Annotated in this window: 49 protein-coding genes and 1 pseudogene (2 of these 50 cut by a window edge); 22 read left to right on the plus strand and 28 right to left on the minus strand. The window is 62.3% G+C overall.

What is annotated here, in order from left to right:
• Positions 1-866 carry the start of a response regulator gene (locus M5B42_RS25510; protein ID WP_248747381.1) on the minus strand. 2,632 nt of this gene lie to the left of the window's left edge, so the window shows 866 of its 3,498 coding nt (coding positions 1-866); its start codon is at positions 864-866; the stop codon falls past the left edge of the window.
• Positions 867-1,127: 261 nt separating this feature from the next.
• Between M5B42_RS25510 and M5B42_RS25515 the strand changes: the two genes are divergently transcribed.
• The 4 genes from M5B42_RS25515 to M5B42_RS25530 all read left to right on the plus strand — a co-directional run bounded on the left by M5B42_RS25515 (position 1,128) and on the right by M5B42_RS25530 (position 3,201).
• On the plus strand, positions 1,128-1,484 hold the full coding sequence (locus M5B42_RS25515; protein ID WP_248747382.1) for a response regulator: 357 nt from the start codon (positions 1,128-1,130) through the stop codon (positions 1,482-1,484).
• Between the two features lie 37 nt (positions 1,485-1,521).
• Positions 1,522-1,947 carry a cobalamin biosynthesis protein gene (locus M5B42_RS25520; RefSeq protein WP_248747383.1) on the plus strand — a complete coding sequence of 142 codons (426 nt, stop codon included), beginning with the start codon at positions 1,522-1,524 and terminating at the stop codon, positions 1,945-1,947.
• Between the two features lie 62 nt (positions 1,948-2,009).
• On the plus strand, positions 2,010-2,756 hold the full coding sequence (gene cobM, locus M5B42_RS25525; RefSeq protein WP_103494833.1) for a precorrin-4 C(11)-methyltransferase: 747 nt from the start codon (positions 2,010-2,012) through the stop codon (positions 2,754-2,756).
• A 19-nt stretch (positions 2,757-2,775) separates the two neighbouring features.
• Positions 2,776-3,201, plus strand: a complete 426-nt coding sequence (locus M5B42_RS25530) for an NUDIX hydrolase (RefSeq protein ID WP_248747384.1) — start codon at positions 2,776-2,778, stop codon at positions 3,199-3,201.
• Positions 3,202-3,280: 79 nt separating this feature from the next.
• Here the strand turns inward: M5B42_RS25530 and nfuA are convergent, their stop codons facing one another.
• Entirely contained in the window at positions 3,281-3,865 is a 585-nt protein-coding gene (gene nfuA / locus M5B42_RS25535; protein WP_100943656.1) for a Fe-S biogenesis protein NfuA, read from the minus strand.
• Positions 3,866-3,922: 57 nt separating this feature from the next.
• The gene (locus M5B42_RS25540; protein WP_248747385.1) at positions 3,923-4,801 is read right to left on the minus strand and encodes an EamA family transporter; all 879 of its coding nucleotides are present in this window, start codon (positions 4,799-4,801) and stop codon (positions 3,923-3,925) included.
• Between the two features lie 116 nt (positions 4,802-4,917).
• Between M5B42_RS25540 and M5B42_RS25545 the strand changes: the two genes are divergently transcribed.
• Positions 4,918-5,682, plus strand: a complete 765-nt coding sequence (locus tag M5B42_RS25545) for a helix-turn-helix transcriptional regulator (RefSeq protein ID WP_248747386.1) — start codon at positions 4,918-4,920, stop codon at positions 5,680-5,682.
• Between the two features lie 9 nt (positions 5,683-5,691).
• Here the strand turns inward: M5B42_RS25545 and M5B42_RS25550 are convergent, their stop codons facing one another.
• Entirely contained in the window at positions 5,692-7,983 is a 2,292-nt protein-coding gene (locus M5B42_RS25550) for a fatty acid cis/trans isomerase (protein ID WP_248747387.1), read from the minus strand.
• Positions 7,984-8,137: 154 nt separating this feature from the next.
• Between M5B42_RS25550 and metH the strand changes: the two genes are divergently transcribed.
• Positions 8,138-11,848, plus strand: coding sequence for a methionine synthase (metH, locus tag M5B42_RS25555; protein WP_248747388.1), 3,711 nt, complete (start codon positions 8,138-8,140; stop codon positions 11,846-11,848).
• Positions 11,849-11,899: 51 nt separating this feature from the next.
• Positions 11,900-12,118: a DUF2970 domain-containing protein gene (locus M5B42_RS25560; protein ID WP_248747389.1), complete on the plus strand. Its 219-nt coding sequence runs from the start codon at positions 11,900-11,902 to the stop codon at positions 12,116-12,118.
• 21 nt (positions 12,119-12,139) lie between these two features.
• On the opposite strand, the gene M5B42_RS25565 is transcribed toward M5B42_RS25560, so the two are convergent.
• Positions 12,140-13,213 carry an ABC transporter substrate-binding protein gene (locus M5B42_RS25565; RefSeq protein ID WP_248747390.1) on the minus strand — a complete coding sequence of 358 codons (1,074 nt, stop codon included), beginning with the start codon at positions 13,211-13,213 and terminating at the stop codon, positions 12,140-12,142.
• Between the two features lie 640 nt (positions 13,214-13,853).
• Between M5B42_RS25565 and M5B42_RS25570 the strand changes: the two genes are divergently transcribed.
• Entirely contained in the window at positions 13,854-15,512 is a 1,659-nt protein-coding gene (locus M5B42_RS25570; protein ID WP_248747391.1) for a nitrite/sulfite reductase, read from the plus strand.
• Positions 15,496-15,990: a DUF934 domain-containing protein gene (locus M5B42_RS25575; RefSeq protein ID WP_100943648.1), complete on the plus strand. Its 495-nt coding sequence runs from the start codon at positions 15,496-15,498 to the stop codon at positions 15,988-15,990. The genes M5B42_RS25570 and M5B42_RS25575 overlap by 17 nt, the downstream gene beginning before the upstream one ends.
• Before the next feature lie 41 nt (positions 15,991-16,031).
• Here M5B42_RS25575 and M5B42_RS25580 read toward each other — a convergent pair whose 3' ends face one another.
• Together M5B42_RS25580 and sohB are read right to left on the minus strand one after the other, a co-directional pair.
• Positions 16,032-20,885: an NEL-type E3 ubiquitin ligase domain-containing protein gene (locus tag M5B42_RS25580; RefSeq protein WP_248747392.1), complete on the minus strand. Its 4,854-nt coding sequence runs from the start codon at positions 20,883-20,885 to the stop codon at positions 16,032-16,034.
• A gap of 127 nt (positions 20,886-21,012) precedes the next feature.
• Positions 21,013-22,035: a protease SohB gene (sohB, locus tag M5B42_RS25585; protein ID WP_248747393.1), complete on the minus strand. Its 1,023-nt coding sequence runs from the start codon at positions 22,033-22,035 to the stop codon at positions 21,013-21,015.
• 208 nt (positions 22,036-22,243) lie between these two features.
• Between sohB and M5B42_RS25590 the strand changes: the two genes are divergently transcribed.
• From M5B42_RS25590 to M5B42_RS25610, 5 genes are all read left to right on the plus strand, one after another.
• A complete protein-coding gene (locus tag M5B42_RS25590; protein WP_103498880.1) occupies positions 22,244-22,954 on the plus strand; it encodes a histidine phosphatase family protein in 711 nt (236 codons plus the stop codon).
• Between the two features lie 60 nt (positions 22,955-23,014).
• Complete coding sequence (locus tag M5B42_RS25595; RefSeq protein ID WP_248747394.1) at positions 23,015-23,329, plus strand: SCP2 sterol-binding domain-containing protein; 315 nt, start codon at positions 23,015-23,017, stop codon at positions 23,327-23,329.
• A gap of 286 nt (positions 23,330-23,615) precedes the next feature.
• Complete coding sequence (locus M5B42_RS25600; protein ID WP_152739540.1) at positions 23,616-24,683, plus strand: phosphotransferase family protein; 1,068 nt, start codon at positions 23,616-23,618, stop codon at positions 24,681-24,683.
• A gap of 26 nt (positions 24,684-24,709) precedes the next feature.
• Complete coding sequence (locus M5B42_RS25605; RefSeq protein ID WP_103498883.1) at positions 24,710-25,477, plus strand: SDR family oxidoreductase; 768 nt, start codon at positions 24,710-24,712, stop codon at positions 25,475-25,477.
• An 89-nt stretch (positions 25,478-25,566) separates the two neighbouring features.
• Positions 25,567-26,682 carry a Gfo/Idh/MocA family oxidoreductase gene (locus tag M5B42_RS25610; RefSeq protein ID WP_248747395.1) on the plus strand — a complete coding sequence of 372 codons (1,116 nt, stop codon included), beginning with the start codon at positions 25,567-25,569 and terminating at the stop codon, positions 26,680-26,682.
• 68 nt (positions 26,683-26,750) lie between these two features.
• Here M5B42_RS25610 and M5B42_RS25615 read toward each other — a convergent pair whose 3' ends face one another.
• From M5B42_RS25615 to M5B42_RS25625, 3 genes are all read right to left on the minus strand, one after another.
• Positions 26,751-27,767 carry an ABC transporter substrate-binding protein gene (locus M5B42_RS25615; protein ID WP_103498885.1) on the minus strand — a complete coding sequence of 339 codons (1,017 nt, stop codon included), beginning with the start codon at positions 27,765-27,767 and terminating at the stop codon, positions 26,751-26,753.
• Positions 27,768-27,872: 105 nt separating this feature from the next.
• The gene (locus M5B42_RS25620) at positions 27,873-28,076 is read right to left on the minus strand and encodes a hypothetical protein (protein ID WP_103498886.1); all 204 of its coding nucleotides are present in this window, start codon (positions 28,074-28,076) and stop codon (positions 27,873-27,875) included.
• The gene (locus M5B42_RS25625) at positions 28,076-28,543 is read right to left on the minus strand and encodes a hypothetical protein (RefSeq protein ID WP_100943867.1); all 468 of its coding nucleotides are present in this window, start codon (positions 28,541-28,543) and stop codon (positions 28,076-28,078) included. Before M5B42_RS25625 ends, M5B42_RS25620 begins: the two co-directional genes overlap by 1 nt.
• A 515-nt stretch (positions 28,544-29,058) precedes the next feature.
• Between M5B42_RS25625 and M5B42_RS25630 the strand changes: the two genes are divergently transcribed.
• Positions 29,059-29,460 (plus strand): hypothetical protein, encoded by a 402-nt coding sequence (locus M5B42_RS25630; RefSeq protein ID WP_248747396.1) that lies wholly within the window; start codon positions 29,059-29,061, stop codon positions 29,458-29,460.
• Between the two features lie 159 nt (positions 29,461-29,619).
• Here the strand turns inward: M5B42_RS25630 and M5B42_RS25635 are convergent, their stop codons facing one another.
• The 9 genes from M5B42_RS25635 to M5B42_RS25675 form a co-directional block, all read right to left on the minus strand.
• Positions 29,620-31,119 carry a methyl-accepting chemotaxis protein gene (locus M5B42_RS25635; RefSeq protein WP_248747415.1) on the minus strand — a complete coding sequence of 500 codons (1,500 nt, stop codon included), beginning with the start codon at positions 31,117-31,119 and terminating at the stop codon, positions 29,620-29,622.
• 337 nt (positions 31,120-31,456) lie between these two features.
• Complete coding sequence (locus tag M5B42_RS25640; protein WP_100943636.1) at positions 31,457-31,861, minus strand: TraR/DksA family transcriptional regulator; 405 nt, start codon at positions 31,859-31,861, stop codon at positions 31,457-31,459.
• A 264-nt stretch (positions 31,862-32,125) separates the two neighbouring features.
• Positions 32,126-33,847 carry an AMP-binding protein gene (locus M5B42_RS25645; protein WP_248747397.1) on the minus strand — a complete coding sequence of 574 codons (1,722 nt, stop codon included), beginning with the start codon at positions 33,845-33,847 and terminating at the stop codon, positions 32,126-32,128.
• 21 nt (positions 33,848-33,868) lie between these two features.
• Positions 33,869-35,167: an acetyl-CoA C-acetyltransferase gene (locus M5B42_RS25650; protein WP_248747398.1), complete on the minus strand. Its 1,299-nt coding sequence runs from the start codon at positions 35,165-35,167 to the stop codon at positions 33,869-33,871.
• Positions 35,164-36,057, minus strand: coding sequence for a MaoC/PaaZ C-terminal domain-containing protein (locus M5B42_RS25655; RefSeq protein WP_248747416.1), 894 nt, complete (start codon positions 36,055-36,057; stop codon positions 35,164-35,166). The genes M5B42_RS25650 and M5B42_RS25655 overlap by 4 nt, the downstream gene beginning before the upstream one ends.
• A 3-nt stretch (positions 36,058-36,060) precedes the next feature.
• A complete protein-coding gene (locus M5B42_RS25660) occupies positions 36,061-37,413 on the minus strand; it encodes a 3-oxoacyl-ACP reductase (RefSeq protein ID WP_103497228.1) in 1,353 nt (450 codons plus the stop codon).
• A 33-nt stretch (positions 37,414-37,446) separates the two neighbouring features.
• Positions 37,447-39,972 carry an acyl-CoA dehydrogenase gene (locus M5B42_RS25665; RefSeq protein WP_248747399.1) on the minus strand — a complete coding sequence of 842 codons (2,526 nt, stop codon included), beginning with the start codon at positions 39,970-39,972 and terminating at the stop codon, positions 37,447-37,449.
• Between the two features lie 257 nt (positions 39,973-40,229).
• Complete coding sequence (locus M5B42_RS25670) at positions 40,230-41,249, minus strand: branched-chain amino acid aminotransferase (protein ID WP_103497233.1); 1,020 nt, start codon at positions 41,247-41,249, stop codon at positions 40,230-40,232.
• A 167-nt stretch (positions 41,250-41,416) separates the two neighbouring features.
• Positions 41,417-42,484: a sensor domain-containing diguanylate cyclase gene (locus M5B42_RS25675; protein ID WP_248747400.1), complete on the minus strand. Its 1,068-nt coding sequence runs from the start codon at positions 42,482-42,484 to the stop codon at positions 41,417-41,419.
• 302 nt (positions 42,485-42,786) lie between these two features.
• Here M5B42_RS25675 and M5B42_RS25680 point away from each other — a divergent pair, with 302 nt between their 5' ends.
• Both M5B42_RS25680 and M5B42_RS25685 read left to right on the plus strand, forming a co-directional pair.
• On the plus strand, positions 42,787-43,128 hold the full coding sequence (locus tag M5B42_RS25680) for an FKBP-type peptidyl-prolyl cis-trans isomerase (RefSeq protein ID WP_152739549.1): 342 nt from the start codon (positions 42,787-42,789) through the stop codon (positions 43,126-43,128).
• A 92-nt stretch (positions 43,129-43,220) separates the two neighbouring features.
• Positions 43,221-44,060 carry an NAD-dependent protein deacetylase gene (locus M5B42_RS25685; protein WP_248747401.1) on the plus strand — a complete coding sequence of 280 codons (840 nt, stop codon included), beginning with the start codon at positions 43,221-43,223 and terminating at the stop codon, positions 44,058-44,060.
• Here M5B42_RS25685 and M5B42_RS25690 read toward each other — a convergent pair whose 3' ends face one another.
• Positions 44,061-44,648, minus strand: coding sequence for a hydrolase (locus tag M5B42_RS25690; protein ID WP_177098828.1), 588 nt, complete (start codon positions 44,646-44,648; stop codon positions 44,061-44,063).
• Between the two features lie 103 nt (positions 44,649-44,751).
• Between M5B42_RS25690 and M5B42_RS25695 the strand changes: the two genes are divergently transcribed.
• Positions 44,752-45,366, plus strand: coding sequence for a TetR/AcrR family transcriptional regulator (locus M5B42_RS25695; protein WP_248747402.1), 615 nt, complete (start codon positions 44,752-44,754; stop codon positions 45,364-45,366).
• A gap of 64 nt (positions 45,367-45,430) precedes the next feature.
• Here the strand turns inward: M5B42_RS25695 and M5B42_RS25700 are convergent, their stop codons facing one another.
• On the minus strand, positions 45,431-46,132 hold the full coding sequence (locus tag M5B42_RS25700; RefSeq protein ID WP_248747403.1) for a glutathione S-transferase N-terminal domain-containing protein: 702 nt from the start codon (positions 46,130-46,132) through the stop codon (positions 45,431-45,433).
• 159 nt (positions 46,133-46,291) lie between these two features.
• Here M5B42_RS25700 and M5B42_RS25705 point away from each other — a divergent pair, with 159 nt between their 5' ends.
• A complete protein-coding gene (locus tag M5B42_RS25705; RefSeq protein ID WP_103497220.1) occupies positions 46,292-46,516 on the plus strand; it encodes a YgdI/YgdR family lipoprotein in 225 nt (74 codons plus the stop codon).
• 10 nt (positions 46,517-46,526) lie between these two features.
• Here M5B42_RS25705 and M5B42_RS25710 read toward each other — a convergent pair whose 3' ends face one another.
• The 4 genes from M5B42_RS25710 to lexA are packed head-to-tail and all read right to left on the minus strand — an operon-like array spanning position 46,527 to position 52,279.
• Positions 46,527-49,607, minus strand: a complete 3,081-nt coding sequence (locus tag M5B42_RS25710; RefSeq protein WP_248747404.1) for an error-prone DNA polymerase — start codon at positions 49,605-49,607, stop codon at positions 46,527-46,529.
• The gene (locus tag M5B42_RS25715) at positions 49,604-51,022 is read right to left on the minus strand and encodes a DNA polymerase Y family protein (protein WP_103497218.1); all 1,419 of its coding nucleotides are present in this window, start codon (positions 51,020-51,022) and stop codon (positions 49,604-49,606) included. Before M5B42_RS25715 ends, M5B42_RS25710 begins: the two co-directional genes overlap by 4 nt.
• Before the next feature lie 7 nt (positions 51,023-51,029).
• A complete protein-coding gene (gene imuA / locus M5B42_RS25720) occupies positions 51,030-51,662 on the minus strand; it encodes a translesion DNA synthesis-associated protein ImuA (protein ID WP_248747405.1) in 633 nt (210 codons plus the stop codon).
• On the minus strand, positions 51,659-52,279 hold the full coding sequence (gene lexA, locus M5B42_RS25725; RefSeq protein WP_103497216.1) for a transcriptional repressor LexA: 621 nt from the start codon (positions 52,277-52,279) through the stop codon (positions 51,659-51,661). The genes imuA and lexA overlap by 4 nt, the downstream gene beginning before the upstream one ends.
• Positions 52,280-52,625: 346 nt before the next feature.
• On the opposite strand from lexA, the gene M5B42_RS25730 reads away from it, so the two are divergent.
• Together M5B42_RS25730 and M5B42_RS25735 are read left to right on the plus strand one after the other, a co-directional pair.
• Positions 52,626-52,883, plus strand: coding sequence for an Os1348 family NHLP clan protein (locus tag M5B42_RS25730; RefSeq protein ID WP_248747406.1), 258 nt, complete (start codon positions 52,626-52,628; stop codon positions 52,881-52,883).
• A gap of 203 nt (positions 52,884-53,086) precedes the next feature.
• Positions 53,087-54,235, plus strand: coding sequence for an HEXXH motif-containing putative peptide modification protein (locus M5B42_RS25735; protein WP_248747407.1), 1,149 nt, complete (start codon positions 53,087-53,089; stop codon positions 54,233-54,235).
• Positions 54,236-54,255: 20 nt separating this feature from the next.
• On the opposite strand, the gene M5B42_RS25740 is transcribed toward M5B42_RS25735, so the two are convergent.
• Entirely contained in the window at positions 54,256-55,272 is a 1,017-nt protein-coding gene (locus tag M5B42_RS25740; protein WP_248747408.1) for a succinylglutamate desuccinylase/aspartoacylase family protein, read from the minus strand.
• 115 nt (positions 55,273-55,387) lie between these two features.
• Between M5B42_RS25740 and M5B42_RS25745 the strand changes: the two are divergent.
• Positions 55,388-55,927 (plus strand): annotated as a pseudogene (locus tag M5B42_RS25745) (TetR family transcriptional regulator C-terminal domain-containing protein); the annotation flags it as partial.
• Here M5B42_RS25745 and M5B42_RS25750 read toward each other — a convergent pair.
• Together M5B42_RS25750 and M5B42_RS25755 are read right to left on the minus strand one after the other, a co-directional pair.
• The gene (locus M5B42_RS25750) at positions 55,883-56,890 is read right to left on the minus strand and encodes a DMT family transporter (RefSeq protein ID WP_152739562.1); all 1,008 of its coding nucleotides are present in this window, start codon (positions 56,888-56,890) and stop codon (positions 55,883-55,885) included. The pseudogene M5B42_RS25745 and the gene M5B42_RS25750 overlap by 45 nt on opposite strands.
• Positions 56,890-57,128 carry the 3' end of an ABC transporter permease subunit gene (locus M5B42_RS25755; RefSeq protein WP_103497232.1) on the minus strand. The gene runs 460 nt beyond the window's last position, so only the last 239 of its 699 coding nucleotides appear in the window; its start codon lies off the right edge, out of view; the stop codon is at positions 56,890-56,892. Before M5B42_RS25755 ends, M5B42_RS25750 begins: the two co-directional genes overlap by 1 nt.

Here is a 57,128-nt window from a genome sequence, read left to right on the forward strand (position 1 = left end):
GCGACACGGGTCAGGCCGCCATGCTCTTCGCGCACATATAACGCCGCCACCGCACTGCCCATGTACTGGGCGCAGAATTGCAGGATATTGCGCCCCAGCAATTGGAGAGTCAGTTGGCCGAGCACCTGCTCGGCCAGTTCGGTCTGGCCGCTGCGCAGCCAGGCTTGCTGCTCCAGGCGCTCCGCACTCTTGAGTTGTGACGCGAGGTTTTTTGCATAACTAGCTGAAAGTGCTAATAAATCTCGTCGACCAATAAAGGCCAACAAGGCGCTCAGACCCAGCACAAAAATGAGATAGAGGACGATGCTCCAGATCGTGGTGCGGCTTACGGCATCATTGCGCGCGAGCCGCAGTTGCTGCTCCATGTCGATGGCGTTTTCAAACTCGCTACGGATCTCGTCAACCAGGCGCTTGCCGCGCCCCGACAGGATCGCCCCCTGATAGTCGCCGCCGGAACGCCGCAGTCCGATCATCGCCTGAGCGTATTCGCTCCAGGAGCTCTGCAAGGCTTCGATACGCTTGAAGCGGTCGACCTGCTGCGGATTGTCCGCGACCAGTTCCTGCAAGCCACGCAGGTCGGCAATGATTTTCGGCTTGGCGACTTCATAGGGGTCGAGGAAATGCTCGTCACCGGTGATCAGGAAACCGCGCATGCCGGTTTCCAGATCCACCGAGAGCTTCATCGCCTCGTTGCTGTTATTGATCACCCGGTCGGTATGCTCGACCCACTGGATCACCGACAGCAGGTAGGTGATCAGCGAAACGAAAAAGATCGCGCTGAGAACCCCGACAGCCAAGGGCAGGCTGATGTTGCGGCTCAATAACTTGCGAAAGCTTTGTTCATCCACCGAAGACGACGAATTCATTTCAGGGCCCGGATTAAAGTTATTGATTATCAAGGAGTCTGCCGTATATACGAATAAAAGACCGACTTTTTTCTCACAGCTTAGAATGCAATTTCCCAGGCCGCACTGCCGTGACGTGATGACTCACCTTAGCCTATCATCTTGTACACTTTGTTTTTTTTGTACAAGTGTGGGAACTTGTCCGACCTGGTGGCTTACTGATGCAGAAGGCAGAGCATTTCAGCGGCCTTGATCCACCCTTCACTTTTGGGATACCCCCTTATGCCAACAGCCACCTCCACCATCCTTGTTGTCGAAGACGATGCCATTGTGCGCATGCTGATCGTCGACGTCCTGGAGGAACTGGAGTTCCATGTCCTGGAGGCCGACGGCAGCGACAAGGCCCTGGATATTCTCAGACAGGCCGATACCCGTATCGACCTGCTGATGACCGATGTCGGACTGCCCGAGATGGATGGCCGCGAATTGGCCAAGGCCGCCTGCCAGATGCGCCCCGGGCTGCCGGTGCTGTTTGCCAGCGGCTACGCCGAAAGCATCGAGCTGGCACCCGGCGTGCAGGTGATCGGCAAGCCCTTCTCCATCGATCAGCTGAGACTCAAGATCAAAAGCATTCTATAACTCACTCCAGCCCCGCTATCCCCCCCGAGCCTCACCCATGACACAAACCCAGACAACGCCGGTCCTTGCGATTGGCCTCGGCTGCCGCCAGGGCTGCAGCGCTTCGACCCTGCAGGCGTTGCTGGAGCAGTCGTTACAGGCCCATGGAATCGACCTCAAGGCGATCAAGGGACTGGCGAGCATTGACGGAAAAAAGGCTGAGCCGGGCCTGCTCGAACTCGCGCAGCGCCTGAACCTGCCGCTGGTGTTCTTCAGCGCGACCGAGCTGGCGCCTTACGAACCACGCCTCAGCCATCGTTCCCGCCAGGCCTTCGAGCAGACCGGCTGCCATGGCGTGGCCGAAAGTGCCGCGCTGGCCCTGGCCGAACAGTTGGGGCAAACACGGGCGAACCTGCTGGTTTCACGGCAGAAGAACCCCATGGCGACCTTTGCGCTGGCCTGGACCGGGCAAAACCCTAGATAATCCCCTCCTCCTGCATGAACATTGTTCATGTGAGGCCCTGTGCAGTCCGTCCAGAGAGTGTCATGACCGTCTATTTCATCGGCGCCGGCCCCGGCGACCCGGAACTCATTACCGTCAAGGGCCAACGCCTGATCCGCAGTTGCCCGGTGATCATCTACGCCGGCTCCCTGGTGCCCGAAGCCGTCCTGCAAGGCCACTGCGCCAGCCAGGTGGTCAACAGCGCCGAACTGCACCTGGAACAGATCATCGACCTGATCAAGGCGGCCGACGCCCTGGGCCAGGACGTGGCGCGGGTGCATTCCGGGGATCCGTCGCTCTACGGTGCCATCGGCGAGCAGATCCGTCCCCTGCGCGAACTGGGCATCGCCTATGAAATCGTCCCCGGCGTGACCGCGACCGCCGCCTGCGCGGCCCTGCTCGGTGCCGAGCTGACGCTGCCGGATATTTCCCAAAGCGTGATCCTGACCCGTTATGCCGACAAGACCGCGATGCCGACCGGAGAAGAGTTGGCCAGCCTGGCCCAGCACCGGGCGACCATGGCGATTCACCTGGGGGTCAAGCATCTGGCTAAAATCATCGAGGAGCTGCTGCCGCATTACGGCGCGGACTGCCCGATCGCGGTGATCCATCGCGCCACCTGGCCCGATCAGGACTGGGTTGTGGGGACGCTCGCGGATATTCAGGCCCAGGTCGAGGCCAAGGGCTTTCGTCGCACGGCCCTGATCCTGGTGGGGCGCGTGCTGGGCAGCGACCACTTCAGCGAGTCTTCGCTGTATCGGGCCGGCCATGCCCACCTTTATCGACCGTGATCATTTGGGGGATAACACCATGTCCGAACCGCTGTTCTCCGGCGCCAAGCTGGCCCTGCTCTGCGGCGACGAGCTGCTGACCTATCTGCGTGACATGAAGGACAGCATCCCCTATCCCGGGCATTGGGACTTTGCCGGCGGTGGTCGTGAAGGTGAGGAAACACCGAGCGAATGCGCGCTGCGGGAGCTGGACGAGGAGTTTTCCCTGCGTATCGGGGCTGAGCGCATCGAATGGGCACGGCGTTATCCCAGTGTCACCCAGCCCAATACCCATTCGTGGTTTCTGGTGGGGCAACTGAGCCGCGAGGAAATCGAGGCGATCCGGTTTGGCGACGAAGGCCAGTATTGGCGAATGATGTCGATTGTCGAGTATCTGGAGCACCCGTTGGGTGTGCCCTATCTGCAGGAACGGTTGCGTGACTATCTGGAGAATACAGCCCGCTGAATGACCTCCATAGAAAAACGGTGCTCACGGGCACCGTTTTTTTATCCAACCGGACACAGCGAACGCCCTGCTACCGAACTCAGTAGTAGGCGTTTTCTTTCTGCGTATGGTCAGTCACATCACGTACGCCCTTGAGCTCGGGAATCCGCTCGAGCAAGGTGCGCTCGATGCCTTCGCGCAAGGTCACGTCGGCCTGGCCGCAGCCCTGGCAACCACCGCCGAACTGCAGCACGGCGATGCCGTCTTCAACCACCTCGATCAGGCTGACCTGACCGCCGTGGCTGGCCAGCCCCGGGTTGATTTCGGTTTGCAGGTAGTAGTTGATACGCTCGTTGACCGGGCTGTCGGCATTGACCATCGGCACCTTGGCGTTTGGCGCCTTGATGGTCAACTGGCCGCCCATACGGTCGGTGGCGTAATCGACCACGGCATCATCGAGGAAGGCTTCGCTGAAGGAATCGATCCACGCGGTGAAGCTTTTCAGCCCCAGCGCGGTGTCTTCAGGTTTTTCTTCACCCGGCTTGCAGTAGGCAATGCAGGTTTCGGCGTACTGGGTACCCGGCTGGGTAATGAAAACGCGGATGCCGATCCCCGGGGTGTTCTGCTTCGACAGCAGATCAGCCAGATAATCGTGGGCGGCATCGGTAATGGTTATGGCGCTCATGGAATCTCCTCACAGACTTGCCGCCAGTTTACGCCAATCGAGCCGCCGGACAAAGTCCTAGTATTTTTGTCGGGAAAGCAGGGGTCGCCAACGGATCGCCCCCACCAGCAACGCCGAGAAAATCAGCGCGCTGGCGATCCAGCCCGCCGGGCTTGGCCAGGTGCCGAGCAACAGCATCGAACCGACAATGGCAAATACCGGAATCAGCAGAGACAGCGGTGCTACCCGCGACAGCGGATATTCGCGCAACAACAGGTTCCAGCCCCAGTAACACAGGTGCGTGGCGCCATAGACCTGGAACGCCAGGGAGAACAGCAGGCCCGGCCCGACCTGATCCGGCAGCGCGACGAAGGGCGCCGCGCCGTGCTTGAGCCAGGTGAGCAGGAACAGCGGCAGCGGCGCGAACAGACTGGCCCAGACCACGAAGGCGAACACCTCCTTGACCCGGGACAGCTTGATCAGCACATTGCCCAGGCTCCAGGCGACGGCGCTGAGCACGATCAACAGCAACCCGACGCGGCTCTCGCCCGCCGGGCTGTCGCACAGCACGCAGGCCAGGCCCAGGGCCGCCAGCAGTGCGCCGAGCAGCTGGGACCCGCTCAACGACTCGCGAAACAGCAACACGCCCCAGCCCAGGGTGAAGAAGGCGCTGGTCTGGATCAGCAGCGCCGCCGTTCCGGGGGGAACCCCCAGGCTGATACCGAAGTTGATGAGTCCCCACATGGCGACTCCGAAAATCATCCCGTACGCGGCGATCCACGACATCGCCACCTGTGGCCGGCGAATGAAAAACACCCATGGCAGAGCCGCCAGGGTAAAGCGCAGCGCCGTCAGCAGCAGTGGATCTATGTGGATCAGGCCCAGCTTGGTGATGGGGAAGTTCAAGCCCCATACGGCCGTGACCAGCACGGCGAGCAACAGGTGTTTTTTCTGCATGGCAAACCATCCGGATAGTCAGGAACGGCGATATGACTCGCCGGTACCCGACTAATTTGCCGATGCCTGTACTGGCCCGCTTGCAATGCAAGGTCAACTTCAATTAAAAATGGGCCATGCCTATTCTCACCACCGACTTTTATCCAAGCACCTCACGCGAGGTGGTCGTCACCCGCCACGACTATGCCGACGGCCAGGAATTCGACCGCCACAGCCACCAGCGCGGTCAGTTCGCCTATGCCGCCTGTGGGGTGATCACGGTATTTACCGACCAGGGCGACTGGGTCGTGCCGCCAGGTCGCGCCATCTGGGTTCCGGCCGGCCTGCCCCACGCCATGCGCATGCGCGGCCCGGTGACCATGCTCAACGCTTATATTCTGCCGGCTTCCCAGCAACGTCTGGCGCTGGCCGAAGACTGCCAGGTATTGGGGGTTTCCGAGCTGCTGCGGCAGTTGCTCGAGCAGGCGGCGCAGGTCCCGGCCCCGCTCAGCGAGCGCGACGAGTACCTGCTGGGCCTGTTGCTCCACGAAATCGCCCGGATGCCGAAGCTGGCACTGAACGCCCCGCTCCCCAGGGAACCGCGCCTGGCCAGGATCTGCCGCCGCTTGCTCGACCAGCCATCCCTGGAAATCACTATCGACGAGATGGCTCAAGACGCTGGCATGAGCCGGCGTACCTTCACCCGGCTGTTCCGCCAGCACACCGGCGTCAGCTTCGTCGAATGGCGCCAACAGGCATGCCTGCTGGCGGCGATCGTCCGCCTGGGCAATGGCGAAGCGGTGACGCGAGTAGCCATGGAACTGGGCTACAGCAGCCCGAGCGCCTTTGCCACGGTATTCCGCCGGGCGCTGGGCGAATCGCCCAGTCGCTATTTCCAGTGACCCCTGCCCTCAAAGGTTCTCGTAGCGGTTCATATCCAGCACCCCGGCATTGACCGGGTCGGTTTCCTGCAGGTAAGTCGTCAAATCATGGAAATACTGCCAGAACTGCGGATGACTGCGACGAATCCCCCAGCGCTGGACGATCTTTTCGAAGCTCGCGGCGTCCTTGGACTGCTCCATGGCATCGACAAACTCAGGCACCTGATCGGCGGGAATATTGAACATGAAATTCGGATAGCTGCTGAGGATCCCGGGATAAATGGTCACGGTGTCCAACCCCGGCTGATAGCGAGAAGCCTCGCCAAGCATAAAGGCCACGTTGCTGTGGGCACGGTTGCGCAACAGGCTGTAGATCTCACGCTTGCCGCTACGGCTTTCAATGCGCAGCATCGTGGCCTCCGGCAACTGTTCGACAACCTTGAGCCCGGCCGCCGGCCGCGAAGTCAGGCGACTCAGTGACTGTTCGGCCTCCTGCAGTCCCGGGTCGATGTTCGGGCGCGAACAGTACGCGCCCTCACATCGGTTGATCGGGTCCGGGTGCGCATTCAGATCGCCGTAACGCACCAGCAGTTGCCTGACGAAGTCGCCCTTCGGATCCTTTTCATCCAGCTTCAGGGCGCTCGGCTTGCTGTCATCGATACGCTCGTAGTCCAGCCACATCTTCAGCTTGCCGCCGTTCTGGTACCAGTCGTCGAGGTAGCCGTCGCGGGAATCCGCCGGCATCAGGCGCAGGAAGTTCTGCTCGGCACCGTTGCGGATCAGGTCGAAGTACAGCCGGGTCTGGGCCTGATGGGACACATTGCCGAACACGTCGAAGTTCACCACCAACTGGTAATAGGTCCGCTCCAGCAGCGGGTAGTCGAACAGCCACAGGGTTTGCGGTACCTCGCCGATCAGGCCCTTGCTCACCGTGGCGCTGTCAAAATGGCGGAAAATGCTCAGCAAGGCATTGTCGTTGCCGGCCCACAGGCTCGACCAACTCGGGGCCCGGACAGTGGCGTAGGCATCCCTGCGCAAGGCCTCATACTCGTTGCGCTTGTCGCGATAGGCCAGCCACAGGCTCAACACACTGCCGACATCGTCATTCTGCCCCGGCGTCGCCAGCAGCGGCGTCGCGGCACCGCGATAAACCGCATCGGTGATGTACAGATCATGTTCCGGGGCCTGGAAAAACACCCAGAAGTTGTCACGAATCACGTCGGTAGCAATCTGCCCGCGACAGACCGGCCCACGGATAAAGGTGTCGACGAAGTATTCGGCGTTATCGAGCATGAACTGATAACGCGCCGCCACCGGGATCGCCTCGAAGGTTTCGAAGGGGTTGGCCCGTCGCTGCGGGCCGTAGCCCGGCGAGGCCGTGACCTGCCAGTTGCCGCTGTAGAACAGGGTCTTGATCCGCGCCATCTTTGCCGCGCTCAGGGCATAGGTGATATGGGTCTTGTACACGATCACGCCCTGCACCGGCCATAACCGGTAATACACCTGGATGCCCGGGTCGTCGTTCGGCTGGCGGGTGTTGATCAGTTCGATCGGCTGGCCGCTCGGCGTGCGCGAACGCACCCACTGGAAAAAGTGTCCCGGCTCGCCCCCTTCGAAATAGATGTGCGCCAGGAACCAGTGTTCATAGAGCCAGCGCCCCACCAGGCTTTCCCGGGCTCCCGGAGCGTTGAGCAGGTTTTCCCATTGGGTAATCTGCAACGACTCCCTGGCACTCGGTGCCAGGGCCTGTTCATCCATCGGCGCGCCGGAGGCCAGCCAACGTTGCAAGGTCTGGTACTGCTGATCGGTCAGCCCGGTCACGGCCAGCGGCATGCCCTCTTTCGGGTGGGCATCGGCATAGACCTCGAACTCGCCGGGCATCGGGCACATATTCTCGCGGTTCAGGCCCAGTACGATGTCTTCCGGCAACTTGGCATTGGGCTGCAAGGGCGTACGATGACCCAATTCCAACATGCGTGACATCAGGGCGGCCTGGCTGCCCTGGGCATCCAGCACGGAGTAAAACTGCTTCTGTTGCCATTGGCGCGGGGTATGGGCGTCGATATACAGGCGCGTGGGCTGGGAGGCCTCACTGCGGTTGCCGTTATACACCAGGATCTTCGACGCGCCGCGCGCCGCGCCCTCGGCGCTGCCCAGGTTGAGCTGGCACGCCGCGTCGTAGCACGCATGGCAAGCCACGCACTTCTCGGCGAAGATCGGTTGAATGTCGCGAGTATAGGAAATCGCCGGAGCCGAGTCTTGCGCCTGGGTGATACTGCTAAGCACCAGCAGTAGGAAAGCGCTGAAAAAACGGTACGGCATGGCTCTGATCCTTGAAGTAAAAACGCGACGATTCTACAGCCTCATTGCGTCTTAAACATGAGTGATATTCATGCAAAACCTTGGAATGCTCTAAAAGCGCACAGGTTTGCTATCATCGCGGCTCTTCTGTATCCGTCCTTTCCAGGTAGTTTCCATGTCTGATCGCAGCGTTCGCCTTCAAGCTCTCCAGAAAGCTCTCAAAGAGCGCATCCTGATTCTCGACGGCGGCATGGGCACCATGATCCAGAGCTACAAGCTCGAGGAACAGGACTATCGCGGCAAACGTTTCGCCGACTGGCCCAGCGATGTAAAGGGCAACAACGACCTGCTGGTCATCACCCGCCCGGATGTGATCGGCTCGATCGAGAAGGCCTACCTGGATGCCGGCGCGGATATCCTGGAAACCAACACCTTCAACGCCACCCAGGTGTCCCAGGCCGACTATGGCATGGAAGCGCTGGTCTACGAACTGAACGTGGAAGGCGCGCGCCTGGCCCGTAAGGTGGCCGACGCGAAAACCCTGGAGACCCCGGACAAGCCACGTTTCGTCGCCGGCGTGCTCGGCCCGACCAGTCGCACCTGCTCGCTGTCGCCGGACGTGAACAACCCCGGCTACCGCAACGTGACCTTCGATGAACTGGTGGAAAACTACACCGAGGCCACCAAGGGCCTGATCGAAGGCGGCGCCGACCTGATCCTGATCGAGACCATCTTCGACACCCTCAACGCCAAGGCCGCGATCTTCGCCGTGCAAGGCGTGTATGAAGAGCTGGGCTTCGAACTGCCGATCATGATCTCCGGGACCATCACCGATGCCTCCGGCCGCACCCTGTCCGGCCAGACCACCGAAGCCTTCTGGAACTCCGTGGCCCACGCCAAGCCGATCTCGGTGGGCCTGAACTGCGCCCTCGGCGCCAGCGAGTTGCGCCCTTACCTGGAAGAGCTGTCGAACAAGGCCGGCACCCACGTTTCCGCGCACCCCAACGCCGGCCTGCCGAACGAATTCGGCGAGTACGACGAACTGCCGGAAGAGACCGCCAAGGTCATCGAGGAGTTCGCCCAGAGCGGTTTCCTGAACATCGTCGGCGGTTGCTGCGGGACCACCCCCGGCCATATCGGCGCCATCGCCAAGGCGGTGGCCGGTTACGCGCCACGCCCCATTCCGGATATCCCAAAGGCGTGCCGCCTGTCCGGCCTGGAGCCGTTCACCATCGATCGCCAGTCGTTGTTCGTCAACGTCGGCGAACGGACCAATATCACCGGTTCCGCCAAGTTCGCCCGGCTGATCCGCGAGGACAACTACACCGAAGCCCTTGAAGTCGCCCTGCAGCAGGTGGAAGCCGGTGCCCAGGTGATCGACATCAACATGGACGAGGGCATGCTCGACTCGAAGAAGGCCATGGTCACCTTCCTCAACCTGATCGCCGGTGAGCCGGATATCTCCCGCGTACCGATCATGATCGACTCCTCGAAGTGGGAAGTGATCGAAGCCGGCCTCAAGTGCATCCAGGGCAAGGGCATCGTCAACTCCATCAGCATGAAGGAAGGGGTCGAGCAGTTCATTCATCACGCCAAACTGTGCAAGCGCTACGGCGCCGCCGTGGTGGTGATGGCCTTCGACGAAGCTGGCCAAGCCGACACCGAAGCGCGCAAGAAGGAAATCTGCAAACGCTCCTACGACATCCTGGTGAATGAAGTCGGCTTCCCACCGGAAGACATCATCTTCGACCCGAACATCTTTGCCGTCGCCACCGGCATCGAGGAACACAACAACTACGCCGTCGATTTCATCAATGCCTGCGCCTATATCCGCGACGAGCTGCCCCACGCACTGACCAGCGGCGGCGTGTCCAACGTATCGTTCTCGTTCCGCGGCAACAACCCGGTACGCGAGGCGATTCACTCGGTGTTCCTGCTGTACGCGATCCGCAACGGCCTGACCATGGGTATCGTCAACGCCGGCCAGCTGGAGATCTACGACCAGATCCCGGCGGAACTGCGTGACGCCGTCGAGGACGTGATCCTCAACCGCACCCCGGAAGGCACCGACGCCCTCCTCGCCATCGCCGACAAGTACAAGGGCGACGGCAGCGTCAAGGAAGCCGAGACCGAAGAGTGGCGTGGCTGGCCCGTCAACAAGCGCCTGGAACATGCGCTGGTCAAGGGCATCACCACCCACATCGTTGAAGACACCGAAGAGTCGCGCCAGTCCTTCAAGCGCCCGATCGAAGTGATCGAAGGCCCGCTGATGTCCGGCATGAACATCGTCGGCGACCTGTTCGGCGCCGGGAAGATGTTCCTGCCCCAGGTAGTGAAATCCGCCCGGGTGATGAAGCAGGCGGTGGCCCACCTGATTCCGTTCATCGAACTGGAAAAAGGCGACAAGCCGGAAGCCAAGGGCAAGATCCTCATGGCCACGGTCAAGGGCGACGTCCACGACATCGGCAAGAACATCGTCGGCGTGGTCCTCGGTTGCAACGGCTACGATATCGTCGACCTCGGCGTAATGGTCCCGGCGGAGAAAATCCTCCAGGTGGCCAAGGAGCAGAAGTGCGACATCATCGGCCTGTCCGGGCTGATCACCCCGTCGCTGGATGAAATGGTCCATGTCGCCCGGGAAATGCAGCGCCAGGACTTCCACCTGCCGCTGATGATCGGCGGCGCGACCACCTCCAAGGCCCACACCGCGGTTAAGATCGAACCGCGCTACAGCAACGATGCGGTGGTCTATGTCACTGACGCCTCCCGCGCCGTCGGCGTCGCGACCCAGTTGCTGTCCAAGGAACTCAAGCCCGGCTTCGTCCAGAAGACCCGCGAGGAATATGTCGAGGTCCGCGAGCGCACCGCCAACCGCAGCGCCCGTACCGAACGCCTGAGCTACCCGGCGGCCATCGCCAAGAAACCGCAGTTCGACTGGAGCACCTACCAGCCGGTCAAACCGACCTTCACTGGTACCAGGGTGCTGGACAATATCGATCTCAAGGTCCTCGCCGAATACATCGACTGGACGCCGTTCTTTATCTCCTGGGACCTGGCCGGCAAATTCCCGCGCATTCTCGAGGATGAAGTGGTCGGCGAAGCCGCGACCGCCCTCTATGCCGATGCCCGGGAAATGCTCGACAAGCTGATCAACGAGAAACTGATCAGCGCCCGCGCGGTGTTCGGCTTCTGGCCGGCCAACCAGGTGCAGGACGATGACCTGGAAGTCTACGGCGCCGATGGCCAGCCACTGGCCAAGCTGCATCACCTGCGCCAGCAGATCATCAAGACCGACGGCAAGCCGAACTTCTCCCTGGCCGACTTCGTCGCGCCGAAAGACAGCGGCCTGACCGACTACGTGGGCGGCTTTATCACCACCGCCGGGATCGGCGCCGAAGAAGTCGCCAAGGCCTATCAGGACAAGGGCGACGACTACAACTCGATCATGGTCAAGGCCCTCGCCGACCGCCTGGCCGAGGCCTGTGCCGAGTGGCTGCACCAACAGGTGCGGAAAAACTACTGGGGTTATGCCAAGGACGAGCAACTGGACAACGACGCGCTGATCAAGGAGCAGTACAGCGGTATTCGTCCGGCGCCCGGCTACCCGGCCTGCCCCGACCACACCGAGAAAGGCACCCTGTTCGCCCTGCTCGACCCGGCGGCCAGCGAAGGCAAGGCCGGCGACAGCGGCGTGTTCCTCACCGAGCACTACGCGATGTTCCCGGCGGCGGCGGTCAGCGGTTGGTATTTCGCCCATCCGCAGGCGCAGTACTTCGCCGTCGGCAAGGTCGACAAGGACCAGGTCGAAAGCTACACCGCGCGCAAGGGCCAGGAGCTGAGTGTCAGTGAGCGCTGGCTGGCACCGAACCTGGGCTACGACAACTAACGGGAGAATTGTCTATGCTCTCCACACACAACCTTGTGTGTGGAGGACACCATGGACGATCCGCTCGACAACAAGCCGCCGACCTTCTGGCAAATGCTCCATAGCGTCATGGCGGCGGCCTTTGGCGTACAAAGCGGGAAAAACCGTGCCCGTGACTTTACCCACGGCAAGCCGAGCCACTTCGTGATGATTGGCATCCTGTTCACCGCGATCTTCGGCCTGGCGCTTTACGGGGTGGTCAAGCTGGTGCTGCACTTCGCCGGCGTATGACACCGACAGGCGCGGCCGAACTCAGGGCAGTACGGTTTTCAGGGTGAACGGATAACGGTAGCTGCCCGGCTTGCCACGGGCACTCAGAGCCCTGAAATCCACGCGGTAATCCTCGTTGGTGCTGAAGCGCAACAGTTTCTCGGCCTGGGCCTTGTCGATCAGTTCAAGTGCCTGGACCTGCCGATCACGGCCACCATAGCGGGTAAAGTCGACTCCGTCGGCATGATCACGCAGCAGCACCATCGCCCAGCCACCCAGGGTGAAGTGCCCGGCCACCAGCACGCTCAGGCGCCCGTCGATACGCGCCCGGAGAATATCCGCAGAACTGTTGACGGCACTGAACAGGACATCCCGTCCAGGCCGGCGACCCGCCTTTTCGAAGGCAGCCATGGCCCCCAGGGCCATTTCATCGTTGGCCGCCCAGACCAGTGACGTCTGCGGATAGCGCCGAATCATCTGCTCGGCTTGATCAAAGGCGCGGGCGCGACTCCACTCGCCGTAGACCAACTGCCGCAGATGCACCTGCGGGAACTCCGCCAGCGCCCGACGCAGGCCTTGCTCGCGCAGTTGCGAGGCCGGAGTGAGCTTCATCCCGGCAAAGGCCAGCAGGTCAATGGGCTGGCCGGGCGCCTGCAACGAGCGTTGCCGGACCAGCTCCTTGAGCATCAGGTAGCCGCCCTGTTCGTCGTTCTGCACCATGCTGCCCAGCAGCTCCGGTACGTCACCGAGCCGCTCGCTCTGCTCCGCGGTCAAGCGATTGTTGACAATGAACAGCTTGACCCCGCGGCCCTGGGCCATCCGCAGGATTTGCGGGGCCACGGACTGCTCATTGACGAATATCAGGTAATCGGGAGGGTGCGCGGCCTGCAGGGTTTCATAAGCCTGGGCGAGGCTGGTTTGCGGGTCGCGCTCGCCATAACGGACCGTCAGGTCCATGCCGAGATTGCTCGCGGCCGCCTGCATGAAATGGGCATAACTGACCCAGAACGGCTCCGTGGAATAACCAGGATTGAGAAACACCACCGTGGTGGCCTGGGCCACCATCCAGAACGGCAGGCTCAGGATCAGCAAGCCTTTGCAGAGAGTCTTCAGCATGTCACCGCGCCCCGGAAAATAGCGGCGTATCATACAGGCAAATTGCCTGTACCTTGCGGCAGACCATCGGAATTGTCCGACAACTCTCACCATAAAAACGCTACGGAATGTAGGAGCGAGCTTGCTCGCGATGGACGTCAACGATAACGCGGGGCCTCGGATAAGCGCAGTGCCCTTGCGTTCATCGCGAGCAAGCTCGCTCCTACAGTTACGGCAGATTGTGCATCCGTGTGACGGCAGGTGCCGCCTTATTTGTGACTGACCCAGAATACAGCGGTGGCCACCACCAGGATGATCAGGAACAGGATCGCCCAGGCATCAACCGTGCTGTCGCTTTTCCTTGCTTTGACTGGATTGCTCATCGCATCGCCTCTTGTCGGTTTTATCGGTGATTGCTGCAAACTCGCTGATAGTTAAGTAGAGAATTGCCCATACCACAAACAGGGTTATGGTTCGTCGACGAACGTTAGTCGTTTTGGTTCTGTGCATATACTCAAACATCACTTTTACGCATAACTGCAAACTGCTATCGTGCGCCGGCTCCGTCAATGGAGTGCGCGGCCGTGCGCGCAGAATTGTTGAGATACTCCGGGGGCCTGGAGCGCCGGGGGTATTTATGAAGCCTGAGAACAGGATCTATATGTACGTATACGACGAGTACGATCAGCGGATCATCGAGGACCGCGTCAAGCAGTTCCGTGATCAGACCCGACGCTATCTGGCAGGTGAGCTGAGCGAAGAAGAGTTCCGCCCGCTGCGTCTGCAAAATGGCCTGTATGTCCAGCGTTTCGCCCCGATGCTGCGGGTTGCCGTGCCTTATGGCCAGCTGACGTCGCGCCAGGCGCGAATGATGGCGCGGATCGCCCGCGACTACGACAAGGGCTACGCCCATATCAGTACCCGGCAGAACGTGCAGTTCAACTGGCCGGCGCTGGAAGACGTGCCGGAAATTCTCGCCGAGCTGGCCACCGTGCAGATGCACGCGATCCAGACCAGCGGCAACTGCCTGCGCAACGTCACCACCGATCAGTTTGCCGGTGTCGCCGCCGACGAGTTGATCGACCCGCGCCCTTGGTGCGAGATTGTCCGCCAGTGGACCACCTTCCACCCGGAATTCGCCTACCTGCCGCGCAAGTTCAAGATCGCCATCAATGGCTCGACCTCGGACCGCGCGGCCATCGAAGTCCACGACATCGGCCTGGAGCCGGTGCACAACGCCGCCGGCGAGCTGGGCTTCCGGGTCCTGGTCGGTGGTGGCCTGGGCCGTACCCCGGTGGTCGGTGCCTTTATCAACGAGTTCCTGCCGTGGCAGGACCTGTTGAGCTATCTCGACGCCATCCTGCGGGTCTACAACCGCTATGGCCGTCGCGACAACAAGTACAAGGCGCGGATCAAGATCCTGGTCAAGGCCTTGACCCCGGAAGTCTTCGCCGAGAAAGTCGACGCCGAGATGGTCCACCTGCGCGGCGGCCAGACCACCCTCACCGAGGCCGAAGTCCATCGCGTCGCCAAGCACTTCGTCGACCCGGACTACAAGGTCCTGGACAACCAGGTCGCTGAACTGGCCGAACTGGACCAGCAGCACCCGGGTTTCGCCCGCTGGCGCACTCGTAACACCCTGGCCCATAAAAAGCCCGGCTATGTGGCCGTGACCTTGTCCCTCAAGCCCACCGGCGTAGCCCCGGGCGACGTGACCGACAAGCAATTCGATGCCATCGCCGACCTGGCCGACCGCTACAGCTTCGGCCAACTGCGCACCTCCCACGAGCAGAACATCATTCTCGCCGACGTGGAACAGAGCCAGTTGTTCACCCTCTGGGGCGAACTGCGCGAAAACGGTTTCGCCACGCCGAACATCGGCCTGCTGACCGATATCATCTGCTGCCCGGGCGGCGACTTCTGCTCCCTGGCCAACGCCAAGTCGATCCCGATCGCCGAGTCGATCCAGCGCCGCTTCGACGACCTGGACTACCTGTTCGATATCGGCGAACTGGACCTGAACATTTCCGGTTGCATGAACGCCTGCGGCCACCACCACGTCGGCCATATCGGCATTCTCGGGGTGGACAAGAAAGGCGAAGAGTTCTACCAGGTGTCCCTCGGCGGCAGCGCCAGCCGTGACGCCAGCCTGGGCAAGATCCTCGGCCCGTCCTTCGCCCAGGAGGCCATGCCCGACGTGATCGAGAAACTGATCGACGTCTACGTGGAAAAACGTACCGAAGACGAACGCTTCATCGACACTTACCAGCGAATCGGTATCGACCCCTTCAAGGAGCGCGTCTATGCAGCGAATCATTAAGAACAACGCCGTTATCGACGAGACCTGGCACCTGCTGCCCAAGGACGCGTCCTTCGACGGCATCTCCAACTGCGACGACCTGATCGTGCCGCTGGCCCTGTGGCGCGAGCACGCCCACGCCCTCAAGGCCCGCGACGGCGGCCTGGGCGTGTGGCTGGACGCCGATGAGGAAGCCGAGGAAATCGGCGATGACGTGCAACACTTCCAGGTCATCGCGCTGAATTTCCCGGCCTTCACCGACGGTCGTAACTACTCCAATGCCCGCCTGCTGCGTGACCGTTACGGTTACAAGGGCGAGCTGCGGGCGATTGGCGATGTGCTGCGCGACCAGTTGTTCTACCTGCACCGTTGCGGTTTCGACGCCTACGCCCTGCGTGCGGACAAGGACCCCTACGAAGCCCTGGAAAGCCTCAAGGACTTCTCGGTGACCTACCAGGCCGCCACCGACGAACCGCTGCCGCTGTTCCGTCGCCGCTGAAGCTTGTCCGGCCGGGTGCCTCCAGGCACCCGCGCCGGGCTTCAAGCATCCAGCTCCTGCGCTGGGATTCTCTCGAGCACCTCTTCGGTCAACGCCAGGGTTTCCCTGGCCTGGGCTTCCCGCCAAGCCCTGAGTTGATCCCCCATCTGGGCCTCCAGTTCGATATCGATGAACTCATGCCAATGGGGATCGCTTCTGCTCGTACGTCGGGCATCCAGCGCGGACACAGCAGCCTGGTGCTGCGCATCAATACCCTTGAATCGCGAAGGGTTATGCTCCTTCAGGTAGCTGGCCCAGAACTCGCGATCGGCCAAGGCCCGCGGATACGCCGGGGTCCGCTCCCGGGCCAGGACCTTGGCATAAGCCGCGTCCAGATGCTGCTCCGTCACCCGGGCCAACTCAGTAAACGTCATGTGTTTGGGCTGGCCCGGCAAGCGAAGTCGCTCCGTCAGACCGATGCGGTAGGCCAGCCTCACCTCCACCGGGTCGACCCCTGACGCATCGGGCAACTTCAACCGCGCCTCGATATCCGTCTGAGCCAGGCTCTCGACTTCATCCAGGCGCCACAATCCCCGGGACAGCTTCAACAGATTCAGTTCGGTAGTCGCCGGGGTGCCCACGACCATGGCCCTCGCCTGATTCACCAGGACCCGGATCTCCATGTCGCTGAAGATCAGTTCCGCACCATCGGAGCAGGTCTGCGGATGGGACGCCGAGACAAACAGCTCCTCGCGCAGTTCACTGTATTGACTGACCGCCTCCACGACCTGCCAGACCCGCAGGCTCAAATCCTCGCGCGCCTCGCGATATTCGGCGGTGACACTCAGGTCCGCCAGCAGCTTGAAAAAGTCCGCGGAACCTTGCTGCCGATGCAGCAACTGCCATTGCTGTTCTTTCAGAACCTTCTGCTCGGTGGATATGGCCCCCAGCCAGTTGTCGCACTCGCGAAGCGACGTGGTCCGACGCAGGGCATGGGGGTGCCGCCGGCCCGGCATATCGATGCCGAAATTGATGCCGGTTTCGCGTTCGTAACGCTGCAACCGCAGCATGCCCTCGACCGAAAGCGCCGGGTTGTCATGAAGGTGGGTAATCCGGTTGATGGAGACCGGCCCGGAGTAAACTGCCTCGGGGATGGTCGAAATCCGATTGCCCCGCAGATCCACACGCTGCAGGTTGCTCAACCCCGGCAGCCCGACAGGCCAGCGATCCAGCTCGGTATGACGCAACAACAGGGTCTCCAGCTGGCTCATCTGGCTGATATCGGGGGGCTGGACCAGAGGGTTATCCGAAAGATTCAGGAATTTCAGCCGGGTCAGCCGGGTCAACACCTCCGCGCTCTGGCGGTTCAGCACAATCTGGTTGCCTGGCAGGTGCAGATGGATCAGTTCGGACATCTGCCCCAACTCCACCGGCAGGCTACCCAGATGGTTGAAGCCCATGGACAACCAGCGCAACTGCCTGAAGCAGGATAAAAATGAGACTTCGGTGCTGGCGACGGCCATATCATTCATGAACAGAAAGCCCACATGACTGAAGTCGGCGCTGATCGCCGGCAAGTCTCCGACCCGCATGCCCAACAGATCCAGTTCGTAGAAGTACTGTCCACCCAACCGATTGCGGTTGGACTGTTTTCTCCAGCAGGCCAGGATCGCATCGGCCACCCGCTGCTTGTTGTCGAGGGCCACGGGAGCGACTTGCAAGGTGCCCCGCACACGCCTCCAGGTCTGGCGCTGCACCCATTTATCCAGTGTGGTGAACAACACCTCATACTCCCCCCGCAGGCGCTCGAGCTCCACCAGGCAGGCAGACTCGGGCAGGTGGAGTGAAGTGAGAAAACGACCCACCTCTTCCGAGGAGAACCCCGGATACAAGTCACGCACACGCCCTATCAATCGCTCGGAATACCCCAGGACCCTGCCGACATCGCTCATCGGGTAACCGATGCGCCCGGAGGCCAGGCGCATCGGTGGCCTGAACCTGCGACTGAAAGGCGACAGGCCCAGCGTATCCTGGGCCGCATAAGGATCTCGGGCAACCTGGGCGACAATCTGTTCTTTCAGCCAGGCGCCTCGCTCCGCACCGCGGAATCCGAGGGCAACGCGATCAGGCTCCGGCAAGGCACGCACCATCGCGTCGAAAATGTTATCGGCCCTGCCCAGGAGCGTCCCCGAGTGATCGAAGGCGTTGTACTGTCGAGCGACCTTGAGAATCACCCGGGGCGTGGTGATATCCGGATCCCCCGCCGTTTCCAGCGCCTCACTGGTAAAGCGCTGTTCGCGCAACTCAATCCGCAACCCCTTGGCCGGCCAGCCGGGTAATCGCCCAAGCGTATGCAGTGCAAGACGGTCTGCCTGGGCGTATTGCGGGGCCAGCAAATACCAGCTCTCGCACACCCGGTTAAGCCGCAACTGCTTGAGGTACCAGCTAATTTCCTCCGAGAACCGTAGCGGCACCCGCTCGCTCAAGAGATCGAGTTCGGCGCTGTTGGCATGGGCGATCAATTCCCGGGCGACACTTCCCGGTAAGCCGGGGAACACCCCGAGAATACGATTGACCCTGTCGTCGTCGGTTTTCTCGCTCGCCGCGTACAACTCGTCGAACAACCATTGCCTTCGCTGCCCGGCCCATTGCCTGAGGCGTTGGCTCAGTACCCGGACACGCCGCCCATTGTCCGTCAGCTCCGCACCGAACAGCGTTTGACGCTCAGGCTCGCTCAACATGTTCAGCGTCGACTGGAGCAGGTTGCCATTCTTGAGCTGCGACTCGATGATCTGCAACGAGGAGAACTGCTCGCCCGTGCGCCGACCGTACTCCTGCATGACTTCACCCAACCCATTGAACACCTGGACGACCCGGTTTTCCGGCCAGTCGGGCAACGATGTCAGTACCCGCAAGCGCAGATCGCCCTGCTCCAGCGTTCGCGATAGGGCGTCGGGCACCTCGCCGATAAAATCGCTGATGGCCTGGTCGATCCTGAAGCGCTTGATCGTATCGAGCAGCAGCGCGGGCACCGGCTGATTGTCCGCCAGGGCTTTGCGCAAGACATTCTCCTGAGCGGAACAGAACTGGCGGATCTTCAAACGCAGCTGGTTGCCGAGTCCGACCATGGGCTCGCCGAGGCGGCGGAACAATTGCTCCACGGGCCAGTCAGCGACGCGCTCGTAAATCGTTTGCCAGACACCCGTACGGTTGAACCTGAGCGGCACGGCGTGAAACGCTTCGCCTTCCGGGTGCTCAATCTGCCATTGCAGGCGAGCCCGGTCATACCTCACGGCATATACTTTCCCTTCCAGCGGCAGATAGAGGTTGTCCTGGAGCGGATAAAGCCCCATCGCGTCGGCCTCGAGATCCTCAGGCAAACGGATATCACGCTCATAGGGGGCAAGATCGGCTCTCCACAAGCGGCGCCGACCTCCCGGCGCTTCAACGGGAATCAAGGCATCGACTGAAGACGGGGACAGCGTCTTGAACAGGGCCTTGCCGCCCTTCACCACCACCGCCCCGGCCGCCAACAGGGCGAGGTCTTCGACCACCCCCAGCAGATAGCCGAGGGCCTCGCGTTTTTCCCCGAGTTGCCAAGCCGCGAACCCGTCATAGACCTCCACGACCATCTTCACCGCCGCCGCTGCCAGGATGATCTGACCGATTACCGGCACGAACGATAAAGCCAGCGCCAACAGGCTCAGACCGGCTTCGCGGTAGGCGTCCAGACGCGCCTGGCGCACCCGGGCGTCGACGTCGGCCGTGGGCACCGCCAGCAGCCGCGCGTGCGCCTTGATCTGACGGTAGCGTTGCTGCTGGAAACTTTCGAACAGTCCGCCTTCGATGGGTACTTCGGTCAGCGGGATATATTGGAAAATCGCCGGCACGGGCGGCCAGGTTCGATCCTGGGAAAGCAATCTGGCATTCAGGGTTCGAAAGAACCGTAGCCTGTGCTCCTCGGGGACGAAACGGGCGAAAAACTGCCGATAAGACGGGTCCCGAAGTTTCAGCGTCAAATCATGTTCAAAGAGGAGAAAGTGCCGGTAGTACTTCAGTGGACCACGCGGGTCATCCGGAATATAGGCAATACAGGGTAAGGTCGAGTCCTCCGCCAGTTTCGCGCCGATGACCACCCACCCGCTCAACTCGATATCGAACATTTTCATTCGACTGTAATGCAGGAGTTCGCCACCCAACCTCAAACCGGCCTGCCCCTTGACCAACTCCAGCAGTAAAGCGTAGGTCGTCGCGGTGATCTCCCCCTTCATGTAGGCGATATCGGCGGTCACCGCCAAAGTCTGTTTGTCATACTCGGCAAAGTGCTGTTTTACCGACAAAGCTCCGTTGGCCGACGGCTGACCGGGAGGATTGAAAACACTGTCGATATGCGTCTGGTACAAGGCCCCCAGGTTCAGCGTTCGACAAGCCCAGGCAAAGTCTTCCGGTGCAAGTGAGGTGTTAACACCCCCAGCATCAGCGGGAAACTGGATAACCGCCTTGCCTGACAACGCTCCCGACAAGGTCTCGCCAGCCTCGAAGTTCTGCAAGGCAGCCTCCAGCAGCGTCTGGCTGTGGGAGAAGGTATAGAACTTATCCTCGAAGATACTGGACAGGTAAGTAGCATCGACCCTGACAAAGCGGGCACTTTGCAAGTCCTGGTCGCTGTTGATCTGTCTTTCCAGCGCCTGGACCAGAAGTGGCGTACAGAACACATCAATCTTCTGCAACTGCGCCATGATCCGCCGGACTTCATGTCTCGACGTTTCCAGGGCCAGCAGATGTTCGCGAAATAACAGGCGTATTTCCGGAGCGGCTCGGTAGAGCCAACTGGGAATCTTCTCCTTGATCCTATCGAAATGAATACCTGCCTCGGCAGGTATCCGGCTGTACTCAACGACGTTTGTTTCTTCCATGGCAATCAACCTGGATATCCATTAGAGATTCCAGCTTATTGAGTGTTTGCCATGGAAAGGGGGTACTTATTTGAGGGTCGGATGGTTTCTGTCCGAGACGATTGACAGAAACCATCGAGGTAGCGGTCTACCAGAAACGTTGCTGGGTCAAACGACTCCACCCATTGACCAGCACACGCTCCAGCGAGCTGCTGGCCGCCAGCCCGACGCGCTCTTGCAGGCTCTTGCGTTCGGCATAGTGCAGATGGAACAACTCGGCATGTTTTGCGCGGTCGGACAGGTATTCATCGCTGGTCTTCAGTTCGTCCACCAACTGCTTGTCCAGGGCCGCGACACCCAGCCAGATTTCGCCGGTGGCCACTTCATCGATGGCCAGTTGCGGGCGGTACTGCGAGACAAAGTTCTTGAACAGGCGATGGGTGATATCCAGGTCCTGCTGAAACTTCTCACGGCCTTTTTCAGTGTTTTCGCCAAACACGGTCAAGGTGCGCTTGTACTCGCCGGCGGTCAGCACTTCGAAATCGATATCGTGCTTCTTCAGCAGCTTGTTGACGTTGGGCAACTGCGCCACCACGCCGATGGAACCGAGAATGGCAAAAGGTGCACTGATGATCTTGTCGCCGATGCAGGCCATCATGTAGCCGCCGCTGGCCGCGACCTTGTCGATGCAGATGGTCAGCGGGACGCCGGCCTGACGGATACGCGCCAGTTGCGAAGAGGCCAGGCCATAGCTGTGGACCATGCCGCCACCGCTTTCCAGGCGCAACACCACTTCATCCTTGGGCGTGGCCAGGCTCAGCAGCGCGGTGATCTCATGGCGCAGGCTTTCGGTGGCCGACGCCTTGATATCGCCATCGAAATCCAGCACGAACACCCGCGTCTTGGCTTCGGGCTGCTTCTTGTGTTTTTTCTCGCCCTTGGCCTGCTGCTTGCGCAGGACCTTGAGCTGGTCCTTGTCGAGCAGGCTCTGCTCCAGGCGCTCGCGCAGGCCCTTGTAGAAATCGTTGAGCTTGCTGACCTGCAACTGCCCCGCCGACCGGCGCCGACCTTTGCTGCGTAGCGTGGCCGCGGTCACCAGGACCACGACAATCGCAATAACCAGGGTAACGGTTTTAGCCAGAAAACTTGCGTACTCGGCAAGAAACTCCACGGTGACTCCTTACAAAATCAGGCGGCCCCCGTCTGTGGGGGCTCACGACCGGTCCAGCATACCGTCGAGGCGGCCTTGCGGCCAGTTGTGGCACCGCCTGAATTGTGTCTCTAACAAACATTTCAAACGAGCGTATGTTTTTTTATTGACAGGCTTCCGCCATCCTCATAACCTCGCCAGACCTTCAACGTACCGGGACGACGCGGACGTGGGCAGCATTTATCTGATTCGACATGGCCAGGCCTCCTTCGGTGCGGACGACTACGACGTGCTCTCGCCGATCGGTATTCGCCAGGCCGAGGTCCTCGGTAAGCACCTGGCCGACCTGGGCCTGAGCTTCGACCGTTGCCTGGCCGGCGACCTGCGCCGCCAGCAGGATACCGCGCTCACCGCCCTGGCGCAGTGCGACGGCGCCGGCCTGTTGGTCCCGCCCCTGGAAACCGATACAGCCTTCAACGAGTTCGACGCCGACGCGGTGATCCGCGCGCTGTTGCCCGGCTTGCTGCCGGATGAACCCGAAGCCCTGCACATCCTGCGCAACGCCGCGCAAAACCGTGGCGAGTTCCAGCGCCTGTTCGCCCTGATCATCGAGCGCTGGCTCAGTGGCCAGCATGACACCCCGGAGCTGGAAAGCTGGCTGGGGTTTGTCGCCCGGGTCGAGGGCGGGCTGCGGCGGATTCTCGAACAGGCCGACAACAGCCAGAAAATCGCCGTGTTCACCTCCGGCGGAACCATCACCGCCCTGCTCCACCTGATCACCCGAATTCCAGCCAGGGAAGCCTTTGAGCTGAACTGGCAGATCGTCAACACCTCGCTCAACCAGCTCAAGTTTCGCGGTCGCGAGGTGGCCCTGGCGTCCTTCAACAGTCAAGCGCACCTGCAACTGCTGAAGGCCCCGGAGCTGATCACCTTCCGATAAGCTCCGGCCCACCGTGACCCTTGGGGTCGTTGCCGTATTTACCCATAAAAGGATCGAACCATGACCTCTGTAGCCCACGCCGTAGAAGCAATGAAAACCAAGTTCAACCCAGCTGCCGCTGCCGGCCTGGACGTTGTCTTCGGTTTCCGTATCGATGACACCCAGCACTTCTCGCTGATCGTCAAGAACGGCACCTGCGAACTGCTGGAAGGCGAAAACCCGGATGCCAACGTGACCCTGGTCACCGACGGCGAAACCATGAAAGGCATCGTCAGCGGCGACACCGACGGCATGCAGGCATTCATGGGCGGCAAGCTGCGCGTCGAAGGCGACATGATGCTGTCGATGAAGCTGAGCGAGCTGTTCCCGGCCTGATCCACGCCTGCATAACAGTCGAAACCCGATAGCTCATGATGCCCACCCCGGCGTCGTGGGCATCGGGTTTCGTGCGTTATATCGCCCCCCCCCCCCCCCGAGCAAGCCTGCTCCGGCAATGGGCACTCTTGCCAAGCACCGCTTTCCCTCTACGCTGGCCTATCAGGCACGCTGATCATCCTGCAACACCCCGGCCTATAACAGCGGGCCGCGCTTGTAGGCAGACAGGGCGAGCATTAGATTAGTCAATAATCTCTGGCCTCCAGAATAAGCAGAAGGGATAAGCATGACGCTTACTGACCAGTCCACCCGTATCCGCGCCGGCGAAGAGCTGGATGCCGGCTTGATCGATCCGTATCTCAAGGCTCATATTCCGGGCCTGCACGGCCTGCCGACGATCAGCCAGTTCCCCGGCGGCGCCTCGAACCTGACCTACCTGATCCGCTACCCGGAACAGGAATTTGTCCTGCGTCGGCCGCCGTTCGGTCACAAGGCCAAGTCCGCCCACGACATGGGCCGCGAGTTCCGCATCCTCAACCAGCTCAAGGACGGTTTTCCGTACTGCCCCAAGGCTTATGTGCACTGCACCGACGAGTCGGTGATCGGCGCCGAGTTCTATGTGATGCAGCGGGTCGAGGGCATCATCCTGCGCTCCGACCTGCCACCGGAGCTGGGCCTGGATGCCGCGCAGACCGAAACCCTGTGCAAGAGCTTTATCGACCGTCTGGTCGAACTGCACCAGGTCGACTACACGGCCTGTGGCCTGGCTGACCTGGGCAAACCCGAGGGTTACGTCGAGCGGCAGATCCGTGGCTGGAGCGAGCGTTACGAAAAAGCCCTGACCCCTGACGCCCCGAGCTGGGAAGCGGTACGGACCTGGCTCAAGGACAAGATGCCCGCCGACCATCCGACCTCGAGCATCGTGCACAACGACTATCGCTTCGACAACGTGATCCTCGATCCCCACAACCCGATGCAGATCATCGGCGTGCTCGACTGGGAACTGACCACTATCGGCAACCCGCTGATGGACCTGGGCAACACCCTGGCTTACTGGATCGAGGCGGGCGACCCGGCCCCGGTGCAATTGATGCGCCGCCAGCCCAGCCACGCCCCCGGCATGCTGACCCGTCGCCAGTTCGTCGACTACTACGCCGAACGCTCGGGGATCGCCATCGACAACTTCGATTTCTACTACACCTACGGCCTGTTCCGCCTGGCCGGCATCGTGCAGCAGATCTACTACCGTTTCTTCCACGGCCAGACCCAGGACAAACGCTTTGCGCAGTTCATTCACATGAACAAGCTGCTGGAGCAGATGAGCCTGAAAGTCATCCAGTCGTCCAGCCTCTGACCGCGCCTACAACCAGGAAAATCACCATGTCCAAGACCCAGTTGTTCGACCTCGATGGCAAGATCGCCTTTGTTTCCGGCGCCAGCCGTGGTATCGGCGAGGCCATTGCCAAGCTGCTGGCCCAGCAAGGCGCCCATGTGATTGTCTCGAGCCGCAAGCTCGAAGGCTGCCAGCACGTGGCCGATGCGATCATCGCCGACGGCGGCAAGGCCACCGCCATCGCCTGCCATATCGGTGAAATGGAACAGATCAGCCAGGTCTTCGCCGGTATCCGCGAGCAGTTCGGGCGTCTGGACATCCTGGTCAACAACGCCGCCACCAACCCGCAGTTCTGCAATGTGCTGGACACCGATCTCAGCGCGTTCCAGAAAACCGTCGACGTGAATATCCGCGGCTACTTCTTCATGTCGGTGGAAGCCGGCAAGCTGATGCGCGAGCACGGCGGTGGCAGCATCATCAACGTGGCTTCGATCAACGGTATTTCCCCGGGCATCTTCCAGGGCATCTATTCGGTGACCAAGGCCGCCGTGATCAACATGACCAAGGTTTTCGCCAAGGAGTGCGCGCAGTTCGGCATTCGTTGCAACGCCCTGCTACCGGGCCTGACCGATACCAAGTTCGCCTCGGCCCTGGTCAGCAACGAAGCGATCCTCAAGACCGCCCTGCAACAGATCCCCCTCAAGCGCGTCGCCGCGCCGAGCGAAATGGCCGGGGCCGTGCTGTACCTGGCCAGCGATGCCTCCAGCTACACCACCGGGGTTGCGCTGAACGTGGACGGTGGTTTCCTGTCCTGATCATGAAATAAAAATTCCATCAGTTGAATTTATTGAATTTAAATTCTATAAATAGCCCTTCCTGAAAATAATAATCAGAGGGCGTGGTGATGGACGAGTTGGGAATAGGCTTGATCGGCACGGGCTTTATGGGCCGTGCCCACGCGCTGGCATTTCACAATGCCAGCGCCGTATTCGAACTGCCGCTGAAGCTGCGCCTGGTGGCACTGGCGGATGCCGACGCCCGGCGTGCCGAATCCTGCGCCCAGGCCTGGGGTTTCGAGCAGGCCTACGGCGACTGGCAACAACTGATTGACGATCCCCGGGTCGGGGTGGTGGCCATCACCACGCCCAATCACCTGCATTTCCCCATGGCCATGGCTGCCCTTGCGGCGGGCAAGGCGGTGTACTGCGAAAAACCCCTGGCGGTCGACCTGGATCAGGCCACGCAAATGCGTGACGCCGCCCGCCAGGCCGGCGTGGTCACCCGCGTCGGCTACAACTACCAGCACAATCCGATGATAGACCTGGCCCGGGAGCTGATCCAGAGCGGCGAACTGGGGGAAATCGTCGGTTTCCAGGGCGAATTCAGCGAAGACTTCATGGCCGACCCCGCCTCGCCCTGGTCCTGGCGTTGCGAAGCCCAGCATGCCGGCGGCGCCCTGGCCGACCTGGGCAGCCATCTGCTGGCCATGGCTCGTTATCTGCTCGGCGATATCAGCGCCGTGTGTGCCGACACCCGCACCGTCCATGCACAGCGCCCGGCCAGTGCCGGCAGCCTGGAGACCCGTGGGATTGCCGTCGACGATCAGGTCCACGCCCTGCTGCGCTTCGCCAATGGCGCCCGGGGCACCTTCAGCAGCAGCTGGCTCAAGCACGGCTACAAGAACCACCTGAGCTTCGAGATCAGCGGCACCCGGGGCACCCTGGCCTTCGACCAGGAGCGCCTGAACGAACTGCAACTCTGCCGCGCCGGCCAGAGCGGTTTCCAGCGCCTGCTGGCCGGGCCGCATCTACCGCGTTACGCAGCCTTCAGCCCGGCCGCCGGCCATCAGTTGGGTTACAACGAACTCAAGGCCCTGGAGGTCCAGGCATTGATCGAGGCGCTGGCCGGTCGAAGCCAGACGGGGACCGACTTCGAAGAGGCCTGGCAAGTGGAGCGCCTGGCGACAACAATTCGCCGGGCGGCCAGGGAGCGGCGCTGGGTCGATGTCAGCGAGCTGTAGAACCTGTGGGGCAGGACTTGTGGCGATCCGACAAGCTCCGCTCCCACACACCCACACAGAACGATGCATTACTTGAGGCTGGCGGCAACCTTGTTGGCCACATCCACGGGCAACCAGGCCTTCCAGACCTCCGGATGCCCCTTGAGGAAAGCCTCCGTCACCTGGCGTGGCGGCAGGCGCTCCTCGCTCATTTTCGCCAGCGCCTGGTTCAACACATCAATCGGCAGGTCGACCTTGGCGAAAAACGCCAGTATCTGCGGGTATTGCGTCTTGAACGGCGTAGACACGCCAATGCTCAGCTTCGAAGCCAAAGAACGGCTCGGCTTGGGATCAGGATTCTCCGGGTCGGTCAGGGTCTTCCAGGCCTCGGCATCAAAGGCCGGCTCCTGCAACTGGACCAGCTTGAACTTGCCCAACAGCGGCGTCGGCGACCAGTAATAGAACAGGATCGGTTTGCCACGCCGGATCGATGAGGTGATCTCCGCATCCAGCGCCGCTCCGGAGCCACTGCGAAAGTTCACATAACTGTCGGTCAGGCCGTAGGCCTTGAGTTTCTGCTGGTTGACGATTTCCGATGTCCAGCCGATCGGGCTGTTGAGAAAACGGCCCTTATCCGGGGACTCCGGGTCGCGGAACACATCCTTGTAGCGGGCCAGGTCCGCGACCCCGTGCAGATCCGGCGCCAGGGGCTTGATGCCACGCTCCGGATCGCCCTTGATCACGTACTCCGGCACCCACCAGCCCTCGGTGGCACCCTTGACGGTATCGCCAACGGCTGCAACCTCACCCGCCGCTTCAGCCTTGACCCACACCGGACTGCGTCCGGCCCACTCTTCGCCAATCACCTGGATATCATTCTTGGCCAGGGCCGTTTCCAGGGTCACCGTGGTGCCGGGCAGCATATCGGTCGGCAGGCCGTAACCTTTTTCGACGATATACCGCAGGATGTCGGTGATCAGGCTGCCACTTTCCCAGTTCAGGTCGGCAAAGTGGATCGGCTGGGGCGCGGCTCGAACCGCCAGCGGCATGGCGCCGATACAGAAAACAGCCAGGGCGCTGGCGAACAGCGCGCGAAATCCTTTCATGGAATCACCTCAATCGCAGATCGTTTTTCGGCGAAAAGTCCGAAAGCCCGGAAATATTCAGTCAGCAGAACTGTAGTCGAGGTTCCCGGAATGATGCGCCAGCGATCAATGAGTATCTGGCGACTGAAGTTGCTGCAACTCACGTCGGACCATGCTGACATACTCCGCAGGCCCCAGTGCATACAATTGCGCCGCAACCCAGTTGAGCCAGGCGCCCTGCAGTTCGGCCTTGCGTTCGAACAACCGGCGGGCCTCGGCACTGGCCTGCCGCACATGCTGTTGATGGAACTCGGCCCGGGTCAAACCCATTACTCGCTGGCCTTGAAGGTCAGTTCGCCCTTGCGCCAGCGCGCGGCCTTCTTGGTCACGTCCTTGAGGGTCTTGCTCAAGGTGCCCTGCAACTGTTCATGGGCGGCAAACACCATCACCACGGTATGCCCTTCCTTGAACACAATGCCATGGCCTTCCGGTACGGTGATATAGGCATAGTCGCCCAGGCCATAGACCGTCAGTTTGATCTCGCGAAACTTGATGTCGAACTTGCCGCCTTCGCGGCTGGGCAATACCGCGGCACGAAAATGATCGCCGACCTTGAGCTCCAGGTGCTGCTTGTCATCGACCACCAGGGAGGTTTCGGTGTCGATCTCGGCGATGTAGATGCCTTCGGCGGTTTGTTCGGTGATATAGACGAAACGCGATTGAAACTGCTTGACCAGCTTGGCCCGAAGATCACCCAGTACAAACAGTGCATGCATATCCAGATTACTGACTGCCAACGAAAAGTCCTCAAACTCGAAAAATGAAGCCGCCCGGCAAGTGTCAGGCAACACAAAACGATCGGTCACCGCCGTCGGTTACTGAATAGAAAGCCCTGATGTTTGCCCGCGCGGCCTGGCGATGCTCACCGGTGCGCAGCAAGCCTAATGGATGCAAGGTCCCATGACTTCTGCGAAGTGTCATCAGCGCTTGAAGGAAAACACCGCATTGCACCGATCACGGGAAACCGGCAACTGAATTTGCGAGGGAAGGCCTTCCTGAAAAAAAGTAATTTCCGACATGCAGGTTGCAAAAAATGCCCTGGATGAAATCAGCCCCTGGGCACTGGAAGTGATTCTAGAACACGTCAGGCCATTCGGGCCAATCAAACTACCCGTGAGCAGCATCTTACAAGACAAAAAGTACTCAATTGTGTCCAGTCTGTCGCAAATACCCTGTAGAAGCGCTCGTCGAGACTACAGAATGCCATCCCGCGGTCGATAATCTGGCAAGCGTCATTCCCGGAGTATCGCCGATGATCAACTTGAATGTTTCCTTGATCCCACCCGCCTTCCTCCTGTCGTCCCCCGAAGAGAGCGGTAGTGCCGCCAGCCGTCTTTCGTCCGACCCTTTGCTGGATGGCGACAGTGGCTTGAATCTGCTGGGCGACAGCCTGGCGGCCAATGCAAAGGCGGCGCAGGATCGGGTCAAGAAACTCCGGGCACAGATCGAGCAGTTGCAACAACGACTGCGCAAGGCCAATGCGCACCTGGCCGCGACCAAAAGCGGCCACCACCCCAACGCAGCGGCGCGCGAAGCTGCTGTCCAGCCGGCCAAGGCCCAGGTCGCAGCCCTCGGCGCCGCACTGAACGGCACCAGCACCGCGCTGTTCATGGCGGAAAAGCTGATGGCCGGGATGACTGATACTTCGGCCTGAGCAACTCCCACAGTCTTGCAGTGGTTGAACCGGCCTCTTCGCGGGCAAGCCCTGCTCCTACAGTTTTTTGTCGAACACTCTCTTGAGTACGACACAACACTGTAGGAGCAGGGCTTGTCGGGACGCCGCACCGCCGCGAAGAGACCCTTGAGTACACCATCAGCCTTTTTTGGGTGCACTTTCCGGCTTGTAGCCCAGGCGCAGCCCGCCCCAATGGCGGCCCTTGACCATGATCGGCACCGACAAGTCATGCATCAGCTCACCCGTGTCGCGGGTATAGGTCTGCAACAACAGCGGCTGCTGGTGGCTGCCACAACGAATCCCCGTACGGTCATCGAACTTGCGCTTGGTCCGGTTGTGCAGCGTGTCCTGCTGCGGGTTACCCGTCAGGGGCTGGCAAAACGCCTGGTTATGGGTCGGCACATAGCCCTGGGGCGTACAGGCGATGGCAAACACCAATCCTTCATGGCGCGCCAGCAACGGCTCCTGGATCGCCGGCAGGACCTGATCGGTGTAACGGTCGAAACGCGTCTGGTATTTGGCCGGCGAGGTATTGGCGATCGGCTGGTACGTCCGGTCGAACAGGTCATCAAGACTGATGCGGTTCTGTTCGATATCCGCCTCGAAACGCGCGGCAATCTGTCCGGCCCCTTCACGGGCGAGGTCGTAGACCCGCTGGTGGTAATCGTCCAGGCCGACCTCGGCCAGGCGCTGGCTGATGGTCTCGGCCTGCCCTTCCATCTGGGTCGCCGCCTGGGTCAGGTGGCGGGTCTGCTGGTCGCTGACGGCCAGGTCGCCGCGCATCTGCTCCACCGCCGTGAACAGGCTGTCCAGTTGCTCGCGGTTGCTCTGTGCACCGCGGGCGATCTCGCCCACCTGCGCTTCGACACTGGCCGCCAGGCCGGCGATATTCGCCAGGTGCCGGCCGGTATCCTCGACCTGCTCCACACCGCCGTCCAGATCCTGGGCCAGTTGACGGATCTGCTCGACGACCTGGGTGGTGCGCTGCTGGATATCGGCCACCATGACCCCGACCTCATCGGTCGCCGTGGCCGTGCGCCCGGCCAGCCCGCGTACTTCGTCGGCGACCACGGCAAAACCGCGACCATGCTCGCCGGCGCGGGCCGCCTCGATCGCAGCGTTAAGGGCCAGCAGGTTGGTCTGGCTGGCGATCGCCTGGATCACCAGGGTCACCCGCTGGATTTCTTCGCTGCGCTGGCTCAGGGCCTCGATTGTCTGGCGACTGGCATTGGCCTGCTGGCTGAGCCGGTGCATGCGGCCGATGGACTCCGCCAGCACCGTATGCCCTTCGGCGCTGCTGCTGCGGGCCTGACTGGCCGAGCCGAGGGCCTGCTGGCTCAAGTGCGAGGTGGTCTGCTCGGTGCTGATCACCTGTTCGGCACTGGCGACAATCTGCGCGGCGGCACTGAGCTGCGACTGCACCTTGCCGGCCAGCTGCTTGACCGCAAAGGCCACGCCAGCGGCGGACAGGGCGTTATGGCTGGTGGTATGGGAAAGGTCGCGGGTCAATTGCGCCAGGGTATCGCCGCCGCTCTGCACGGCTGACACCGGGGCCTGGCGCATCCGCAGGCGCGGCAGCCAGATCAACAACAGCGCCAGGGGCAGGCAAACGCCCAGGGACCAGCCGGCAAAGGCCATGGCCGACAACAACAGCGCCAGCCCCACGCTCTGTATCAGGGGTGTCAGCCAGCGCAGCGCCGGTTTCGATGGCACGTCCACGTGCGACCCGACCCCAGGCAGAATTCCTTCTCCAGACATGTACTTACCCACCGTGAGCTTCTAGTTGTTTTTTTGCATTAAACGCCACTATCGGGCCATTAGCCATGGTCCGTTAGTTGTAGGGCGCATGCATCAACGATAGCTGCTATGGGGCGGGTGTGGAGGCGGGTTTATCGACGATGAACGATGACGCGGCGTGACAGAAACACCGCGTCGTCCGGATCGCCGGCAAGCCGGCACCTGCAGGGGGCAGCGATCAGGCCTGGCGCTGATGCTTGTCGATCTGCTCGTGACGTTCCTGAGCTTCGATGCAGTACTTGGTGGTCGGGCTGATCAGCAGGCGCTTGAGGCCGATCGCCTCGCCGCTGTCGTCGCACCAGCCGAAGGAGTCGTCGTTGATGCGCAGCAGTGCCTGTTCCAACTGCGGCAGCATGCGCTGGTCGCGGTCGATGGCGTTCACCAGCCAGGTGCGTTCTTCTTCAACGGAAGCGGCGTCAGCCGGGTCAGCCGGGGTATCGAGACTCTCGATGGCAATACGGTTCTGCTCGATACGCTCGTGGGTTTCGACTTTCATCGCTTGCAACAGCTCGGTAAAGAAAGCCAGTTGCTCGGCGTTCATGTAGTCGTCCGCCGGCATGGCCAGCAACTTTTCCTTTGTCATTGATTTCTCTATAGAAAATACGTGCATTAAGGCGAATTAGGGAGCGTTCTGCGCACCTGAGGGGATGCACAGAAAGGCGCCGTCCATTCCAAGCGCCACCCGGCACTCAATTTACGAGGGGCGGCAGTCTAAGGCCGAGTTATCGAGTCAGCAACTGAAATGACAGCAAAAACGTCCGATGCGCCCACACAGGCGCTCTGGCGCCGGTCCCGTGGAGACGTATCGGAGTGTGTTTATAACAAGAAATTCACTGCAAAGCGTCAGTTAAGGAGACAAATGGTCACGCAGCGCACGACGTAGCACTTTGCCCACCGTGGTCTTGGGCAGTTCTTCAGTGCGAAACTCGACAATCCGCGGCACCTTGTACCCTGTCAGGTACTCCCGGCAATGCGCCAGCAACTGGGCCTCGGTCAAGGCCGGGTCCTTGCGCACCACGAAGATCTTCACCCGCTCCCCGGTGACCTGATCGGCGACGCCGATGGCCGCCACTTCGGCGACGCCGGGGTGCAGGGCGACCACATCCTCGATTTCGTTGGGGTACACATTGAAGCCCGACACCAGGATCATGTCCTTCTTGCGATCCACCAGGCGGATAAAGCCCTGCTCGTTCATTACCCCGATATCGCCGGTCGACAGCCAGCCGTGCCGGTCCAGCACCAGGGCGGTTTCCTCCGGCCGCTGCCAGTAGCCTTTCATCACCTGCGGGCCGCGGACCTGCAACTCGCCCTCCTCGCCCAGTTGCGCCAGCTCGCCGTCTTCGCGCATGAAACGCACCCAGGTCGAGGGCAAGGGCACGCCGATGGTCCCGCTGAAATCCCCCTCGCGCATCCGCGCAATATCGATGGGGCTGATGCTGACCACCGGCGAACACTCGGTCAGCCCGTAGCCTTCGATGATCGGCACCCCGGTCACCTCTTTCCAGCGCCGGGCCACGGCGGTGTGGGTGGCCATGCCACCGGCAATCGCCAGCTTCAGATCGGAAAAATCGCGGTCGCGAAAGGCTTCGTTTTCCAGCAGCCCGTTGAACAGGGTATTGACCCCGACAATGCCGCTGAACTTCTCCTTGCGCAGGATCATCTGCACCCGCTTCACGTCACGGGGGTTGGCGATCAGGATATTGCGCCCGCCCAGGCACATGAACATCAGGCAGTTCACCGTCAGCGACAGCACGTGATACAGCGGCAACAGGGTGACATTGGTTTCCTGCTGGTTCTCATCCAGTTGGTTGCCGACCCAGGCCTTGGCCTGCATCAGGTTGGCGAGGATATTACGGTGGGTGAGCATCGCCCCCTTGGCATCGCCCGTGGTGCCGCCGGTGTATTGCAGGAAAGCGATGTCATCGTGGGCCAGCTTGACCTTCCTGGCCTTCATCCTCATCGCCTGTTTCATCATCTGCGGGAACCGGATCGAGCTCGGCAGGTGGAAACGCGGCACCTGTTTCTGGACATACCGCAGCACAAAGTTCAGGGCCGCGCCCTTGAGCGTCCCCACCAGGTCGCCGATGGCCGCCACCACGATATTTTTCAGCGCGCTGCCGGGTAGCGCCTGTTCCAGGGTATGGGCGAAGTTCTCGAAGATCACCACGGTCTCGGCGCCGCTGTCCTTGAGCAGGTGCCGGAGTTCATGGGCGGTATACAACGGGTTGACGTTGACCACCACCGCGCCCACCAGCAAGGTGCCGAACAGACAGATCGGATATTGCAGGCAGTTGGGCATCATCAGCGCCACGCGATCGCCCTTCTTCACCCCCCGGGACTGCAGCCAGGCCGCGAAGGCAAAGGCGCGCTGCTCCCATTCGACATACCCCATCTCAGTGCCGATGCTGACGTAGGCGACGCGTTCACGGTACTTCTCCATATGCTCGAGAAACACCTCGCGCAGTGACGGATAACGGTCGATCTCGCTTTCGATATCGGCGGGAACCCCCGGCAGGTAGGCGTTCAACCAGATGCGCTGGTCAATGCTGTGCAGGCTTGCGACGCTCATGGCACTTTCCTTGCTGTTGTTTTATTTTTCGACGATGGCGGTCACACCCAGCCCGCCGGCGGCACATACGGAGATCAGTCCACGGCCCTGGCCGCGCTCGTCAATCGCCTTGGCCAGGGTCGCCAGCAAGCGCCCACCGGTGGCGGCAAACGGATGCCCGCAGGCCAGGGAACCGCCGTTGACGTTGAGTTTGCCACGGTCGATCGAACCCAACGCCGCATCCTGGCCAAGGCGCTCACGGCAATAGTCGGGGTCTTCCCAGGCCTTCAGGGTGCAGAGCACCTGGGCGGCAAAGGCTTCGTGGATCTCGTAGAAGTCAAAGTCCTGCAAACCCAGGCCTTCGCGGGCGAGCATCCGTGGCACGGCGTAGGCCGGCGCCATCAGCAGGCCCTCGGTGCCGTCGACAAAATTCACCGCCGCGGTTTCGCCGGTACGCAGGTAAGCCAGCACCCGCTGGTTGTTCGCCTGCGCCCATTCCTCGCTTGCCAGCAGGACCACCGAGGCGCCATCGGTCAATGGCGTCGAGTTGCCGGCGGTCAGGGTGCCGCTGCGTTGGTCGTAGACCGGCCCCAGGCCGGCCAGTCTCTCCAGGCTGGCATCGGCGCGCAGGTTGTTATCGCGTTTCAGCCCGCGATAGGGGCTGATCAGATCATCGAAGAAACCGCGTTTGTAGGCGGCATCGAGGCGTTGGTGACTGGTCAGCGCCAGTTCGTCCTGGGCCAGTCGGCGGATCTGCCAACGCTTGGCCATCTCCTCGCAATGCTCGCCCATGGACAACCCGGTGCGCGGTTCGCCGTTGCGCGGCAGCAGGGGTTTGAAGAACATCCCCGGACGTACCCCGAGCAGGCTGCGCAGCTTGTCGCCCAGGCTTTTGGAGCGATTGGCCCGCAGGAGGATCTGGCGCAAGGCTTCGTTGATCGCGATGGGCGCGTCCGAGGTGGTATCGGCGCCACCGGCAATCCCCACGTCGATCTGCCCCAGGGCAATCTTGTTGGCCACCAGCAACGCCGCCTCAAGGCCGGTGCCACAGGCTTGCTGCACATCGTAGGCCGGGGTCTCTGGCGACAAGGTGGTGGACAGCAGGGACTCGCGGGCCAGGTTGAAGTCCCGCGAATGCTTGATCACCGCCCCGGCGGCGAATTCCCCCAGGCGCTTGCCCTCAAGGCCGTGGCGATCGATCAGGCCCTGCAAGGCCGCCACCAGCAGGTCCTGGTTGCTGTCCTGGGCGTACACCGTATTGGAGCGGGCAAATGGAATGCGATTGCCACCGAGGATGGCGACCCGACGCACCGGCGCCGGGTTGAAAGCGTAGGTACTCATGACTGATCTCCCCGGATAAAGAGTCCACGCATATGCGGTTTGTCACCTGCCGCGTTGCGCACTTCGAATTTGTGACGCGAGCCTGTCGGCGGCACATTCCACAGCGTGGCGCTGCCGGGCAGGAAGATTGGCAGCTTGAACTCGCAGGTCAGCTCCGCGGCGGCCAACGGCTGTGGCGGTTGTTGCGCCGCCAGTGCGCGGCCCAGGGTCCACATGCCATGGGCAATAGGCCGCCGGAACCCGAACAGGCGCGCCCCCAGCCAGGAGATATGGATCGGGTTGGAATCGCCGCAGATCCGGGCAAAACGCCGCCCCAGGTCCGCTGGCAAGGACCAGCGCTGAGTGCGCACCAGGGCAGCTTCATCCAGGTCCAATACGCCCTGCCAGGGCTCACCCTGGGGAGCGGCCACCCCACGGCGCAGATACAGGCTTTCGCCTTCCCACACCAGGCCGCCGCCACCTTTGGCCCGCGTCACGATCAGTACCGCCTGGCCCTTGGGGTGCGCCACCCAGCGCTCGCAATGCACTTCCAGACGCAAGGCCTGCCCGGCCTCCAGGCATTGGTACTGGCGAATGCGATTGGCCAGATGGACCATGCCGCTGGCCGGCCAGGGAAAGGCCGGACTGGTCAGCAACAGCAGGTGCAGAGGCAAGGCCAGGTTATGGGGAAACGACAGCGGCACCCCGTGCTCGGGACGAAAACCGCAGGCCCGGGCGTAACGGACGATGTCCGCCTCCAACAGCTCCACCGCCGGCCGCACCAGTTGCTCGTCGGGCAAGCGCGGTAGGCCTTCGAGCTTGGGCTTGCGCAAGCTGCGCAGGCCGAGCCAGAGCAAACGGACGCCGGAAGGCGGCGGGTCGATAAGACGAATGGAGGAATCGGCTTTCATCATTCAGGCCCCCAGCAGGCTTTGCCCGCAGACGCGGACCACCTGTCCATTGATCCCGCCGGAAGCCGGATGCACCAGCCAGGCAATGGTCTGGGCGACGTCCTCGGGCTGTCCGCCCTGAGAGAGTGAGTTCATCCGTCGCCCCGCTTCACGAATCAGCAACGGAATTTTCGCGGTCATCTGCGTCTCGATAAACCCCGGTGCCACCGCGTTGACCGTGACCTGCTGGCGCGCCGCCAACGGTGCCAGGCCCTGCACCAGGCCGATCACACCAGCCTTGGACGTGGCATAGTTGCTTTGCCCCAGGTTGCCGGCGATACCGGAAATCGACGACACCCCGATAATACGCCCGCCGGGACTGATCGCCTGGCCCTCCAGTAAAGCCGTGCTCAACCGCAACGGTGCCTCCAGGTTCACCGCCAGGACCTTGCGCCAGGCGGCTTCGGTCATTTTCGCCAGGGTCTTGTCCTGGGTGATGCCGGCGTTGTGCACGACGATATCGAACGCACCTTGCTCGCCGGCGAATGCCAGCAGTTGTTCGGCCGCCTGGGGCGCGGTGATGTCCAGGGCCAGCGCGGTGCCCCCGAGGGAGGCCGCCACCTCCTGCAACTCGGCTTCCACGGCGGGGATATCCAGGCAGACGACCTGGGCGCCCTCACCCGCCAACACCTGGGCGATAGACAGGCCGATACCGCGACACGCCCCAGTGACCAGCGCACGGCGCCCGGTCAGCGGTTTGTCCCAGAGGATATCCCTGGGCACGTCCACCGGTTCGGCGATCCGCACCACCTGGCCAGAGACAAAGGCGGAACGCCGGGACAGGAAGAAACGCAGGCTGCTGTCCATTTCCGCTTCGGCCCCCGGCTCGACATACAGCAGTTGCGCGGTGATCGCCCGCCGCAGCTCCTTGCCCAGGGAGCGCACGAAGCCCTCCAGGGCCCGCTGCGCCACCGTCTGGGCGAGCGACGTGCAGTGTTCCGGCGGCGTGCCGAGGACCAGCACCCGGCCGTGGGCGCTCAGGCGCCGGACATTGGCGTGGAAGAAGCGGTACAACTCGTCCAACTGCTGCACATCAGCCAGGCCGCTGGCATCGAACACCAGCCCCCGGACCTTGACCGTCGACGGCGCATCGAGGCTCGCGGGGAGCGCCGCCACAGTCTCGGTGGCCGCAAAAATCCGTTGCAGCTCGCCCAACAAGCGGCCCTGGGGCCCGGTGGCCAGCACCACCGGATTGAGCAGGTTGCCCGCTTGACCTGGGCGATAACGTTGCAACGGCAGCGGTTGCGGCAGGCCCAGGGTCCGGGCCAGCCAGTGGCCCCAGGGGGTATTGACGAATGAAAGGTAACCGTCAGCCATGAATAGATTCCGATAAAAACCCGAGAAACATCATTAAACCGGGTTGCCCGCGGCCACCCGACGCTTGCCCAGGCTCTTGTCCGCCTGATCGATATGCGCCTGGCGCCGCTGCAACGCCTCCAACAGACCAAAGTCCTGGGGAAAATCATCCACCTGGATTGCATGGTCGGCATATTCAACATAGCGCCCGAGCAGCTCACCCTCCTCGCCGCTGATCAGTTGCGCGGCCAGGGCCTGGGTCCGCCAGGGCGCAAATGCCTCGCGGGAAATCGGCAACGGCGCGAGCAGCCCTTGGCGCACGGCCGGTTTCAGGTGTGCTTCGATCAGATCCACCTGGGGCTGCAGCCGGAATGCCAGTTCACCGTAGGCCAGCTTGTCGATATCCGGCTGCGGCATATAGGAGTCGGCCAACAGCCGGTCGCGGCTCTCGCCGGGGGTTTGCACCAGCTCGGCGACTTCCGCCAGCAACCGGTCGGAAGGTTTGCGCAGGACAATGCCGAACGGAAACGCCAGGCCGCGAATCACTCGGCTGGCGGCTTTCGAAGGATAGTTGTCGAGGGTTTCACTCAAGGCTTCATGGGCCCGCCACAGGGCATCCTGAGCCGCCCAGTGCACCAGGGGCAGGTCCGCCCGGGGCCGGCCGTCGTCCTCGAAGCGCTTGAGGACGCAGGACAGGATGTACAGCTGCGAGAGAATATCGCCGAGCCGCCCGGTGATGCTTTCCTTGCGTTTCAGCGCCCCGCCCAGCACGCCCATGGAAATATCCGAAACCAGCGCCAGCACCACCGACAGGCGTTCGATCTGCCGGTAGTAAGGGGCCAGGGCCGGATCGGTTTTAACCGGGGCCTTGAGCAACCGCCCCGCCGTCAACCCGTGCACCGCGGCCCGGACGGTGTTGGCCAGGACAAAGCCGATATGGCCGAACATCGCCCTGTCGAAAGCTTCCAGCCCTTCAGGCCCCTGGCGCCGCGCCGCCTCCATTTCACGCAACACATAGGGATGGCAGCGAATCAGCCCCTGGCCGTAGATGATCAGGCAGCGGGTCATGATATTCGCGCCCTCCACCGTGATGGCAATCGGGCTTTGCTGGTAGGCCCGGGCCAGGAAATTGTTCGGCCCCATGCAGATGCCCTTGCCGGCGGCGATGTCCATGCCGTCGTTGACAATGGCCCGGGCCCGCTCGGTCACGTGGTACTTGGCGATAGCGGAGATCACCGAGGGTTTCTCGCCGGCATCCAGGGCCGCCACCGAAACCTTGCGCACCGCATCACAGGCATACAGATGCCCGGCCATGCGCGCCAGTGGCGCCTGCACGCCTTCGAACTTGCCGATGGGCAGGCCGAACTGTTTACGCATCGCGGCATAGGCCGTGGTCCCGCGCACGGCGACCTTGCCCAGGCCGACATTCGCCGAGGGCAACGAAATCGCCCGGCCGGCGGCCAGGCACTCCATCAGCATGCGCCAGCCATTGCCGACCTGCTCACGACCGCCAATCACCCATTCCAGGGGAATAAAGACATCCTTGCCCTGGGTCGGCCCGTTCTGGAACACCGCGTTGAGCGGCCAATGCCGGCGACCGTGCTGTACCCCCGGATGGGAAGTGGGGATCAGCGCGCAGGTAATCCCCAGGCTGCCCGGACTGCCCAGCAGGCCATCCGGGTCTTCGGCGCGGAACGCCAGACCGAGCACCGTGGCAATCGGCCCCAGGGTGATATAGCGCTTGTCCCAGGTCACGCTGAAACCCAGCACTTCCTGGCCTTCGAAAGTGCCCTTGCAGACCACCCCGAGATCGGGAATCGCCCCGGCGTCGGAACCGGCGTAGGGGCTGGTGAGGGCGAAACAGGGAATGTCCTCGCCCCGGGCCAGGCGCGGCAGATAGTACTGGCGCTGGGCCTCGGTGCCGTAATGCAGGAGCAGTTCGGCCGGGCCCAGGGAATTGGGCACCATCACCGAGATCGCCGCCGCCGAGCAGCGGGTCGAGAGCTTCATGACCACCTGGGAGTGGGCGTAGTGGGAGAAGCCTTTGCCGCCGTATTGGCGGGGAATGATCATGCCGAGAAAACCGGCCTCCTTGGTGTACTGCCAGGCCTGGGGCGACAGGTCCTGCCAGACCTGGGTGGTTTCCCAGTCGTTGGCCATGTCGCAGAGGGTTTCCACCTCGTTGTCGAGGAAAGCCTGCTCCTGCGCGCTCAGGCGCGCCGGCGCGGCGCCCAGCAGGCGCTGCCAACGGGGTTTGCCGCTGAACAGCTCGACGTCCCACCAGACGGTCCCGGACTCGATCGCCGCGCGTTCGGTGTCGGACATGGCCGGCATGATCTGGCGGAACAGGACCAGGGCCCGGCGCGAAAGCAAGGCCCGGCGCAAGGGCCTGACCGCCAGCACCACGGCCGGGACCAGAAGCAACAGAGCGCCGATGGTGGTACCCAATGGCCCGATCACACCGAACAGATAACCGCCCGCCAACCCGACCAGTACGCCCGCCAACCACAGGCCCGCGGACGCCTGCCGATACCCCAGGGCCAAGGCCCCCGCCACAGCCAGCAACAACCAGAAAGTCATGAGCACACCTCTTTGAACAGTCAGGGGAAACCACGGGCACCGATCGTGAATGGCACCTTGGGTCAGCCATCGCCACGACGACCCATTGGCTCTACCTTACAAAGAATAGGCATAATTTAAAATTATTTTTTAAAATAAATATTTAATTATTGTAGATGAGCAGGGCATAGTGGCCAGGCGACAACCACAAAAAAGCCCGACCTGATTGCTCAGGTCGGGCTCTTCAGAAGACTGCCCGGATCAGGCCGCCATACGCATCAGACCTTGACGATCCAACCCGCCGGGGCTTCGACGTCACCGGTCTGCACGCCGGTCAGTTCGTTGTACAGGCGCTGGGTCACCGGACCGACCTCAGTCTCGCTGTGGAACACGTGCAGCTTGCCGTTGTACTCGATGCCACCGATCGGCGTGATCACCGCGGCGGTACCGCAGGCACCGGCTTCCTTGAAATCGGCGATCTTGTCGATCAGCACATCGCCTTCGATGACCTTCAGGCCCAGGCGCGATTCGGCCAGTTCGATCAGCGACAGACGGGTGATACCCGGCAAGACCGAAGGCGACTTCGGCGTGACGAACTCGTTGTTGCGGGTGATGCCGAAGAAGTTGGCCGAACCGACTTCCTCGATCTTCGAGTGGGTCAGCGGGTCCAGGTAGATGCTGTCGGCGAAGCCGCGCTTCTTGGCCTCGGCGCCCGGCATCAGGCTGGCGGCATAGTTGCCACCGACCTTGGCCGCGCCGGTACCTTGTGGAGCGGCACGGTCATAGCTGGAGATCACGAAGTTGTGCGGCTTCATGCCGCCCTTGAAGTAGGCGCCGACCGGAATGCAGAAGATCGAGAAGATGAACTCGGGCGCGGTACGCACGCCGATGTTGTCGCCCACGCCGATCACGAACGGGCGCAGGTACAGCGCGCCGCCGGTGCCGTAAGGCGGGATGAAACGTTCGTTGGCGCGGACCACCTGCTTGCAGGCTTCGATAAACACATCGGTCGGTACGTGCGGCATCAGCAGGCGCGAGCAGCTGCGTTGCATGCGCGCGGCGTTCTGGTCAGGACGGAACAGGTTGATCGAACCGTCCTTGCAACGGTAGGCCTTCATGCCTTCGAAGCACTGCTGGCCGTAATGCAGTGCGGTCGAACCTTCGCTGATATGCAGGACGTTGTCTTCGGTCAGCACACCGTTGTCCCACTCACCGTTACGGTAGTACGACAGGTAGCGCTTGTCGGTCTTGACGTAATCGAAACCCAGCTTGTCCCAGTTAATGCTTTCCTGACCCATGGCACCCTCAATCATCTGATAACCGCCTGAATCGCTCAGGCTTATGACATTTTTTTCGCAGGCAACCACAATACTCTATTCAGACAGGAAATCGCAGCCTGGACGACGTGCATGTCCCACATGCGTTTATGCCCGGTCCTTCCACGCCGCACGCCGGCGGGAGACCTTCAGTCGGCATGCACGGCCTGGCGTCCGAAGCGGTATTGGTTGTTGCCGCTGCGCTTGGCTTCGTACATCGCCAGGTCGGCGGTATGGATCAGCGTATCCATGCTCGGCGCATGATCCGGGAATACCCCCACCCCCAGGCTGCAGCCGATCTGCACCGGTTGAGCGCCGAGAGTAATCGGCATCGATAACTCGACGAGGATTTTCTCGCACAGCAGGTGAACCTCCTCCAACCGGCCATTGCCCTGCTGGGTCAGCCCTTCGAGGACCAACACGAACTCATCGCCACCGATGCGCGCCACCGTATCCGAGGTCCGCATCAGGTTTTTCAGGCGGGTTGCCGTGGTGACCAGGATCCGATCACCGGCCGCATGCCCGTGTACATCGTTGATGTCCTTGAAACCGTTGAGGTCGAGGAACACCAGGATCACCCGGGAGGCCTGGGTACGGGCACGCTCCAGAGCCCTGGACAAACGCTCCTCCAGCACCAGCCGATTGGGCAGCCCGGTCAGCGCGTCGTGGTGGGCCAGGGTATGCAACTGACTGGCCCAGGCCTTTTCCTCGGTGATATCACGCACCACCCCCATCATCTTGATCGCCGAATCATGGACGTTCTTCACCACATTGCCGGTCTCGCGCAACCAGTGGACGCTGCCGTCCGGCCAGATCACCCGGTATTCCTCGTCGTGGTTCTCGCCGGTCTCGATGCAACGCGCCTCCCCGGCCCGCACCCTGGCCCGGTCTTCGGGGTGCACGCTGGCGCAGAACAGTTCGTAGGACGGGATCACCTCGCCCACCTTGTAGCCGAACATGCCGTAGATGGCCTCCGACCAGTAGAGCTTCTCGGTATCGACGTCCCAGTCCCAGGTGCCGATGCGGGCAAAGTACTGGCTGCGCTTGAAACGTTCGACATCATCGGCGGCTTCAACCCGTCGGTGACATTCGTTCACCTGCTGCAACAGTGCCCGGCATTCGGCCAGTTCCCGACGAGCCTTGCGCTCACGACGAAACAGCACCGCGATCAAGGCGATCACGGGCACGACGACAACGACCTCAATCCATGGGGTCATGATTGAAAACCAAGGGATTTGAACATGGACACACGATGAATAAATGGCCAGTGGCCATCTTAATCCACACTGAACATGCGCCCATGTTTTTTTAGTGAGCCGCCGTTTCGGCCATCAACGACTGATGAACGCCGAAACCGGCCATGACTCCGGCCGCCGCTCAAACGCACCGCCTCAAGCACCGTGCTACCCCAACGCTCCTGCAGGCCGGGAATTGCCGACAACTCATTGCTAAATCAGCCTTATTCTGAGAAAACGCCTGCCAGACAGGGCCCCTGCGCCAATTAACGGGAGAGGAACCAATGAATAACGAATTACAGATCACCGACGTCCGCCCAGGCGACGGCAAGGCCGTGGTCAAGGGCGCGCTGATCACCACGCATTATCGCGGTACGCTCGAAGATGGCAGCGAGTTCGACTCGTCCCACAGCCGTGGCAAACCGTTCCAGTGCGTGATCGGCACGGGACGAGTGATAAAGGGCTGGGATATCGGCCTGATGGGCATGAAAGTCGGCGGCAAACGCCGATTGTTCGTGCCGGCGCACCTGGCCTACGGAGAACGCGGCATGGGCTCGCTCGTCGCACCAGGTGCCGACCTGACCTTTGAAATCGAGTTGCTGGAAGTGCTGACACGGGACGATTGAGCACACCTGCGTCTATCCTTGAGCTTCGATCACGACGACATGCACGGCCCCATCACCGCCGTGTCAGCCGCTCGATAACCGGAGATGTCCCCATGCCCGATCCGCAAGTCAGCGCGGCCCTGGAAACGCTCTTGCCACTGATGGCCGAGCAGCCCTTTCTGGTGCTCACCGGCGCCGGTATCAGCACCTCTTCCGGCATCCCGGATTACCGCGACAGCGACGGCGTGCGCAGGGGTAAACCGCCGATGATGATTCAGGAATTCCTCGGCTCGCCCCAGGCCCGGCGCCGCTACTGGGCCAGGGCCATGCTCGGCTGGCCGCGGGTGCGCATGGCCCGGCCGAACGCAGCCCACCGGGCGCTGGCCAGCCTGCAGGCGCAACACCGCCTCAGCGGCCTGATCACCCAGAACGTCGATACCCTGCATGAGCAGGCCGGCAGTCACGATGTCATCGAGCTGCATGGCAGCCTGCACAAGGTCCTGTGCCTGGATTGCGGCGCTCGCCTGGAGCGCGATGCCGTCCAGCTTATGCTGGAGGCGCAGAACCCCTATCTCACGGGGGTCGAGGCGGTCCAGGCGCCCGACGGCGACACCCTGCTGGACGCCGCCTTCGAGTCGCGCTTCCAAGTACCCCACTGCTCGCAGTGCGATGGCGATCGCTTGAAACCCGACGTGGTGTTCTTCGGTGAAAACGTCGCCCCGCTCACCGCCGCCAGGGCCCTGGCCTGCGCCGAGCAGGCGGCGGGGTTGCTGGTGATCGGCTCGTCGCTGATGGCCTACTCGGCCTTTCGCCTGTGCAAGCTGATGGCCGAGCGCGGCAAGCCACTGATCGCCATCAACCTGGGCAAGACCCGCGCCGATGAGTTGCTGAACTTCAAGTTCGAAGCCTCGTGCGAACAGTTGCTGCCGCTGCTGGCCGAGCGCCTGGGCTGATCAGCAACGGATGGGCAACGCCTCGATCAGCGCCTGGGTCGAACGGACCCGGGCAATGCGCGGCATGACCTTCTCCATGGAGAAACGATGGGTGTCTTCGCCGAGGCCCGCGCAGGCGTCTTCGGCCACCACCACGGCGTAGTTGTGGTGCCAGGCATCCCGGGCGGTGGATTCGACCCCGGAGTTACTGGCGATACCACAGACAATCACAGTGGTAATCCCGCGACGACGCAATTGCAGATCCAGTTCGGTGCCGTAGAAGGCACTCCAGTTATGCTTGGTGATCTGCACCGGGGCGTTCAAGGCAGCGATCACAGGGGTCAGCAGCGCCCAGTCTTCCGGCAGGCCGCCCGGCGGCACGGCCATCGGCATATCCACCGGCTGGTTGAGCTTGTCGGCGTAGTCGCTGGCGAAACCCACACGCACCGCAACCACCAAACCACCCGCCTGGGTCAGGTGTTTACCGAGCCGCGCGGCCCGTTCGGCGACCGCCTCCGAGGTATGGGGGGCAACCGGCATGGCCATGATCCCCTGCTGCAGGTCGATGATCACAAGGGCACAGGTACGAGGATCGAGGGTAAGCGACATGATGATCTCCTGATCGACGGACGTCGACTTGCGCAACCAGGCAAGCGCGAACGGCGAAGCTGCGGTTAGAATATGAGGATAGCCTCACAATCAGGATATGAGGATGCCCTCACAAACTTCAAGTAAAAAAAATGTCAGCATCCACACGCCGCGCCTGGAACGCGGCAAGCAGCGCGTGGCCGAGCTGATGGCCGCCGCTGCCCGGGTCTTTGCCGAACAAGGTTATGACGCGGCGACCATGACCGAAGTGGCCGCCCTGGCCCAGGCGTCGATTGGTTCGCTGTACCAGTACTTTCCCACCAAGGCGCTGCTGGCCCAGGCCCTGCACGGCGCGCAGTTGGAGATGCTCCGAGGCCGGCTCGAAAGCCTGGCGCCACAGGCACCCAACCTGAGCCCACGACAGATAGCCGAGCGGATACTGGAGGAGTTGTCGCTGTTTCTGGAGGAGAATCCGGCGTTTATCGCCCTGGCCGAGCGGCGCGATATCGACAAGAAAGCCAAGGCCGCCACGCGCTCAGGCTTGCTGTCGCTGCTGACCGGGCTGCTGGCCCAGGCACAACCGCCGCTGCCGGCCGAGCGCCATGCACTGACGGCGGTGATGCTGCTGGAACTGATGAAAATCGCCGTATCGCTCAAGGCCCGTGAGCCCGCCGAGATCGCCGAAGACGTCCTCCAGACGTTCAAGAGCATGTTGGGCCAGCATCTGGACTCACTGTAGAAACTGCCGAAGGCCCTTCGGCAGTTCCCCTGTGCTCCCTGGGTGACAGTGCCGCGCGATCTTTTTATGCCGACGGAATGGTCAGGCCCTTGATCACCGCCGGGCGCGCCACGAACTGCTCCAGGGCGCGGAGCACATGGGGGAAGTCCTGGATGCCCACCAGGTCGCCGGCTTCGTAGAAACCGATCAGGTTGCGAATCCACGGGAAGGTGGCGATATCGGCGATGCTGTAGTCGTCGCCCATGATCCAGCGGCGGCTTTCCAGGCGCTGGTCCAGCACCCCCAGCAGGCGCTTGCTCTCGGCCACGTAACGGTCGCGCGGGCGCTTGTCCTCGTAGTCCTTGCCGGCGAATTTATTGAAGAAACCGAGCTGGCCGAACATCGGTCCGATACCGCCCATCTGAAACATCACCCACTGGATGGTTTCATAGCGCCGCGTCAGGTCCTTGGACATGAAGCGCCCGGTTTTCTCGGCGAGGTAGATCAGGATCGCCCCGGACTCGAACAACGGCAGCGGCTGGCCGTCGGGACCGTTGGGGTCGATGATGGCCGGGATCTTGTTGTTGGGGTTCAACGCCATGAATTCCGGCGTCAGCTGGTCATTGGTGGCGAAACTGACCAGGTGCGCTTCATAGGGCAGGCCCAGCTCTTCGAGCAGGATCGAAACCTTGACGCCGTTGGGCGTAGGCAACGAATAGAGCTGGAGGCGGTCTGGATGTTGTGCAGGCCATTTATGCGTGATGGTGAACTCGGAAAGATCAGTCATGGAAAGCTTCCAGCAAGCGGTAGGGAATGCGGCAACGGGTCAGGACCTTCCACCCGTCCGGGCGCTGATTATAGGCACAGCCGGTGGCCGTGCCTGTAGCGCCGGGCATGAGATTTTTCTGCGCCATGGACCGTCAATCACTGAAACAGAGAGGGCATCATGTATCTGAAAATTCTCAGTCTGCCATTGCTGGCAGCAACATTCCTGAGCGTGGCGGGCTGTTCGACGCCTACGGTGGTGACCTTGCAGAACGGCACCGAGTACATCACCAGGGATACACCCCAAACCCACTCCGCCGATGGTTTCTATGAGTTCAAGGATATTTCCGGCAAAGAGGTGCGGGTCAAGGCGTCCGATGTGGCGACGGTCAAACCGAAGGATTGATATCCAGACCTCAGCGAAAGTCCCGGCTGCGCACGGTGATATCCGCCAGCAGTGAACCCAGGTCGCTCAGGCGTCCGGCAATCACATGCCGGACGCCGCCCTCGGATTCCAGGCGCCCGTCGACTTTCAGCAACTGCGCGCCCACCAGCACTTGCCGTTGCCGCTCGGCCAGGTCGCGCCAGACCACCACGTTGACGTTGCCGAATTCGTCCTCCAGGGTGACAAAGGTCACCCCGCTGGCCGTGCCCGGTCGCTGACGTCCGGTGACCAGGCCGACAATGCTCACCGGCCGCCCGTGTTCGACCTCCAGCAGCTCCCGCGAACTGCGACAGCGCATGGCTTGCAATTGCCCGCGCAACAACGCCAGCGGATGCGGCCCCAAGGTCGTGCCGAGACTGGCGTAATCCGCTTGCAGGTTCTCGCCGACACTCGGGCGCGGCAAGGCCACCGGGGTTTCGGTTTGCCTCGACAACCCGGCAAACAGCCCAAGCTGCGCCTCGACCCCAGCCACTTCCCAACGCGCCTGATAACGGTCACCCGCCAACCCCTGCAAGGCACCGGCATCGGCCAGCAGTTCCTGAGCCCGGGTATCCAGTCGCGCCCGCTCACCCAGGTCGGCGATATCCTCGAAGCCCCCTGCCTTGCGTGCCACTTCGATCCGCCGCGCATCCTCCTCGCGAAACCCGCGAATCATACGTAAACCCAGGCGCAACGCCGGCTGCGGGCCATCGGCAGGCTCCAGGCTGCACTCCCAATCGCTGGCCCGCACATCCACCGGGCGAATCTGCAAGTGGTGACGCCGGGCATCCTGGAGGATCTGATCCGGACTGTAGAAGCCCATCGGCCAGCTGTTGATCAGCGCACAAGCAAACGCCGCCGGTTCATGGCACTTCAGCCAGCAACTGGCGTAGGTCAGCAAGGCAAAGCTGGCGGCATGGGACTCGGGGAAACCGTAGCTGCCAAAACCCTTGATCTGCTCGAAGATCTGCGCGGCGAATTCCGGCGCATAGCCGTTCTTCGCCATGCCCTCGGCCAGTCGCAGACGGTGCGGCTCAAGCCCGCCATGGCGTTTCCAGGCGGCCATGGAGCGGCGCAACTGATCGGCCTCGCCCGGGGTGTAGTCCGCCGCCACCACCGCGATCTGCATGACCTGTTCCTGAAACAGCGGCACCCCCAGGGTGCGTTTCAGGACCTCTTCCAGCTCCGGCGACGGGTAGGTCGCAAGCTCCTCCTTGTTTCGCCGGCGCAGGTACGGGTGCACCATGCCGCCCTGGATCGGCCCCGGCCGGACAATCGCCACCTCGATCACCAGATCATAGAAATTCTTCGGTTTGAGCCGTGGCAGCATCGACATCTGCGCCCGCGACTCGATCTGGAACACGCCGATGGTGTCGGCCCGGCCGATCATTTCATAGGTCGGCTTATCGTCCGGCGGCAGGCTCGCCAGGGTCCAGCGCGGCCCGCCGCGATACTGCTGCACCAGGTCGAAACAGCGACGCAGCGCGCTGAGCATGCCCAGGGCCAGGACATCGACCTTGAGCAGACCGACCTTGTCCAGGTCGTCCTTGTCCCACTGGATAATCGTCCGTTCGGCCATGGTGGCGTTTTCCACCGGGACCAGGGTCTCCAGCGGTTGCTCGGAAATCACGAAACCGCCCGGATGCTGGGACAGGTGCCGGGGAAAGCCGATCAGTTGCCGGGTCAGCCCCAGGACCCGGCGCAGCACCGGGCTGTCGGGATCGAAACCGTTTTCGCGCAGGCGTTCCGCTGCCGGCGGCTCATCGCTCCAGTGGCCACAGGCGTCGGCCAGGGCATTGATCTGATCCGGCGGCAGGCCCAGCGCCTTGGCCACATCGCGCACCGCCCCCGCGCTGTGATAGGTGCTGACCACCGCCGTCAACGCCGCGCGGTTTCGGCCATAACGCCGAAATACGTATTGCAGTACCTCTTCGCGGCGATCGTGCTCGAAGTCGACATCGATATCCGGTGGTTCGTTGCGCTCGCGGGAGAGGAAGCGCTCGAACAGCATGTTGGTGCGATCCGGGTTCAACTCGGTGATTCCCAGGGCATAACACACCACCGAGTTCGCCGCCGAACCGCGCCCCTGGCAGAGAATGCCCTGCCTGCGGGCGAAGTCGACGATATCCTGCACCGTCAGGAAATAACTGTCGTAGTCCAGCTCGGCGATCAGTGTCAGCTCTTTTTCGATCAGGTCGCGAACCCGGGTATTGATCCCTTCCGGCCAACGTCGACGGATGCCCTCCTCCGTCAGATGCCGCAGCCAGGATGTCGGGGTCTGCCCTTCCGGCACCAGCTCACGGGGGTACTGGTAGCGCAGCTGGCCGAGGTCGAAGGTGCAACGCCGGGCAATGACCAGGGTCTCGGCGAGCAAGGCCGCCGGATAAACCCCGCGCAAGGCCTCGAGGCTGCGCAGATGCCGCTCGCCATTGGCATGCAGTTGCTGCCCGGCATCGGCCACCCGGGTGTGCAGGCGAATGGCGGTCATGGTGTCCTGCAGGGCACGGCGGGCCCGCACATGCATATGCACATCGCCGCTGGCCACGGCGGCAATCGCCAGTTCGTCGGCCAGGGCCAGCAAGCGCGCCAAACGTCGATCATCATCCTGGCCGCAATGCAGCTCCACCGCCAGCCATAGCCGTTCGGGAAAACGCTCGCGCAACCAGCGGCCATCGACGTCGCTAATGCTCTGTTCAGGCAACCACAACGCCAGCAGCCCAGGCAGCGCCTGCTCGAAGTCCGCCCGCAGCACCTGATAACAACCCTTGTCCGAACGACGCCGGGCCTGGGTGATCAATCGGCAAAGGGCCTGGTAACCCAGCAGGTCTTCCACCAGCAACACTACCCGAGGTCCATTCTCGATCCGCATTTCACTGCCGATGATCAGCGGCAGACCGCTGTCCTGCGCGGCCTGCCAGGCGCGGACAATCCCGGCCAGGGTGCATTCATCGGTGATCGCCAGGACTTGATAGCCCTGCTCCTTGGCCCGTTCGAACAACTCCCGGGCACTGGAAGCCCCGCGCTGGAAACTGAAGTTCGACAGGCAATGCAGCTCGGCGTATTCGCCACTCATGCGAACCAGCCCTGCAACAGCAAGGGGCCGCTTTCCCCCACCGTGCGATAGGCCCAGGCGTGGCGACCGGCACGGGTCTCGATCAGGTAATAATCGCGGCGCACATCCGCGCCATCCCACCAGCCCGACTCGATCCGCTCCGGCCCCAGCAGGACCCGCGCCGCCTGTTCGGGCAATGGCAACGGCGTTTTGAGCAGCCAGCCGGGGCGCAATGGTCCGGCGGCCGCCAGTGGCTCGGCGGTGCTTGCCGGCAGCGGCTGCCAGGCGCATTCGGGGCGGTGATCGGCCTGGAAACGCAGGCCCTGAACAGCGTCATCACCCAACCGGGCGCGCAGGCGCTCGCGCAGTTGCTCCCAGGGCAGAGACTGTTGCGGGCGTTCGTCGAAGAGTTCGCGGTGCTGCGGGACAAAGGCCGGCAGGTCCTCGGCTTCCAGGCGAAAACCACGCACCGCCGCCTCGACCTGGACCTGCTCCAGTCGCCCACGGGCCAGTTCGAAGAGCATCGAAGGGTCACGCTCGGCACTCAGCAGGCCGACCTTGATCCGCGTGTCCGCGACCCCGGCATGTTCCAGGATCAATTCGAAGCGCTGCACACCGCTGTCACGCCCACAGAGAAACGCCGACAGATCCCCGGTCAGGCGACGCAAGGGAAACAGCAAGGCCTGATTCGAGGTCACGTCGAAATTCAACTCGATCCGCGCCACGAAGCGATCCGGCGGCAGGTAGAACGCCAGGGCCAGCGGCCGCTCGCCGAGCAAGGTGTCGAGGTGTTTGAGCAACGACGCCTCGAAGCGCCGCGCCAGGCTATGCCGGGGCAAGGCCAGCACTTGCGCCAGGGTCCGCAGTCCCATGCGCGACAAAGCCGTGGCCGCCTCTTTTTCCAACCCGACCCGGTCGATCGGCATCTGCCCCAGGGCCTGGCGCAAGGACCCGTTGTCCGCCAGGGCCAGACCATCGTAGGCATTGGCCAGGACCCGGGCCGCCGCCGGATTGGGCGCGACCACGATCCGGTGACGAAAGCCCAGGCCGGTCAGTTCTTCACGCAAGCGCGCTTCCAATTGCGGCCAGGGTCCGAACAGGCCCAGGCTGGATTCGATCTCGAACAGCAAGGCCCGCGGATACCGCAGGCTGACCTGGGAACTGAAGCGATAGGCCCAGGCGGCGAGAAACTGCTGCCACTGTTCGATTTCGGCGGGATCGTATTCGGCGCTGGCAAAGGCCTTGGTCAAGGCATGGGCGGCGGTCAGCGATTGACCGGGACACAGGCCCAAGGCCCGTGCCGACGCATTCACCGCCTGCACCACCCGGCGTTGCGGCGAACCCGTCAACAGTGCCAGCGGCGCGTCAGGCTCAGGGGTTCGCCGCAGCACCCCGTCCAGTGCCAATTGCGGAAAAACAATACAGACCCAACGCATACCCGCCTCAATGCCCGGTGCTGAAGGCAATCGGCGCCGAATGGGCCAACCCGCCCCGGCACTTGAGCACCCGCAATTGCGCGGGCCGGCCCTCAACGGCAATCCGCAGGGCCGCCGGCGACGGGTTGATCGCCTCTTCCAGCGAACGATAGGCGAAGGCCAGGGTCTGGCCGGTTTCCGCCGCCACCTGCAAGCGCCGCAAGGCCCGGTCATCGGCCTGCAGCGGCCAGCACAGCACCGCGCCGCAACTGCCGGAACGCAGGCATTGTTCGGCGGCCCACAAGGCATCCCGCGGCGGCGCCTGGATCACCGACAACTGCCGCAGGTCCACCCCCGCGTTCAACCACGCCTGGGGATAGGGCACATGGGGCGGTGCCACCAGGACAATGCGCTCGCCCCGAGCCGACAGCCGCGCCAGGGTCGGCCAGACCAGTTGCAACTCACCGACACCCTCCCCGGCAATCAGGATTTCCGTCAACGCTGCCGGCGGCCAGCCACCGCCGGGCAAAGCGGCGTCGAGGGTCGCGTGGCCGCTGGGCTGGCGATCGGACTGCGGCTCGGCCAGCGGCGCGCCCGCCCGGCCTCTCCACACCCGCCGCTCGTCGAGCAGCGTATCCAGGGCCACCACCGCGCCCCTCATGCCGGCCGTACCAGACCGCAGAACACGCCTTCGATGGACAACTCCTGGTGCTCGGGATCGACAACGATAGGCTCATAGGCCGGGTTGCGCGGCAACAGGCGGATGCCCGCGGCCGTCCGTTCGAAGCGCTTGATGGTGACCTCGCCTTCCAGCCGGGCCACGACGATCTGGCCGTTGCGCACCTCGCCCGTGCGGCGTACCGCCACCAGGTCACCGTCAAGAATGCCATCGCCGATCATCGAGTCGCCCTGCACCTGCAGCAGGTAATCCGGCGCCCGGGAAAACAGGGCGGGGTCGAGCAGCAGGCGGCGATGCTCCTGGGCATCGACATCGATCGGCCGGCCCGCCGCGACCCGGCCCAGCAGCGGGATATCCAGCAACGCGGCCCGGGGCGCCTGATCGAGCAGGCGGATGCCTCGCGCCTGATGGGCGTTGACCTCGATAAAACCGCCCTCGGCCAAAGCCACCACGTGCTTGCGTGCCACGCTGCGGGAGGCGAAACCAAAGGCCTCGGCGATCTCGGCAAGGCTCGGGGGCTGGCCGTTACGCACGATGCGCTCGCGGATAAAGGTCAGGATGGCGGTACGGCGGGGAGTTAAAGTCGTCATGGAGTACATTTGTACTCCTGTGGGATTTCCCTGACAAGAGCCATCAGTCGAGACACGGGCTTGCCCACATCGGCTTCGTGAAAGCCAATGGCCAGGTCCGAATATCGGAATAGGTTTCCACTCTCTATATCAGAATAAAACTACAGAACTATCTCACCCATAAAACATTGAAGCCTCTTTCTTACAACCACAACTAACAACTCTTCGAATCCCTCCCATCCATACTTCATAAAATCAATAAGCACATATTGAAAAATGAAATCATCTTGCTATATTCACTCGGGCATCCCCCATTGAAAACAGCCCCCCTGGCCTGCTCATCCATAAAAGTTTCAACCGTTATCCGGAGACCGACATGCCCCATTCCAACTTCCACTCTCAGGAACGTCTCGCCATCATATTGAACAGAGCAATAAGCGATGAATCATTCGCCGCGCAGTTGCATATCAATCCAGGCAACGCCGGTAAAGACCTGGACATGCCCCTGCGGATCGACGAAGTGGTGGCGCTCAAGGGCCTGGACCTTGGGCAATTGGTGACGGCCTCGAAAGCCCTGCACAGCCCGCTCACGGCTCGCGCCAGTTTCGACCAGCAACAGGTTCGAACCGATTAAGCCCGCGCCAGCGTCCGAAAGATATCGCTAGGATGAATATCATGAAGCGCTTGTTACGCCCCACTCAATAAACCTCCAACGAACGTCTATTGATTCTCGCTGCTCCGAGCACGGCCAACACTTTAAATTCCGACACCTCTCTTTTTTGAAGGAGGGTTATTGCGCGCTCGTCATTTATCGAGTTACATCCCGAGGACACCGACATGACCACCCGATTGCAATCCCAGCTCGACGAACTGTTCCAATACAACACGTTTTTGCCCGATGCCACCCCAGACCGTTTTCACCGTTTGCTCGATCGACTCAGCCAACAGCGCTACAGCACCTTCGCCGCACTCTATGCCGAATGCTTCCAGCGTTTCGAGGGCAATCCCAGGCTCGATCCGTTTTTCTCCAGTGCGGTGCACCTGATCCTGCTGCCAGTCACCCAGCGCCGCCTGATCATCAACGATCCGGTGTTCCAGATCTGGATGGCCCTGGCGTTTCAACATGCCAACGCGGTACTGACCGAACAGGCGGACAACACCACCTCCTTGCAGAACATGCTCCTGGAGTTGCCGGCAGTGCTGCAACGCATTACCCAGACGGCGGTCGATCACAAGTATTCGAACCATCCGCCGATCCGCCGCTTCAATGTCGATCCGCTGATCGCCGCCACGACACCGCCCAGCTATGAGTTCCCCGAAGACGAAAGCACCCGCAAACACCTGGAGCGCAGTGGTTACTCCCTGCACTTTTTCCGCGACGTGGTCAGCGTTGCCCTGTCGCGTATCGCCAATACCTGGCCGGCCTGCTACGAGCAGTTCCGGCACCTGGTCAAGCTGATCTGCTACCTGCCCGACAGCACCTTCCGCAGCTGTTCGGCGGCGCGCTACACCGGCGTTATCCTGCTTTCGGCCAAGGACCACTCGATTCTTGAAATCGAAGAATCGCTGGTCCATGAAACTACCCACCAACTGTTGTACAGCCTGGTCGAGGTCTGCCCGATCATCGATGAGCAACGCACCGGGGAACGCCTGTTCAGCCTGCCCTGGTCCGGCCTGCAGCGCGATCTCCATGGTTATGTCCATGCCTTCTTCGCCGTGCTTGCCCAGGTCAAATACCTGGAGCGCGTGCGCCAGCGCCCGGCCTCGGAAATGCAACGGGCCGAAGAGCGGATGCTCGACATCCTGCGTGGCCTGATCAAGGCCCTGCCGGAACTTGAGGCCTGTGACGAGTTCACGCCCCGGGGCCGGACCTTCATGGACAATCTTGCCCTGGAGGTGCACGCCCTGCGCAGTCGCCATGCCGGCCTGCTGAGCCAGTCGAGCGCAACGACGGGCAACAAGCCGGCCATGGGCATGGCCGTGTAGAAAACAGGGTTGCCGGCGGGCTAGTTGGGATCGAGCAATCCGCCCGTCCAGTTGTGCGACACCCGGCTGCCAGTGAATTTCGCCGCCACCGAACCTTGCGCGATCAGGCGGTCGCGGTGGCGGGTGACCATTCGCCCGGCCTGGGCCGCCTGCAGGATCACCTCGGAAGCGGCGTCCCCGGGGCGCCCGACGATCCGGGCAAAACGCTGCCCTTCCTCGACGAAGTCACCCAGTTCCTTTTCAAAGACCAGCACCCCTGGCCGTGGCGCCAGGATTGTCTCCATATGCCCCATCTCCACCGCCTGCACCGGCCAATCCAGCAACGGCGGTGCCTCGTCGATCACCCCGACGGCACACAGCCAGGCATACAGGCCATCGGCATCCTGCCCGGCCAGGTGATCGCTGACATCGCCCTGTCCGCGCAACTCCAGGGTCGCGGCAAAACGTTGCGCGCTATCGCCGTCGCGCAGCCAGGGGGCGATAAGGGTTTCCTCGAAGGAACCGTCGCCGCCGTCATCCCAGATGATCGCCAGGTCCATCTTCAGCGCCGCCGCCAATGCCTGGCCCTTGGGCCAGAACGCACGGTGGATATAGACATAGGGCAACGCTTCGTCGTCGGTGTGCAGGTCGAGCACCAGGTCCGCTGTGGCCGCCAGTTCCACCAGGCATTTTTGCCAGTGCTGGACATTGGTCGCCGGCCGCACCAGCGCCTGCGACTGGTCGAATGAGCGATTGAAGTTCTGCCCGGTGCCCTCATGAAAGCGCCCGAGAATCCGTCCATGGCGAAACTGCCCGATGCCCAACGGGTTGGCCTGGGGCACCACGGTCACATGGCCCTTGAGGCGGCCCTCGGACTCGGCTTGTTGAAGGCGTGGCATCAGCAGGTGCAGCACCAGCATGCCGGCGATCTCATCGGCATGCACCCCGGCCTGCAAATGCACCTTCGGCCCCTCGCCGCAGCCCTCGAAACGCCAGGCGCCAACCTTCAAGTCCTCACCGTTATTACCCCGGATGCTGAACGAAATATCCCGCGCCATAACCTTGCCTTCCCCTTATAAACGTTGAAAATCAATCCATCGTCAGCCTCGACAGTGGAAATTGAACGTACGTTCAACTAAGCTCGCCAACCTGGCCTCGAACCCAAGGACTCCCGTGAGCACCGACACCCGAAAATTTCGCCGCGCCGAACCTGACGAGCGTCGCGACCTCTTGATCGCCGCCGCCCTGCGCTGCCTGGCCCGGGACGGCCATGCCGGCATTTCCGTCCGGCGTATCGCCACCGAGGCCGGGGTTTCCGTCGGCCTGCTCAACCACCATTTCGGCAGCATCGATGCGCTGATCGCCGACACCTACCACAAGCTCGCCAGCGAACTGACCAGCACCCTGCTCGAAGAGGTCCGCCAGGCCGGCAGCGCCGCGGACAAGCTCGAAGCCTTCCTGGTCGGGTCCTTCTCGCCACGGATCATGGACCCGCAATTGCTCGGGGTCTGGGTGGTGTTCTGGAGCCTGATCCGCCACTCCGAACACGTCAGCCAGTCCCATGAAAAAAGCTACCGCGCCTACCTCGACCTGATCCGCCAACTGCTCGACGACCTGGCCAGCGCCGAAGGCTTCACGATCCATGACAGCCGCCTGGCCGCCATCGGCCTATCGGCGATGCTCGACGGACTCTGGCTCGAGTGGTGCCTCAACCCCGAGACCTTCAGCCCCGCCAACGGGCTGCATATCTGCCGCTGCTGGGTAAAGGGGTTGCGTCACGGAGCATTCGGCACCGACGACGTCCCGTGACGCGTGACGACCGAAAACCATCGCCAGGGTGCCGCTGAGGGCGATCAGCCCGGCACCGATCATCAGCGACAGGTCCATCAGCGTGCCCCAGATCAGGCTCGAGAGCAGGAACGCCCAGATCAGCCCGGTGTACTCGAACGGCGCCAGCAGGGTCGCGGTGGCCCGCTGGAAACTGGCGAACAGCAGGAACTGGCCGATCCCGCCCACCAGCCCCGCGCCGAGCATCCCCAGCCAGGCCGGGGTCGATGGCGGTGTATGGGTCCAGGGCAGCGCCAGGGCCATGCAGATGACAAACACCACGTTGGTGATCAGCATCTGTTCCAGCACCGAGGTCTGTTCGTCCACCTGCCGTAGCTGGATGTAGGTAAAGGCCCAGCACAGCGCCGCCAGCAGCGTCAGCACGATGGGCCAGGGGTCGGTCATATTGCTCGGGCGACAGGCGATCATCACACCGACAAAACCGATGATCAGGGTGAACCATTGCCAGCCCGTGGCGCGCTCCTTGAGGATCAGCGCCGCCAGCACCGTGACCATGATCGGCGCGGAGAAATACAGGGTGGTCATCTCCGCCAGGGTCAGGTCCCGCGCCGCCGTGTAGTACAGCAGCCAGGCGACGATCGAGAGCAACCCGCGCACCACCAGCAGGCGTCGGCTCGGCGACTGCCAGGCACTGCGCACCAGACGCAGGCGCCCGGCCAGCAGGCAGGCCGCGACCACCACCAGGCCGCGCCAGAACAGCACGGTAATGACCGAATAATCCGCCACCAGCCACTTGATGGCCGCATCCTGCAAGGCCAGGAAGGCATAGCCCAGCGTGCACAGGCCAATGCCCTGCAACGAACGGTCGACCCGTGGCGTATGGTTCATCACACCGACCTGCGCATCGGCGTTCCGCGCCGTTCGGCAAAGGCAAACAGCGCCTCGATCAGAAAGGTCAGGCAGACATAGACCCCGGCCACCAGCAGCAACGGCTGGTAGACCTGCAATGTCTGCGCCCGGACCACGTTGGCCGCCCCCAGCAGATCGATCACCGCAATGGTCGAAGCCAGCGCCGTGGACTTGAGCAGCATCACCGTCTCCCCGGCCAGGGTCGGCAGCAACAAGC

Origin of the sequence: Pseudomonas sp. MWU12-2037, from assembly GCF_023242345.1 — a bacterium.
GTDB classification, from domain to species: domain Bacteria; phylum Pseudomonadota; class Gammaproteobacteria; order Pseudomonadales; family Pseudomonadaceae; genus Aquipseudomonas; species Aquipseudomonas gingeri_D.

What these genes read in the sequence shown, in the direction of transcription:
- M5B42_RS25515 (WP_248747382.1), top strand. Translation starts at nt 1,128, where the DNA reads ATGCCAACAGCCACCTCCACCATCCTTGTTGTCGAAGACGATGCCATT.
- M5B42_RS25520 (WP_248747383.1), top strand. Translation starts at nt 1,522, where the DNA reads ATGACACAAACCCAGACAACGCCGGTCCTTGCGATTGGCCTCGGCTGC.
- cobM (WP_103494833.1), top strand. Translation starts at nt 2,010, where the DNA reads ATGACCGTCTATTTCATCGGCGCCGGCCCCGGCGACCCGGAACTCATT.
- M5B42_RS25530 (WP_248747384.1), top strand. Translation starts at nt 2,776, where the DNA reads ATGTCCGAACCGCTGTTCTCCGGCGCCAAGCTGGCCCTGCTCTGCGGC.
- nfuA (WP_100943656.1), bottom strand. Translation starts at nt 3,865, where the DNA reads ATGAGCGCCATAACCATTACCGATGCCGCCCACGATTATCTGGCTGAT.
- M5B42_RS25540 (WP_248747385.1), bottom strand. Translation starts at nt 4,801, where the DNA reads ATGCAGAAAAAACACCTGTTGCTCGCCGTGCTGGTCACGGCCGTATGG.
- M5B42_RS25545 (WP_248747386.1), top strand. Translation starts at nt 4,918, where the DNA reads ATGCCTATTCTCACCACCGACTTTTATCCAAGCACCTCACGCGAGGTG.
- M5B42_RS25550 (WP_248747387.1), bottom strand. Translation starts at nt 7,983, where the DNA reads ATGCCGTACCGTTTTTTCAGCGCTTTCCTACTGCTGGTGCTTAGCAGT.
- metH (WP_248747388.1), top strand. Translation starts at nt 8,138, where the DNA reads ATGTCTGATCGCAGCGTTCGCCTTCAAGCTCTCCAGAAAGCTCTCAAA.
- M5B42_RS25560 (WP_248747389.1), top strand. Translation starts at nt 11,900, where the DNA reads ATGGACGATCCGCTCGACAACAAGCCGCCGACCTTCTGGCAAATGCTC.
- M5B42_RS25565 (WP_248747390.1), bottom strand. Translation starts at nt 13,213, where the DNA reads ATGCTGAAGACTCTCTGCAAAGGCTTGCTGATCCTGAGCCTGCCGTTC.
- M5B42_RS25570 (WP_248747391.1), top strand. Translation starts at nt 13,854, where the DNA reads ATGTACGTATACGACGAGTACGATCAGCGGATCATCGAGGACCGCGTC.
- M5B42_RS25575 (WP_100943648.1), top strand. Translation starts at nt 15,496, where the DNA reads ATGCAGCGAATCATTAAGAACAACGCCGTTATCGACGAGACCTGGCAC.
- M5B42_RS25580 (WP_248747392.1), bottom strand. Translation starts at nt 20,885, where the DNA reads ATGGAAGAAACAAACGTCGTTGAGTACAGCCGGATACCTGCCGAGGCA.
- M5B42_RS25595 (WP_248747394.1), top strand. Translation starts at nt 23,015, where the DNA reads ATGACCTCTGTAGCCCACGCCGTAGAAGCAATGAAAACCAAGTTCAAC.
- M5B42_RS25600 (WP_152739540.1), top strand. Translation starts at nt 23,616, where the DNA reads ATGACGCTTACTGACCAGTCCACCCGTATCCGCGCCGGCGAAGAGCTG.
- M5B42_RS25605 (WP_103498883.1), top strand. Translation starts at nt 24,710, where the DNA reads ATGTCCAAGACCCAGTTGTTCGACCTCGATGGCAAGATCGCCTTTGTT.
- M5B42_RS25610 (WP_248747395.1), top strand. Translation starts at nt 25,567, where the DNA reads ATGGACGAGTTGGGAATAGGCTTGATCGGCACGGGCTTTATGGGCCGT.
- M5B42_RS25615 (WP_103498885.1), bottom strand. Translation starts at nt 27,767, where the DNA reads ATGAAAGGATTTCGCGCGCTGTTCGCCAGCGCCCTGGCTGTTTTCTGT.
- M5B42_RS25620 (WP_103498886.1), bottom strand. Translation starts at nt 28,076, where the DNA reads ATGGGTTTGACCCGGGCCGAGTTCCATCAACAGCATGTGCGGCAGGCC.
- M5B42_RS25630 (WP_248747396.1), top strand. Translation starts at nt 29,059, where the DNA reads ATGATCAACTTGAATGTTTCCTTGATCCCACCCGCCTTCCTCCTGTCG.
- M5B42_RS25635 (WP_248747415.1), bottom strand. Translation starts at nt 31,119, where the DNA reads ATGGCCTTTGCCGGCTGGTCCCTGGGCGTTTGCCTGCCCCTGGCGCTG.
- M5B42_RS25640 (WP_100943636.1), bottom strand. Translation starts at nt 31,861, where the DNA reads ATGACAAAGGAAAAGTTGCTGGCCATGCCGGCGGACGACTACATGAAC.
- M5B42_RS25645 (WP_248747397.1), bottom strand. Translation starts at nt 33,847, where the DNA reads ATGAGCGTCGCAAGCCTGCACAGCATTGACCAGCGCATCTGGTTGAAC.
- M5B42_RS25650 (WP_248747398.1), bottom strand. Translation starts at nt 35,167, where the DNA reads ATGAGTACCTACGCTTTCAACCCGGCGCCGGTGCGTCGGGTCGCCATC.
- M5B42_RS25655 (WP_248747416.1), bottom strand. Translation starts at nt 36,057, where the DNA reads ATGAAAGCCGATTCCTCCATTCGTCTTATCGACCCGCCGCCTTCCGGC.
- M5B42_RS25660 (WP_103497228.1), bottom strand. Translation starts at nt 37,413, where the DNA reads ATGGCTGACGGTTACCTTTCATTCGTCAATACCCCCTGGGGCCACTGG.
- M5B42_RS25665 (WP_248747399.1), bottom strand. Translation starts at nt 39,972, where the DNA reads ATGACTTTCTGGTTGTTGCTGGCTGTGGCGGGGGCCTTGGCCCTGGGG.
- M5B42_RS25670 (WP_103497233.1), bottom strand. Translation starts at nt 41,249, where the DNA reads ATGGGTCAGGAAAGCATTAACTGGGACAAGCTGGGTTTCGATTACGTC.
- M5B42_RS25675 (WP_248747400.1), bottom strand. Translation starts at nt 42,484, where the DNA reads ATGACCCCATGGATTGAGGTCGTTGTCGTCGTGCCCGTGATCGCCTTG.
- M5B42_RS25680 (WP_152739549.1), top strand. Translation starts at nt 42,787, where the DNA reads ATGAATAACGAATTACAGATCACCGACGTCCGCCCAGGCGACGGCAAG.
- M5B42_RS25685 (WP_248747401.1), top strand. Translation starts at nt 43,221, where the DNA reads ATGCCCGATCCGCAAGTCAGCGCGGCCCTGGAAACGCTCTTGCCACTG.
- M5B42_RS25690 (WP_177098828.1), bottom strand. Translation starts at nt 44,648, where the DNA reads ATGTCGCTTACCCTCGATCCTCGTACCTGTGCCCTTGTGATCATCGAC.
- M5B42_RS25695 (WP_248747402.1), top strand. Translation starts at nt 44,752, where the DNA reads ATGCCCTCACAAACTTCAAGTAAAAAAAATGTCAGCATCCACACGCCG.
- M5B42_RS25700 (WP_248747403.1), bottom strand. Translation starts at nt 46,132, where the DNA reads ATGACTGATCTTTCCGAGTTCACCATCACGCATAAATGGCCTGCACAA.
- M5B42_RS25705 (WP_103497220.1), top strand. Translation starts at nt 46,292, where the DNA reads ATGTATCTGAAAATTCTCAGTCTGCCATTGCTGGCAGCAACATTCCTG.
- M5B42_RS25710 (WP_248747404.1), bottom strand. Translation starts at nt 49,607, where the DNA reads ATGAGTGGCGAATACGCCGAGCTGCATTGCCTGTCGAACTTCAGTTTC.
- M5B42_RS25715 (WP_103497218.1), bottom strand. Translation starts at nt 51,022, where the DNA reads ATGCGTTGGGTCTGTATTGTTTTTCCGCAATTGGCACTGGACGGGGTG.
- imuA (WP_248747405.1), bottom strand. Translation starts at nt 51,662, where the DNA reads ATGAGGGGCGCGGTGGTGGCCCTGGATACGCTGCTCGACGAGCGGCGG.
- lexA (WP_103497216.1), bottom strand. Translation starts at nt 52,279, where the DNA reads ATGTACTCCATGACGACTTTAACTCCCCGCCGTACCGCCATCCTGACC.
- M5B42_RS25730 (WP_248747406.1), top strand. Translation starts at nt 52,626, where the DNA reads ATGCCCCATTCCAACTTCCACTCTCAGGAACGTCTCGCCATCATATTG.
- M5B42_RS25735 (WP_248747407.1), top strand. Translation starts at nt 53,087, where the DNA reads ATGACCACCCGATTGCAATCCCAGCTCGACGAACTGTTCCAATACAAC.
- M5B42_RS25740 (WP_248747408.1), bottom strand. Translation starts at nt 55,272, where the DNA reads ATGGCGCGGGATATTTCGTTCAGCATCCGGGGTAATAACGGTGAGGAC.
- M5B42_RS25750 (WP_152739562.1), bottom strand. Translation starts at nt 56,890, where the DNA reads ATGAACCATACGCCACGGGTCGACCGTTCGTTGCAGGGCATTGGCCTG.